Here is a 57,671-nt window from a genome sequence, read left to right as displayed (position 1 = left end):
CGGAATTTTATCGAAATGCCAAACGCTGGGATGTTTTAGAACAGAAAATATTTCCTAAACTACTAGCAGAGAACAAACGATTAAAAATATGGAGTGCCGCATGTTCGACTGGAGAAGAGCCTTATACGACTGCTATGGTGCTGTCTAATCATCTACCCCTTTCGCAAATCTCAATTCTTGCGACAGATTTAGATGAAAATGCAATCGGACGTGCAAAGGTAGGAATTTATCCAGAACGTTCGCTAGCGGAAGTTCCGGCTAATATGAAGTCGAAATATTTCGAGAAACAAGCAGCCTTTTATAAAGTGGATGATGCGATTAAAAAGACCGTTACATTTAAAAAACATAATTTATTAAAGGATACATATGAAAAGAATTTTGATTTGATTATCTGTCGAAACGTCATGATTTATTTTACGGAAGATGCGAAGGATCAAATCTATCAAAGCTTTAGTGACTCACTTAAATCAGGTGGGATCCTATTTGTCGGTAGTACCGAACAGATTTTCAATCCTGGGAAATATGGGTTTGAAACAGAAGATACGTTTTTTTATCGGAAAAAATGAACTGTCCAAAAAATTTGGACGGTTTTCTTCTATACTTTGAAATAGTTTTTATGTTATAGTTGAATACAAATACTTTAGCGAGTTGAAGGGGGAAAGTGTTGTGCGTTATTTAACAGCAGGTGAGTCACATGGACCACAACTTACAGCAATTATTGAAGGGTTACCAGCCCAATTAGAAATTACGAGTGAACAGATAAATAAGGAATTGAAACGTCGCCAAGGTGGCCACGGTCGTGGAAGAAGAATGCAGATTGAAAAGGATACTGTAGCCATTACGGCAGGAGTGCGCCACGGTAAATCGCTAGGATCACCAGTTTGTCTTGTAGTAAACAATGATGATTGGAAACATTGGACGAATATTATGGGCATTGAACCACTTGGAGAAGAAATTGATCCAGAAGATATTAAACGCCAAATTACAAGACCACGTCCGGGGCATGCCGATTTAGTTGGTGGTATGAAATATGGACATCGCGATTTACGCAATGTATTAGAGCGTTCTTCTGCACGTGAAACAACTGTCAGAGTTGCAGTAGGAGCAGTGGCAAAACAATTACTAAGCGAGTTAGGTATTTCCATTGTTGCCCATGTAACGAAAATTGGCGGAATTGAAGCGGATTTAAGTCTAGCTACCGGTAAAACGATCGAAGAGATTCGCGAAGTTGTCGAAGCGGACCCAGTTTATTGTTTGGATTCTGAAGCTTCAGAAAAAATGGTGGAAGCAATCGACAATGCGAAAAAAGCAGGAGATACAATCGGTGGTGTCGTCGAAGTAATCATTTCCGGTATGCCAGCAGGTGTAGGGAGCTATGTGCATTATGATCGTAAACTGGATGCGAAACTAGCGATGGCTATGATGAGTATCAATGCATTCAAAGGTGTAGAAATTGGACTAGGGTTTGAAATGGCGAATTTATTTGGAAGTCAAGTCCATGACCAAATTTCTTGGAGTGAGGAAGAAGGATATACGCGCGATACGAATCGTCTAGGTGGTTTAGAGGGCGGTATGTCGACAGGAATGCCAATCGTAGTACGTGGTGTGATGAAACCAATTCCAACGCTTTATAAGCCGCTACAAAGCGTCGATATCGATACAAAAGAACCTTTTAAAGCAAGTATTGAACGATCTGATAGCTGTGCAGTACCAGCAGCGTCTGTCGTTGCTGAGGCAGTCATTGCATGGGAAATCGCGCAAGCTCTATTAGATACATTTAACGGCGATAAAATGGATTCATTAAAAGCAGAAATAGAAAGACATCGAGCTTATACAAAGGGGTTTTAAATTGTGAATATCCCGGTAAAAACAACCGATGCCTCGTATGAAGTGCATTTAGGAGAAAATATATTACAGGACTTTTGTGTCCAGTATAAAGCAGCACTTGAAAAAGCGGATCAGCTTGTGATTATTACGGATGAGCATGTTTGGAGTCTACATGAACAATATGTTCGAGAGCATTTTACGTTCCCATTTAAAGTATATATCGTGCCAAATGGAGAAGCGTGTAAAACATTTGAGTCATATTTTGATGTTCAAACATTTTTACTAACAGAAAACTGTTCGAGGAATTCCGTGCTATTTGCATTAGGTGGGGGAGCAGTAGGGGATTTGACGGGATTTGTTGCGGCTACATTTATGCGTGGGATTCCATTTTATCAAATACCTACGACCATTTTAGCGCATGATAGTGCAGTTGGCGGAAAGACTGCTATCAATCATCCTAACGGCAAGAATATGATTGGTGCTTTTTATCAGCCACAAGCGGTCATTTACGATTTTCATTTTTTAGCTACTTTACCAACAAACGAAGTACGTTCAGGTCTAGCGGAAGTGATTAAACACGCATTAATTAGTGATCCAAAGTGGGTAAATGAATTTTTTGCATTACCTGACCTCGAATCGATCGACAAAGAAGCGTTATTACAATGGATCGAAAAAGGTATTCGAGTGAAAGCACATATCGTGGAATTGGATGAAAAAGAGCAATCGTATCGCAAATATTTAAATTTTGGCCATACATATGGACATGCCATCGAGGCGACTGTAGGTTATGGGAAGATTACGCATGGCGAAGCAGTCATGATCGGTATGATTCCTGCCTTAATGCTAAGTGAAATGAACGGAAATGTAGCAGCAGATTATGCCCACAAAGTATATGAACTTGCCAGTAAACTAGGATACAATTTCAAGCATGTACTAGATTGTCCGTTTGAGCGATTAGCAGAATTTATGTTAAAAGACAAGAAAACAACGAACGGAGAACTCCATTTTGCCTTACTTCAAGAAATTGGAGAGCCGTTCGTCCAAGTTATTTCGATGAGTGAAGTGCAAAATTGTGACGAGCAATTGAGAAAGTGGATCAAGGAGGGAATGTAGATGTTCAGAGGAGTTAGAGGCGCAACAACTGTATCGGCAGATTCAAATGAAGAAGTATTGATAGAAACTGCGCGACTAGTACAAGAAATGGCAAAAGCAAATGATGTCCAACCAGAAGACATAGCATCCGTCATCATTTCAACGACGACAGATATTACATCCGCATTCCCTGCAAGAGCAGTGAGAAGTTTAGAAGGATGGACGTATGTACCGGTAATGTGTACACATGAAATGGATGTTCCAAACGCACTAGAAAAGTGTGTAAGGCTTTTAATGCATATCAATACCGATAAAAAACAGCAAGATATCCAGCATATCTATTTAAATGATGCGGTTATATTAAGACCTGACTTAGTCAAATAATAATAAGAAACGAGGAGCTTTCACATGAAATTCAAAAAACAAATTGCTGGCTTACAAGCATACCAACCAGGAAAAACAACAGACGGAGTAAAAAAAATGTTCAACTTAGAAACTGTAACTAAGCTTGCATCGAACGAAAATCCTTACGGGGCATCTCCTAAAGTAAAAGAATACTTGGATAGTGCAAGTTTCGACTTTGCTATTTACCCAGATGGCTATGCATCAAAACTTCGCACAGCTGTAGCAAAACATGTGAACGTTTCAGAAAAACAATTATTATTTGGAAATGGTTCAGATGAGAATATATTAATCGTTTCAAGAGCACTACTTCAGCCAGGTTTAAATACAGTAGTAGCTGATATTACATTCGGCCAATACAAACATAATGCTATCGTAGAAGGAGCAGAAGTCAAAACGGTTCCTTTACTTCCAAACGGTGAACATGATTTAGATAAAATGGCAGATGCGATCGATGAAAACACAGCAATCGTATGGATTTGTAACCCGAATAATCCAACGGGAACACTTATTGCTAGTGATAAAATTAAAGCATTCGTGGAAAAGGTACCAAATGATGTATTAATCGTTTTAGATGAAGCTTATACCGAATACATAACAGATGAAACGTACGAAGACTCGATTCACTTATTGGATAAACATCCAAACGTATTAATCATGCGTACTTTCTCTAAAGCATACGGCTTAGCTAGTTTCCGTGTAGGGTATGCTATTGGTTCAGAAGAAGTTATTAGTCAGTTAGAGCCAACACGTGAACCATTTAATAACACAGTATTAAGCCAATCCGTAGCGATTATCGGCTTAGAAGACCAAGCGTTTATCGAATCGTGTAGGGAAAAAAATAATGCTGGAAAAGCACAATATGAAGCATACTGTGCGCAGCGTAATCTCCATTTCTATCCTTCTCACACAAACTTTGTGTTCATGGAAGTGAAAGCAGATAGTGACGCAGTGTTCCAAGGATTGATGAAACGTGGTTTTATCGTTCGAAGCGGAAATGCACTTGGGAAACCAGGTTATCTTCGAATCACTATTGGAACAGAGGCACAAAACACAGAATTACTACAAAAATTAGATGAAGTGTTAAAAGAGGAAGGCGTTTTGTAATGAAACAAACGATTTTCATCATTGGGCTTGGTCTAATAGGAGGCTCACTTGCCCTTGGTTTAAAGCGGAACGAACATGTGACAATAATCGGTTATGACGCCCATGCACCATCACTTCGAACAGCGAAAAGAATAGGTGTTATTGATGAAATGGCAGTTCATATAAAAGAGGCGGCTGAAATTGCAGATGTTATCGTTTTTGCTACTCCTGTCAATGAAACGATTCGTCTGATGAACGAGTTATCGACCTGGAACCTAAAAGACCAAGTTATAGTGACTGATACGGGCAGTACAAAAAATGAAATAATGAAAGCAGCACGCACATTAAAAGAGCGAGGCATTACGTTTATCGGCGGTCATCCAATGGCCGGCTCGCATAAAAGTGGGGTTGAGGCAGCTAGAGCGCATCTCTTTGAAAATGCCTACTATTTGCTAACTCCATTTCCAGATGAAGATAAAGAAATCGTTGCGATACTGACGAATTTATTGCAAGTAACAAAAGCGAAAATCGTCCAAGTGAATGCAGAAGAACATGACCATATGACGGCAGTTGTCAGTCACTTTCCACATCTAGTTGCGGCATCATTAGTGCACCAACTGGCAGGGGAAAATGAAAAATTTCCATTCACAAAACAACTTGCAGCAGGGGGGTTCCGCGATTTAACGCGTATCGCTTCGGCAAATCCAATTATGTGGCGGGATATAACCGTTCAAAATCGCCAGGAACTTAGTGATCAATTGCAAATGTGGACAGAAGAGATGATTAATCTGCAAAATCTATTGCTTCACGCAGATGAAGAAGATATTGAAAATTATTTTCAAACGGCCAAACAAGTGCGAGATGAACTGCCGATCACCGCACAAGGGGCGATGTTTTCTGTATTTGATTTGTATGTCGATGTTCCTGATTATCCAGGGGTTATTTCAGAAATTACAGGCTACTTAGCCAAAGACAGTATTAGTATTACGAATTTGCGAATTGTGGAAACCCGCGTAGACGTTTTTGGAATTTTGGTCATTAGTTTTCAAACGACAGAAGATCGTGCGAAAGCGGTCCAATGCATTGCCAAAAACACGACATTTGACACGTATATTTCTTAAGGAGGAAGAAGGATGACGAGTAAAGTATTGGACTACAAACAGCCTTCCTTACAAGGAACTTTGCGAATTCCTGGAGACAAGTCTGTATCCCATCGCTCTATTATGTTTGGAGCAATGGCTGAAGGTACCACTACGGTGGAAGGCTTCTTACTAAGTGATGATTGCCTAGCGACGATTGACTGCTTCCAAAAGCTTGGTGTCGAAATTATGGTAGAAGAAGAAAATGTTCATATCGAGAGTAACGGCATTCAAGCGTGGAAAGAGCCTAACGAGATTTTATATACTGGTAACTCTGGTACGACAACACGCCTTATGCTTGGAATTCTCGCAGGTTCCAACGTGTCATCTGTTCTCATTGGTGACGAGTCGATTCAAAAGAGACCGATGAAACGAGTAACAGATCCGTTAAAGCAAATGGGCGCGAAGTTAATTGGTCGAGAAAATGGACAATTTACGCCAATTGCGGTGGAAGGAACAAATTTAGCGTCTATTCATTACCAAATGCCTGTTGCGAGTGCACAAGTGAAGTCTGCTATTTTATTTGCTGCCCTACATGCACAAGGAGAAACGATTATTCAAGAAATAGAAACCTCTCGCGATCATACAGAAAAAATGCTCCAACATTTCGGAGCAGACATTAAAGTCCGAAACAAAACAATCCGATTGCAAGGCGGCCAAAAACTTGCTGGAACTCATGTCGTCGTACCAGGTGATATTTCTTCTGCAGCATTCTTTTTAGCCGCGGGAGCAATTGTTCCTAATAGCAAACTGATCTTAACCAATGTCGGCTTAAACGAAACGAGAACAGGCATTATCGATGTGCTTCAAGCAATGGGGGCAAATTTATCGATCAACATGTCGGAAAATACGAGCCATGAAGAAATGGGAACGATTGAAATCGAGACATCTTCCCTAAAAGGCACAGAAATCGGCGGAGATTTAATTCCCCGGTTGATCGATGAAATTCCGATCATTGCTTTACTCGCGACTCAAGCGGAAGGTAAAACAGTCATTAAAAACGCAGAAGAGTTAAAAGTAAAAGAAACGAATCGAATTGATGCAGTCGTCAATGAATTAAAGAAACTCGGTGCCAATATTACTGCTACAGAAGACGGGATGATTATTGAAGGACCGACTCCTCTGCATGGCGGCGAGTTTAAGACATATGGTGACCATCGTATTGGCATGATGGGGGCAATCGCATCACTCATTACATCAAGTGGCATTGCGCTAGATGATCCTGCTTGCATTGCAGTTTCCTATCCGAACTTCTTTGAGCAATTGGACAGCGTGCGAATTAGTAAATAAATATATCTCTACAGACCAAGGACGAAGAAATTCGTCTCTTGGTCTGTTTTTATTTTTAGTACATTTTTACTTTTTCAGACATAAAATTGATTTTGCACCAAATTACAGTGAAAGATAAATATTACCGATTTGATATGATACATCTTAAAACTATGATTATTTATTAAAAAAATGTAAATCACCTTTCTTTTTATAGTTCTATATGCTATTTTTATATAGGTATATTTTCGCTAATTTAGACACAATTAGTAGACAATAAGTTTGAATGAGTGAAAAAAATAAAAAGGGGTTAAGGAGTTTTTATATGAAATGGACAATTAACAAAAAACTGCTAGTCGGATTTTCTGCAGTTTTACTATTATTAGTCATTATGATTGGGATTAGCTACAGCCAAATTACAGCTGTCAATAATTCATATACTGACTTAGTAGAAGATAAAGCAATGAAAGCTGTAGAAATTAGCCAGTTACAAGTGGCGGTCAAACAAGAAATTATTGCGATGAGAGGGTATCTGATAGTAGGAGATAATAAATCTCTTGAAGATCATACTACCGCTGTCTCTAACTATAATAAAGCATATGATGCTTTATTAGCTAAGTTTAAGCTTCCAGAAGCAATTAAGATGTTAGAAGATATCCATCAGGTTCAAGCGGAGTACGCACAATTCACGGAGAAGGTATTTAATCTTAAAAAGCAAAACAAAACGAATGAATACGAAAGGCTTGTTTCTTCGGAAGGTAGAGATATTTTGGTCAAACTTGACGCGGCAGTAGCTAAACTTTCAAGTTTTCAAAATGATTTACTAGTCAATGGTAGTGCTGACAACAGTGTAAAAGTACAAGATACAATTAGGCTTGTATTAGTAATAGGGATTATTGCTGTTGTTGTTGGAGTAGCAATTGCAATTATAATAGGGCGTCTTATCTCCAAACCAGTTGTTGCACTAGCCAACTCGGCGAAAAGAATGGCGGACGGTGATCTTTCAATAGATATGGTTAAGGTGAAAAACAAAGATGAAATTGGGGACTTAGTCGGTTCCTTTAATATGATGGCTGAAAATCTACGTACGGTAATTGAACAAGTGAGTATGAACTCGAATCATGTAGCATCTTCCGCAGAGGAGCTAACTGCAAGTGCGGAACAGACATCTGAGGCGACCGAACAGATTGTAACTTCTTTACAGGCAGTGGCAAGTGGTTCAGAAACACAAGTTATTTCTGCCAACGAATCTTCGGAAGCTATGAAAGAAATGGCTATTGGAATTCAACAAGTAGCCGAAACTTCATCCACGGTTTCCGAATCGGCAATTCAAACGAACAAAGAAGCAAACTTGGGCAATGAATCACTTCAACAAATGATTCGTCAAATGGACGCTATCCACAATGCAGTAGCAGAATCTGCTTTAGGTATAAAAAAATTAGGCAATCTTTCTCAGGAAATTGGCAATATTATCGAAGTTATCACTGGAATAGCAGACCAAACAAATTTATTGGCTCTTAATGCAGCAATAGAGGCAGCTCGTGCTGGAGAACATGGACAAGGATTTGCGGTAGTTGCGGATGAAGTTCGTAAACTTGCAGAACAGTCCCGAGACTCTGCGGACCAAATAGCAGGATTAATAAATCAAATTCAAACCGATACAGCAGAAGCAGTAAACGTAATGGAAGTCGGTACAAAAGAAGTAGCAGCAGGAAAAGTGATCGTAGATGAAACGGGAATGCGTTTTGAGAAGATTTTACTTTCTATTGAGCAAGTTACCGCTCAAATTCAAGAAGTTTCCGCTATTACGGAAGAAATGTCCGCGAGCGTAGAAGAAGTGAGCGCATCGATCGAAGAAATGGCAAATATAGCGCAGTACTCCGCTTCCAACACGCAAAACGTAGCTTCCGCTTCCGAAGAACAACTTGCCTCTATGGAAGAAATTACAGCTTCTGCTACTAGTTTGTCTAATATGGCAGAAGATTTACAAGTAATCGTAAAACAATTCAAGCTATAAAAAAGCACTAGATTATTCTTAACTGAATAATAATCGCTATTTGAATTAATAAGCTTATTATTTCAAAGGTTGTCATAAGATCACCTCCATTCTGCATGGAAGTGATCAACCACCGCTCCTGCATATGCAATTTTTTACTAAACAACTTATTTGAGTAACACTTTTCAATGCTCTCCATCAAATTGGAGAGTTTTTTTCTTGTTCATAATGAAATGTTCTTGTACGATAAAGACATAGAGAAAGTATGGTGATGATATGGAAAAAATGATGCCTTTTATCCGAGCAATGGAAGAAGGAGATATCGACAAATTGGGCGAACTTTTAGATGCGTTCTTATTAGAAGGGAACCCAGATGAGCAATATGAACTGGCGGATTTATTAGCCCAATATGGTTTTTTACAACAAGCAGTGCAAGTATTAGATCATTTACACTATTTATTCCCAGAAGAAAATCAGTTGAAAATCGACCAAGCGCAACTTTACTTAGAAATGGACAAAGAAGATGCGGCACTTGAATTGCTTACAACAGTCGAAAAATCGAGTGATGCATACCCGCAAGCACTTCTAACATTAGCAGACTATTATCAAATGATTGGGCTATATGAAGTGGCAGAGCAAAAGATTAATGAAGCAATTAGTATTATGCCAAATGAGCCATTACTTCTTTACGCAAAAGGCGAACTATTACTGGAAACTGGTAGATATTTAGAAGCTGCTAGAATAATGGAAGACTTGATCCCAGTAAAAGACGCTATTCCGGCTGTGGATTTATCATTAAAGCTAGCAGAAATTTATAGTGCAGGGGCAGCATATGAAGAAGCCATTCCCTACTATGAGGTTGCACTACGCAAAGAAGTGGCACCAGATGTATTATTCCACGCAGCATATGCATCTTTCCAAGTGCAACATTATGAAACAGCAGCCAAGCATTTAGAAAGCTTGCTGGAAATCGATCCAGATTATTTTTCGGGCTATATGTTGCTGGCGGAAACGTATGCGATGCTTGAAAAAAATGAAGAGGCATTGAAAGCGATAACGGATGGAATTGCCCGAGATGAATTCGAAAAAGAATATTATTTATTTGCAGGTAAAATATCGCTTAAATTGGGTAGAGTGAAAGAAGCGGAATCATTTTTACGAGAAGCAATTGTATTAGACCCAGAATATATGGATGCGATTTTTATTCTTTCGTCTTTATTTTCCACAGAAGAGATGGATGAGGAGTTAATCGAACTGTATGAAACGTTGAAAGAGCAACACTTTGAGTGGTCTTCTATGTATCCATTTATAGCTCGAGCATATGAGCGTTTAGAATTGTACGATGAAGCATATGCATTTTATAAACTAGCATATACTGAACATAAAGAAGATGCTACATTTTTAGAACAGTATGTCTATTTCCTGCTTGAAGAAGGAAAGCGAGACGAAGCACTAGAAGTAGTAGCGATATTGCAAAAATTACAGCCTGAAAATAGTACATGGTTCGACTTAGTGGAATAAAAAAAGGAAGGAGAGGTTACGTGACTGCTTCTGTTTCAGTTGGGGAGAAAAAAGAATTTGTTCGCTGGTTTTTAAAAAAGTATCAAATGAAAAGAAGAGAGTGCGTCTGGATTTTGAATTACTTGATTAGTCACGAAACATTGTTGAATAACGTCCATTTTGTGGAGGAAGCACATTATTGCCCGCGTGCGATGATTATGTCGGTTACAACATCATCTGGTATTCCTTTTCGCTTTTACAAAGGAAGCGTGATGACGGCCGATGCAGAAAAGTCATTTCATGATTTGCGTTTACACCCAGAAGAAGATATGTACATTCAATTGAACTTTCAAATGCTCCCTCCAAGCCCAGAATACTTAGCGGTTCTAGAAGAAAATCCTTTTATGCCAAAGTATTTGCATATTAGTGAAAAAGATAAACGAATCGCAGAAGATATGTTAGCGGAAAGTCTTCATTCATTTCAAGTGGAACAACTAAAAAAGCAAATTGATGAAGCAATTGATGAAAATAATAAGGAAAAGTTTCTAGAGCTTTCAGCATTATGGAAACAACTACAACATAGAGGAAATTAGGAGAGATAGCCCATGCATTGGAACGGAAAAGATAGCGCAGTATTTCAAGCACAAAAAGAATATATAGATACAGCAGTCATCCCACTAATTGTCATAGATGGTTCGGAGCAGGGCTTTCCATTTGCTGCCTCAGCAGCCGATTTTACATTATCATTGGCCAATTTAATTGAAAATCAGTTTAAAGGAAGGATTGTTTTATTTCCTTCCTTCTCTTATACAACTAGCCAGGACAAGCAGTCATTGCTTGAAATATGGAAAGAAGAACTAGTAAAAGCGGATTTTAAATACATATTCTTTGTGACTTCTGATCGGGAGTGGAGCACTATGGATGGCGAACATGATGTGATTTGGACACCATCCGTTCCACTAGATTCGATGGATCAAAAAATGAGAAATTCTGTGTTAGAAGATCAGCTACGACAACTAATTCCGATTTTTGCGAAAAAATGGGCGAATTAGTGACAAATTGTTGCAAGATTTGTTCACAAAGTTCATAATTCATGTCAAAGGAATATTGACCTTCCTTTTTTATTGATATATCATGGATATGTCCTAGTATTATTATTTCAAGCAAGTATGTCCATTGGACTGACCTTTAAGTAAGAGGGGGGAAAAGGATGAGTAACAATAAAGTATCAAGACGTCAATTTCTAAGTTATACACTAACAGGTGTTGGCGGTTTCATGGCAGCAGGAATGCTCATGCCGATGGTACGTTTTGCAATAGACCCTGTATTGCAAAAATCAGAAGGTGGAGATTTTGTCCTAACGGAGAAGAAAATTGCCGATATTACGGACGTTCCACAACGTGTAGACTTCACTTTTGAACAGGTGGATGCATGGTACAAGTCTGATATTACAAATGCTGCATGGGTTTATAAAGAAGGAGATCAAATTATCGCACTTTCTCCTGTATGTAAGCATTTAGGATGTACGGTAAACTGGGAAGGTGACCCAGCTCACAAAAATCAATTCTTCTGTCCATGTCACGCAGGTCGTTACGAGAAAAACGGACAGAACGTTCCAAAAACACCACCTCTAGGTCCGTTGGATCAATTTGAAATTCGTGAAAATGACGGTTTCTTGGAAATTGGAAAAGCTATACCTAACACATTAGTTTAAAAGTAAGGGGGTACGACATCAGTGCTTAATAAAATCTATGATTGGGTGGATGAACGTCTAGATATTACACCAATATGGCGTGATATCGCAGACCACGAAGTACCAGAACACGTAAACCCTGCACACCATTTCTCTGCATTTGTTTATTGTTTCGGAGGATTAACGTTCTTCATTACAGTTATTCAAATCTTATCCGGTATGTTCTTAACTATGTATTATGTACCAGATATTGAAAATGCATGGGAATCTGTATACTATCTTCAAAACGAAGTAGCATTCGGTGAAATCGTGCGTGGGATGCATCACTGGGGAGCGTCACTTGTTATTGTTATGATGTTCTTACATACATTACGTGTATTCTTTACTGGTTCTTATAAAAAACCTCGTGAACTAAACTGGATGGTCGGAGTATTAATCTTCGCTGTTATGTTAGGTTTAGGATTTACGGGATACTTACTACCTTGGGACATGAAAGCATTGTTCGCAACAAAAGTAGGTATTGAAATTGCTGCATCTGTTCCATTTATTGGTGGAATGATCAAAACGTTACTTGCTGGTGATGAGCATATCATCGGTGCACAAACATTAACAAGATTCTTTGCGATTCATGTGTTCTTCTTACCAGCTGCATTATTTGGTTTACTTGCGGCTCACTTTATCATGATTCGTCGTCAAGGTATTTCTGGTCCACTATAATGGGTAAGTGGAACAGATAATTCTTAAAAGGAGGGGACATTATGCATCGCGGTAAAGGTATGAAATTTGTTGGTGACTCTCGTGTTACAGATCCAGCTAGCAGACCGAAGAAAACTCCGAAAGACTATTCTGAGTATCCAGGTAAAACAGAAGCTTTCTGGCCAGACTTTTTATTGAAGGAATGGTTAGTCGGTGCTGTTTTCTTAGTAGGTTATCTAGTACTAACTGTTGCACATCCGTCTCCACTTGAACGTCCAGCCGATCCAGCGGACACAGGTTATATTCCGGTACCAGACTGGTATTTCTTATTCTTGTATCAGTTATTAAAATATGAATTTGCATCAGGACCATTTAACATTATCGGAGCAATCATTATGCCAGGTCTAGCTTTTGGTGCACTTCTATTAGTACCATTCTTAGATACTAGTAAAGAAAGACGTCCATTTAAACGTCCTTTACCAACTGGTTTTATGCTTTTAGCAATTGCTGCAATGATTTTCTTAACTTGGGAATCTGTTGTAAACCACGATTGGGAAGCTGCTAAAGCATACGGAGAGATTAAAGAAGAAGTTTCTGTAGAATTCGACGAAACTTCAGAAGGCTATGAGCTGTATCAAGCATCGTCTTGTATCGGCTGTCATGGTAACGCATTCGAAGGTGGTTTAGGTAAGCCGTTAATCGGGTTAGACTATACTGCTGATGAAATCGTTAACATTGCGCATGAAGGTTTAGGTGGAATGCCTGGTGGCACATACCAAGGAACTGAAGAAGAGCTTCACAAACTAGCTGAGTTTATTACAACGCTTCAACCAGCGGAATAACTAGCTAGACATAATAAAAGTAAAGAGAGTCAGGCAACTGGCTCTCTTTTTTACTTACCTTTTGAAGGAGCGTTTCTATGAAAGAATTAATAACGTACGGGAAGTTAGTGCTCTTTAATAAGTCATTTATGTGGTTGTTGTTCGTAGTGAATTTACTCGGGACGATTTATGGTTATATTTGGTATGAGAGCCAACTCTCCGTTACGGAGCCTAAATTTCTTTTGTTTGTTCCGGATAGTCCAACAGCAAGTTTATTTTTTACTATTGCATTACTTGGATGGCTACTAAAGAAAAACTGGAAGTTAATAGAAACACTTGCGCTTATTACATTGGTTAAATATGGTGTATGGGCAGTTGTCATGAATATCTGTACATATATCGAGACCGGCTCCATAGGTTGGATGGGATGGATGCTCGTCATTTCTCATTTTGCCATGGCACTACAGGCTGTACTTTATATACCATTCTACCGATTTACATTCGTACATATTTTTATCGCAGCAGTCTGGACATTGCATAACGATGTCATAGACTATGTATTTGGTCAAATGCCTATATATCGTAGTTTGAGCGAATATGCCAGTCAAATTGGCTATTTCACATTTTGGTTGTCCATTGCGTGTATTAGCATCGCAATTTTAGTTCATCAAAAAAGGTCAAAGCGAATTAGTTGAATGTGATTGGATAACCTATTAAAATAATAATTATAGATAAGAAAGGGGAAATGATTGGTGGTTTCTTTTATCATATATTTTGCGATAATTTTGTTATTGCCTATATATGCACAAATGAAAGTCAAAAGAACGTATAAAAAGTATTCAAAAGTACGCTCCACTTCAGGTATGACAGGTGCACAAGTAGCAAGAACTATTTTAGACGCAAATGGTTTATATGATGTGAAAGTAGTGGAAAGTAGCGGTTTTTTAAGTGACCATTACAACCCAATGACTAAAATTGTCGCATTATCTTCGCATAATTATCATGAAGCATCTGTAGCAGGATCAGCTATTGCGGCACATGAGGTAGGACATGCGATTCAACATAAAGAAGCTTATTCCTTTTTAACTTTACGTCATAAACTAGTGCCGATTGCGAATATATCTTCCAACGCATCTTGGATTTTCGTCATGATTGGTATCTTTGCTTCTATGAGTAACTTGTTACTATTAGGTATTGTGTTACTTGCTGCAGGTGTAGTGTTCCAAATTGTTACACTTCCAGTAGAATTTAACGCCTCTAATCGTGCAATGGACCAAATGGTATCGTTAGGTGTTATTCGAAACGAAGAAGAACGTCATGCAAAGAAAGTATTAAGTGCCGCTGCTTTAACATACGTCGCAGCTGCAGCAGTAGCTGTACTTGAATTACTACGTTTAGTATTAATTTATACAGGAATGTCTAGAGACGATTAACAATTAAGGAAAGGATTGTTCCGTGTATTTGGAGCAATCCTTTTTGAGAAATAACATACACTTGGAATAAACGGGCACTTAATGTGTATCTACTTTTGGATTACTTTGGACTGAACGAGCTCAACATATTACCGAGATTTCATAATGTGGAGGGAGGCGACCTTGTCGCCTCCCTCCACATTTTTTGGTAATCATGTTGTAATCGTTCGTCCGTCGTACTCCAAAAGTACAAGTAATTGAAGTTCCAAAGCTTTTGAGAACCAAAGAATATACAACTTCCTAATAATAAAGTAAGCAGCCAAAGATGCAATTTTGGCTGCTCTGGCCTTCTTTATAGTATTTCCACCTCTACACTTTCTAATAGCAATGAAACTTTCTATAAAGATACGACTATCCGTTAACGTATATTAATAATTCATAGTTGTAATGCATTAAAAATTCACGCAATAGTATTACTGAAAAGAGTATGCATTTCTTTTCGAACAATCTTTATTTCTAAAAGTGACACCGAAGAAGAATAGCTAGTATTCACTGTATAAAGAAGCAATGAGCTCTCGAAATTGCATCTTCGAGAGCTTTTTGTATGGATTGGAAAGTATCTTTTCTCTCATATTCAAAGAGGGTCTTAGTCTTAATCTTTTAGATATTGTTGATGGAGGGCGATGGACAGGAAAAAGCCAAAAGATTACCGATAAAAGAGAGGCTGGTCGTGACTAAAGTCACGGCCAGCCTCTCCCAAAAATGAAACGGTGATTTTTTTAGCGATAAGTCTGTCCAAAGTCCTCCGAAAACGATACATAACAGGTTTTGTATTTAGAGGGTTCTAACACCTTTTCTTAATCAATCGGCCTTTTCTCCTCATCAAGCGTGAATCCTTCACCCATCACATCATTCGTTTCCGTTACCGATACAAAGGCATGTGGGTCAACTGCAGTGATAATCGATTTAAGGCGGACGATCTCATTTTTAGCAATAACACAATATAAAATCTCGCGTTCTTTCTTCGTATAATGTCCATATCCTTTTAACACCGTCACTCCACGATCCATTTCGTTCGTTATACGGTTGGCAATTGCATCTTGATGTTCAGAGATGATAAACGCTCCACGCGCCGCATAACCACCTTCCTGTACGAAATCGATTACGCGTGCTCCGACAAAAACTGCCACCAGTGTATACATAACCGATCTAATATCTAAAAACGTGAGCCAAGATAGGAAAATGACAATCGCATCGAACATGAACATCGTTTTTCCCATACTCCAGCCAAGATACTTTTGACCAAGTCTTGCGATAATATCTACGCCACCTGTAGTTCCACCAAATCTAAAAATAATTCCTAAACCAACACCAACGAATACCCCTGCAAATAAAGAAACAAGGAACATATCATCTTGTAACCCGATTTGTGTCTCATACATATGAAATATTTTTAAAAATACAGAGACAGCTACGGTACCGATTATCGTATAGGCAAATACTTTCCTACCTAAAAGTTTCCATCCAATGATAAACATTGGAATGTTTAATAGAAGGTTCATTAAAGCAACATCCCATTTGAAAACGAAATACAGGATTAACGTAATACCAGCAAAACCGCCTTCTCCAAGCTCATTTTGCATATTAAAATGAACAAAACCAAAACTATAAATAGCGGATCCTATTATAATCATGATGATATTTTTAATTTTTAAGCCTAGCCCCATTGTTCCACCCCTTTTTATAGTCCATACTAAAGTTATTATCTTTTATTTAATTGTTTTTGACAACTGGTGTATAAATTTATTACGATGAAGGGAGGAGAGTGAGAAATATGTCGGAAAATAAAACATTATCTGAACTTCAGCATGAAGTAGATGCATACATAAGTCAATTTAAAGAAGGATACTTTCCTCCAATGGAACTTTTAGCAAGATTAACGGAAGAACTAGGAGAACTTTCCCGAGAAGTTCAACATAAGTATGGCACGAAGAAAAAGAAGCATACAGAAGTAGACAAAGAACTTGCAGATGAATTGGGAGATTTCTTTTTTGTGCTAATATGTTTGGCAAATGCAGAAGGAATAGATTTACAAACATCCTTACAAAACGTATTGCATAAATACAATACACGTGATAAAGATCGATGGACGAAAAAGGAGGACTAACTATGGTGATCAAAGTAGCAATTGCAGGACCAAGAGGTAGAATGGGAAAAGAAGCAGTGGCAACGGTTATTAAGAACGAGGAATTTCTTTTAGTAGGATTATTAGATCATAAAAAAGAGGAAGAATATTTGGGCGATAATATTCCTATTTTCACTTCTCTAGAAGAATTAATCGAACAAACGGAGCCGGATGTATTAGTTGATTTGACTATCCCTACGGCTGTTTATGATCATGCTATGACAGCTCTACAATATGGGGTAAGACCAGTTATTGGTACTACGGGCTTCACTGATTTACAATTAGATGAGATACGCACGAAAGTGGAAGAAAAACAGGTCGGTTGTATTATCGCTCCTAATTTTTCCATCGGTGCAGTTTTGATGATGAAATTCTCTCAAACTGCAGCAAAATATTTGCCGGATGTAGAAATAATTGAAATGCATCATGATCGCAAAGTCGATGCTCCATCAGGCACGGCGATTAAAACGGCCCAAATGATTCAAGACACAAGAAATCCATTTGAACAAGGGCATCCGGATGAGGAAGAAATATTTGCTGGTGCAAGAGGAGCCAATTTAGAAGGGATGCATATACATAGCGTTCGTTTACCTGGTTTAGTTGCACATCAACAAGTATTACTTGGTGGCGATGGACAACTTCTCACAATTCGTCACGATTCGTTTAACCGTGCGTCATTCATGCCGGGTATCGTCTTATCGATTCATGAAATAATGAAACGAAATACGCTAATATACGGCTTAGAAGAGATTATTTTATAGGAGTGAAGCTATAATGAGAATTGCATTAGTAGCGCATGACAAGAAGAAAGAAGATTTAGTCCAATTTGTAACGGCGTATAAATCTATTTTGGAAGATCATGAATTATTTGCAACAGGTACGACGGGAACGCGCATTATAAATGAAGTTGGATTATCCGTATTTAGATATAAATCGGGTCCACTAGGCGGGGACCAACAAATTGGTTCGGCAATTGCCAACAATGAAATGGATATGGTCATCTTTTTCAGAGATCCTTTAACTGCACAGCCACATGAACCAGACGTAACTGCACTCATTCGTTTATGCGATGTATACCAAATTCCACTTGCAACGAATATGGGAACAGCGGAAATTTTATTAAAAGGTATTGAAGAAGGATTTTTAGATTGGCGTTTATTGGAAGAAAGACGCGCTCGTTAAGGAAGTGATCGTATGCGTAAATTGAAAATTGGGATTACATGCTATCCATCAGTTGGAGGATCAGGTGTAATTGCCACCGAACTTGGTAAAATGCTTGCGGAAAAGGGACATGAAATACATTTCATCACCTCAAGTATGCCTTTTCGTTTAAACAAAATGTATCCATCCATTACGTTTCATCAAGTAGAAGTAAATAGTTATTCTGTTTTCCAATATGCTCCGTATGATATTGCTTTAGCAAATAAAATGGCAGAAGTGATTATAGATGAAGGGTTAGACGTACTGCATGTGCATTATGCTATGCCACATGCAGTATGTGCTATTCTAGCGAAAGATATGGCCAAATCCGATATAGGCATTGTGACAACTTTGCATGGAACAGATATTACCGTATTAGGGGATGATTCAGCCCTTTCCGGTGCTATCCGCTATGGAATCGAAAAATCCGATATCGTTACAGCAGTTTCACATTCATTAGTAAATCAAACGATGGAATTAATCGCACCACAACAAGAGATAGAAACCATCTATAACTTTGTAGATGAACAAGAATACTACAAAAAAGATGCTGGTAATTTAAAGGAATTATTAGGAATTGCGCCGGATGAAAAAGTAGTCATCCATGTTTCTAATTTCAGGAAAGTGAAACGGGTTCCAGATATCGTGAAAAGTTTTGAATTGATTCGAAAAGAGATGCCAGCAAAACTTCTTTTAGTAGGCGATGGTCCTGAAAAACATCCAGTAATGGAATATGTTCGAGGAACTTCGATTGAAGAAGATATACTATTTCTTGGTAAACAAGACAACTTGTCCGAACTATATGCCATTTCGGATCTAATGCTACTGCTTTCGCAAAAAGAATCATTCGGATTAGTATTGTTAGAAGCAATGGCTTGTGAAGTACCATGCATTGGCACAAATGTCGGTGGCATCCCTGAAGTGATCTCGCACGGGGAAAATGGCTATTTAGTCGAGCTTGGTGATACTAAAAAAGTAGCGGAATATGGGATTCAATTATTACAAGATCCTATTTTACATAAACAAATGGTCGAAACTTCGTTAATGTTTATCGAGGAACGATTTAGTTCGAAAAAAATTGTAGAACAGTACGAAGCGATGTACGAAAGAGTGGCGAAGAAATAATATGATGAAAAATCGGTGGCCAGAAGCTTATAAAGTAATCGAAACACTTGAAAATGCTGGTTTTGAAGCATATGTTGTGGGAGGTGCAGTCCGTGATTTTGTAAGGCATCAACATGCAAATGATGTGGACGTGACAACAAATGCCACACCGAATGAGGTCAAACGGTTATTTCCTCACACCATTGATGTCGGAATTGAACATGGGACTGTTCTAGTCGTATTAAAAGAGACGATTGAAGTAACGACGTTTCGTTCAGAAGCCACTTACACTGACTTTCGAAGACCAGACGCAGTTACATTTGTTCGCTCGCTTGCGGAAGATTTACAAAGACGTGATTTCACGATGAATGCAATGGCGCTAACTAAAACAGATGAGCTCATTGATTATTTTGGTGGTAGGGAAGATATTGAAAAGGAAGTAATACGGGCTGTTGGAGACCCACACCAACGTTTTTCCGAAGATGCCCTTCGCATGCTGCGAGCGATCCGTTTTTCCGCACAGTTGAACTATTCCTTACATGTGGATACGATGGAAGCCATTCAATCGCTTCATCACCTAATTGCCCATGTTTCGATGGAAAGGGTAAAAGTAGAGCTGGAGAAAATTTGGATAAGTGATTATGTTGGAAATGGTATGCATTTATTTGTTTCTAGTTATTTAGCAGACAATTTCCAAGGTGATTGGACAACGTATCGTGATAGCTGGGAAAGATTTTCAAGCTTCGGAAATACTGCAAATGGATGGGCATATTTTGCGCTTATGCAGTCTTCAACTGATTTGGGACCAATGCTTTCCTTTTATAAATGTTCGAATGCAGAAAAAGCACATGTGAAACATATAGTAGCAGCAGTAGATCAACTAGCTAAAGGGTATTGGAGTCCCTATAATTATTTTCAGTTTACAGAAGATGTACTCATAGCCGCAACGAGCTATGCAAAAGAACTGAAGAAAATTGATACCTCATACACCCCAGAACAAATTAAGCAAGCAAAAGCTGCTATTCCCATTTCATCGGTCAAAGACATTGTCGTAAATGGCAATGATTTAATGAAGTGGACACAGAAAAAAAGAGGTCCATGGATTAGGGAAGCGATGGAAAAAATAACTTTAGGAATCGTAGCTGGTAAGCTAAAGAACGATAGAAAAATGATACAAGAATGGTTTTTAAGTGAGTATATCAATGTCGACTATTAATCGTATGTATAATGGAGCAAGTGACCGAAAAGCGATTAAATTAGAAACAATCGTCTATACGTCACTTGCTTGTGCATAATTTAACTATTGAAACTGCCTATAATCATAAAATCTACAACAATTCCACTCACTGGATTTTCTGAACCTAATACATTAATACCAAGCACTGTTACCCCACTAATGTTTGTAACATTTGCAGAGACATATTTTGCAGCAACATTTTTCTCGCGCATTTGGACTCTCGGTCTTGCATTTGTCGAAGGATTAGTAGAATATACACTTGATACTGCATAGTCAATAGTTGTTAATAATGGATTACCATTTGCTAATCCATTGTCTGTAATATAAAGTGTAGCTATACCATTTGCGTCTGATGTAGTTTGTCCATAAATAATCCGCTTAACTTTTTTTGGATTCGGCTCTCCTGTTTTAAATACTTGAAATAACGTTGGTGCCAGTGAAACAAATTCAAGGCTCATAGCGATTTCCCCCTGTAATACATTGCTATCTATTACAATCAACAGCTTTGATTAAATGTATGACTGGCTATACTTTAATATTCCATGTACTTTCTGTTTTACAGCTTATGATTGAATATATTAAGAATTGGCATTAGCTCATAGTTTAATATCCCTTAATCAATAATGACAATATTGTTATATAAAGGAATGATTTTTTCGTGAATATGTCCATAAAAGAAAAGATACTTTCCCAACTTGTAAGTGCTAATGGTGAACCAATCTCAGGTCAGAAATTGGCCAATGAATTGAATATTTCACGTACTATGATTTGGAAGCACTTAAAAAGCATCGAAGAAGATGGGTATGTAATTGAAGCGATTAAGAAAAAAGGATATATTTTGCAGTCAATTCCAGATATTGTATCGCAAGAACGAATCACATCTTATTTAGAAACGAAAACGATCGGAAGAAATATAGTCTATTATCCGGTCTGTGAATCGACTCAAACAATTGCAACCGAAAAAGCAAGTGAGCAAGCACCGCATGGAACAGTCATTATTACCGAACAGCAAACAGCTGGACGGGGAAGACTAGAACGTCCGTGGGATTCTTCTGCAAATAAAGGAATATGGATGAGCGTTATCATTCGCCCAGAAATCAGCCCTCAATTTGCAGCCCAATTTACGCTCGTTTCTGCTGTAGCAATTACGCTGGCAATTGAAGATTTAACAGACTGCACTCCAGCTATCAAATGGCCGAATGATTTATTGATCAATGGCAAAAAAGTGACGGGCATTTTAACCGAACTACAAGCAGATATGGATCGTGTACAAGCGATAATTATAGGCATTGGCGTCAATGTCAATCAAGATTTAGAGACATTTGACGAATCTATCCAATCGATTGCCACTTCTTTAAAAATAGAATCTGGACAAGAAGTGAACCGTGCGGAACTGGTAGCTAAAATATTATATTATTTGGAAAAGTACGCTGAAATATATGTAGAAAAAGGCTTCGAACCGATTAAATTACTTTGGGAAAGTTACAACTGCACCATCGGAAAACGAATTCGTGCCAACTTGCTACGCGAAACATTAGAAGGTGTAGCAATGGGCATCACAAATGATGGCGTCCTAGAGCTCAAACTGGATAATGGCGAAATTCGTGGTATCTACTCAGCGGATATCCATTTGATGAACAAATAAATAGATTAAGCTCCTGAAAATGCGATTTCAGGAGCTTTTTTTCATAAAATATATACGAGTGCCACATAACTGTTTGTGAGTACCACATAACTCTGTCTGACAACCACATATCCTATCTCGAGCACCACATAAAACTATTCATTCACCAATATAACTCATTTCTAGGCATTTGGAGTCTGCTTTTAAGAATTGACCATATCCTCTCGGATAAACAATTTTGAAAAACTGCTCTTATGGTAAGATTCAAGGATAAGTGTGTATAAGTAATAGAATTAAGCAAGTTAAAAAGGTTAATCTAAATTGTGAAGAATGGAGAAACTTTCATGCAGAGACTCATAATTATGACTGTCGGACTTACGCATAGCGGAAAAACTACATTTGCAAGAACTTTAGAAAAAGAGTTACCAGACTCAGTAGTGATCGATCAAGATAATCATGCTGAATTCCTTCATACATATTACCAACCATTACTGCCTAAAGAAGGACATATACAATTAAGTACGCGCTCACGCAAACGATTGTCAATTATGCGGTGAAAGAGACCAATTGTCATCTTATTCTTTGCAATGCAAATCGTAATCGCAAAGGCCGCTTGAAATTGCTCGATCATTTTCGTGAAAACGGATTTACATGCATCGTAGTGTATTTTGATCTAACTGAACAAATACTTATAGAGCGGATAGAGAAAAGCGACCGTAGTACAGCGATATTAAGAACTGCTTCCACATTCAAAGTAGTGCTATCAAGACAGTTGGAAGAGACAAATAATATTGACGTGGTAGCACCAACGGAAGAGGAAGCAGACCATTTATTTATTATTAAAAGACCTGAGGACGTTCAGTCTGTTATACACGAGATTAGTAATATTTCTAAATTATAGAAGATTGTCAAATGTCCCAGGTGTCGCCGTCGTTGGATTCATACAGTCGAAAACCTACAACATTTTTTATCTTTACTGCATAGCACTTCTGTTCCAACTATTAAGCAAAATCATTTGGACGTCCAAGCAATTTTCTGTTATTCTTTAAACGTTGGGCAGTATCGTTTGTCGAACTGCACCTGTTTCAACAAGCTAGTAATTGAATAGTCTGCCTTGATCTGCATATGACAGGGACGGAGAAAACCTTTTAATTTACATTTTCTGCCCTTCTGTCCATTTTTGGAAAGAAGGGCTTTTTAGTTGGTTTTCTCTCCACTTAAAAAGAGGAGGAATTTCATTGAAAACGACGAGTAACTTTGTGGAAATGAAGAAAAAAGAGGAAAAGATAACGATGATGACTGCTTATGACTACCCGACTGCTAAATTTGCAGAAGAAGCAGGGATAGACATGCTATTAGTGGGAGATTCACTTGGAATGGTTGTGCTAGGATACGATTCTACTGTGCTCGTTACAATGGATGACATGATTCATCACGGAAAAGCAACAAGAAGAGGTGCACCGAATACGTTCTTAGTGGTGGATATGCCCTTTGGTACCTATCATGGTTCACTTGACCAAACACTTGCAAATGCTGTTCAATTGATACAGCAAACAGGTGCTCAAGCGATAAAAGTCGAAGGCGCGGATGACGTGCTGTTAGTTATTGAAAAGTTAACAGCTGCTGGAATCCCAGTTGTGGCGCATCTTGGGTTAACTCCTCAATCAGCTGGTGTGCTTGGCGGATATAAAGTGCAAGGAAAAACTGCCGAGGCAGCGGAAAAATTAATCGAAGACGCCAAAAAATGTGAGCAGGCAGGTGCTTGCGCAATTGTTTTGGAATGTATACCTCATCAGTTAACCAAAAAAGTTTCGGAAGGCTTAATCATTCCAACTATTGGTATCGGAGCAGGAGCTTCAGCTGACGGTCAAGTATTAGTTTTTCATGATTTGGTGAAATATGGCACACATCATATCCCGAAATTTGTAAAAGAGTTTGCTAATGTTGGGGAGACTATTGCAGCAGGTATCCAGCAATATATAGAGGAAGTAAAAAGTGGTATTTTCCCTGCTTTAGAGCATTCATTTACAATGAAAGAAGAGCAACTAAACCAATTGTACGGAGGCATTACTCATGCAAACAGTTCAAACAATCGATGAGTTAAAAAATATTCTTGAATCAAATAAACATAAAACAATCGGCCTTGTGCCAACAATGGGGTATTTACATGAAGGTCATCAAGCGTTATTAAATAGAGCAAGAAAAGAAAATGATTTTGTCGTTGCAAGCATTTTCGTTAATCCTGCCCAATTTGGGCCAAATGAAGATTTAGACAGATACCCACGAGATATTGAGCGCGATTTAAAAATCGCTACAGAAGCTGGAGTAGATCTTATTTTTAATCCCACGCCCGAAGAAATGTATCCATTTGAAAGTGGGATTACGATTCAAGTAGGGGAGCTTTCTACAAAACTATGCGGAGAAAGTAGACCAGGACATTTCGATGGTGTATTAAAAGTAATCACGAAACTATTTCATCTTGTCCAACCAACCAATGCGTATTTTGGACAAAAAGACGCTCAGCAACTAGCTATTATTGAAACATTTGTGCATGCCTATAATTTCCCTGTACACATTGTTCGTGTCCAAACAGTTCGAGAAGCAGATGGACTTGCAAAAAGTTCTCGCAATGTGTTTTTAAATGAACAAGAACGTGAAGAAGCAATCCATTTATATAAAGCACTAACGCTAGCAACAGACCATTGGAAGCTAACGAAAAATATAGATGAGGCAATCGCTCTCGGAAGAGCACATATCGAAGAAAATACATCTGGTAAGATAGATTATTTTGAAGTCGTAACATACCCGCTATTACAACAAGTTTCAGAGCATGCAAGCCAACTCTTATTTGCAACGGCTGTCTTTTTTGAAAAAGCGCGTTTGATCGATAATATTCTTGTAGATATAAAGGAAGTGTAAGCAATGTTAAGAATGATGTTAAACGGTAAAATTCACCGTGCGACTGTAACGGAAGCAGATTTAAATTATGTTGGAAGTATTACAATTGACCAAAACATATTAGATGAAGTTGGCATGCTACCAAATGAAAAAGTGCATATTGTAAACAATAATAATGGTGCCCGCTTTGAAACGTATATAATTGCTGGAGAAAGAGGGAGCGGGGTAATCTGTGTAAACGGAGCAGCTGCTCGTCTCGTACAACGCGGTGATATTGTCATTATTTTATCGTATGCCTATGTAATGAACGAAGAAGCTGCAACTCATCAGCCAACAGTTGCCATTATGAATCCAGACAACACAATCAATCAAATTATCCATTACGAACCAGAAGCAACAGTAATGTAATATAGTAAAAAGTAGGCTCCCGAAAAAACAACTTCGGGAGTTCTTTCGTTTTGATGGGGGAAGTTCCTTGCTTTTTTATATAGAGACCCTTTATAGAGATAGTGTGTCGTAGAGAGTTCTTATTAGGTGACCGCTGTGATTTTCGCAGCAGGGTGGACGCTTTCCGTAGGGGGAGCGATGAGCCTTCACCGCCGCGCCTATGCGCGTACGTTGTGAAGGCTCATTTACTCACTTGATCCTACTGGAGTCGCCTCCCTGCTGCGAAAATCCAATGGAGAACACTAACTTATCAATGTCCGAAATTAACAATAAGTGGTTGAACGAGACAATATGCACTGTGAACGCGAAAATCTTGGCTTCGAACTCGACAATACACAACTCTAACGTGACAATAAAACCACTGAACTCGACAAACCTATCCGAGCAGATGCTTGCCCGGCGAGTTCAGCGCGCTTCAAGGCATATTATTCCTCTAATATGCCTAAATCATGATCGTCTCAGTCTAAGTAAACTTGCTATTGTAATAATTAGTCGCTTTCGCGGGCAATTTAGTTGCTCTGCTACTTATTTTAATTGCTTTCGAACCTCAACTAGTTGCTTTCAATAGCTGTTTGATTGCTTTTAGCCATTCTTTGGAATTTATTAATTGATAACTACATAATTTTAGAAATTTGCACGGCGGTGCGAGACCCTGCAAGAGCATTAGCGACCTAGCGAATCGTCGCTCACTCGACGAAAATCACAGCGGTCACCTAATAGAACGCTCTAAGACGCATTATCCCTATACTATACAAAAACTATCAAGCCAATCTCCGTAAAGAAATATTACCAAAAATCAAACTTTTCTTTTTATCTTATTTTTCGTTTCTGTTTCCCGAATGTGGTACAATTTTTTTAGAACATAATGGATAGCGAGTTGAGGAATAATGGAAAATCATAAATATGCAGTTGTGGATATTGAAACAACAGGCCATTCATCGGCGAATGGTGACCGTATTATTCAACTTGCAATAGTATTTATTGAAAATAGCAAAATAGTCGATACATATACAACATTTGTCAATCCGGAAAAACCAATTCCTTTTTTTATACAAGATTTAACGAAAATTACAGACAAAGATGTACAACATGCACCGCTGTTTGAAACAATTGGATCCAAAGTGTTAGATTTACTGCAAGATCATATTTTTGTAGCTCATAATATTCACTTCGATCTTCCTTTTTTGCAAAAAGAATTAAAGCGAGTAGGACTGCCAAAACTTGTATGCAAAACAATGGACACAGTAGAATTTACAAAGCTTATGTTTCCTAATCTGTATAGTTACAAATTACAAGATATTGCGACCGAATTACATATACCGCTAAATGTAGCTCATCGTGCAGATGACGATGCGTTAGCTACTGCCTATTTACTACTAAAATGCATCGAACAATTAGCAAGCTTGCCTTTAAAAACAATCGAATTACTACATAAAAGGTCCTTTCAGTTAAAGTCGAATTTATCGATCTTATTTTTTGACGTATTAGCGGAAAAAAGAAAACAATATGAGAAAGCGGACTATCCTATGTACCGGGGAATCCCATTAAAGGAAGTAGTAAAAGAGCATGCTTCAAATGACATTTCGATTTCGTATCCAAGAACAAAAGAGCTAAAAACGACTCTATTTCAAAAAGGGCTTCCTCATTTTGAAGAAAGACAAGGGCAGTTTGCCTTTATGGATGAAATTCAACATGCGCTTGAAACAAAAGCCGAAACGGTTTGTGAGGCAGAGACAGGCATCGGCAAGACACTGGGATATTTATTGCCCGCTACTATCTACGGGCTGAGTCGCCAAAAGCCAGTCATTATTAGTACCTACACGACACATTTAATCGACCAGTTAGTGTTAGAGGAAATTCCGAAATTAAACGATATTTTAGACATCCCTATATGTGTAGCTAAGCTAAAAGGAATGCAACATTATATTGATTTGTATCGATTTTGGCAGCATGTGCAGTTAGACGATGAATCGTACGACGAAACATTTACCATTATGCAAATATTAGTTTGGCTAACGATAACAGAAGAAGGGGATCTCACCGAGCTAAATGTTTCTGGTGGGGGTCAATTATTCGTTGATAAAATTAGAAAAACGTCGCTTTCCAAAATGTTGGAGGAACGGGAAATTGATTTTTATGAACGAGCGCTTCGCAAAAGTGAAAATTGTGATATTTTAGTGACGAATCATTCCATGATTATGGCTGATCTAGAAAGAGAGAAAAAGTTGTTGGCGCATGGCTGTGCTGTAATCATTGACGAAGCACATCAAGTTATTCATGCAAGCATGTCTCGAAAAGAACGCATTTTCTCCTATACGACATGGAAGTATGTATTAGGTCAATTTGGGACATTAGATACGGATCATTTGCTTGGTAGACTAGCATCACTTCATATACCTTTGGCGCTACGAATTCGATTGGAAAAACAATATGTAGATCTGGTCGATTCATTTGATCACGCTATTTCATCTATTATTCAGTCGATGCCATCTATAAAAGGACATTCGAAAAGTACAAAAAGAATGGCAACATTAGAAGACTTGAACTTGAATATATCTATTTTCCGGGAAGTTGCTACTGTCATGCAAACCTATATTTTGTCGGCGAAATCTATATTAGCCACTTATGCAAAACATCAGCTCGATGATCAGGCTACTGTTGTATTAAACGAGTGGGAATATTGGATTAGAGAGCTTGAGATCAAAGTAAGCGAGTGGGATGAAATATTTTTACTTGATGAAGCAGTAGAGGCGAAATGGCTAGAAATTGATACTAGAAGCATTCCGGGAAGTTTAACGATTATTAAAAGACCGCTAAACTATCAAAAAGATATTAAAGAAGCGGTTGACCCTTTAAGGCTATCAGGGGCAGTTATTTGGACTTCGGGTACGCTCACGGTGCCTTCTAATCGTCATTTTATCACGTCTCAATTAGGGTTAAGTACGAATATCCCCATTTACCAATATCGAGCGGCCGCTGATTACTATAACGGAGCAGAGCTATTAATCATGGAAGATATGCCAGATATTAAGCAAGTGTCTCAAAGTGATTATATTGAAGCAGTCGCGGAAGCAATTGTTCAAACGGTCCTTGTAACAGAAGGCAGATGCTTTGTTTTATTTACATCGCAAGATATGTTGCGGAAAACGGTAGAGATTATACAAGATACAAATTTACTGGAAGACTATATGTTATTTGCCCAAGGGATGACTTCGGGTAGTAGAATGCGTCTTTTGAAATCATTTCAACGTTTTTCGAAATCGGTGTTATTTGGAACAAACAGCTTCTGGGAAGGGGTAGATGTTCCAGGAGATGCGCTATCCGTCATTATTATGGTTCGTTTGCCATTTTCATCACCAGATGATCCTTTATTTAAAAAACGGGCGGAACTACTTAGCGTCAATGGTCAAAATCCCTTTACTGCGTATTCACTTCCAGAAGCAGTACTGCGATTTAGACAAGGTTTTGGTCGGTTAATACGGGCTTCAAAAGATAAAGGGGTATTTATCGTATTGGATAGAAGAATAGAAACGAAGTCATATGGAAGTGACTTTTTACAGGCAATTCCTAATATTCCTATTAAGAAAGTAAAGCTCGAAAATATGGTCTTAGAGCTTGAAAATTGGTATACTAATGAAGGATGAGTTTTAGAAAGCGGGTAGAAATATGGAAAATAAAATAGAAGTGCTATCCACTGTTAAAGTCAATTATCAATCGGACTTATATAAACTAGTGGATGCATTAAATCGAACATTAAAACAACAAGATTTGATGTTTGGCCTAGCTCTTGATAAAGAAGATCAAGAAAAGTGTGTTTTTACCATCTATAGGACGTAACGGATGGTACTTAAAAGATGGCTCCTATTTATCGTTATTTTTGCAATTAGCTTAACGGTGATACTTAGTTTACTTATTTATTTCCAAGCAAAAGCACCCTTTTCAAAAGTAAATGAAAATGCGGAAGCCTATGTAACGAAAAACCATTTACTCGCTGAAGTAGACGACTCGTATGTATATAATAGTACAAGTACTTTCCATACCGTGATCGGTAAAACCGCAAAGGGAGAAGAAAAAGCATTTTTTGTCCCAGCGGAAAAAACGGATGATGCTATTATGGAAGTAAACTTAAAAGATGGTATTTCGAAAGAAAAAGCAATCCAACTTGCAATGAGTAATGAAAAAAACGGTGAATTGTTACATGCCAAGCTCGGCGTAGAAGAAATTGGTCCTGTTTGGGAAATAACGTATGTTAACGAAAAAAATACACTCAATTATGTCTATCTCCTTTTTGACAATGGGGATTGGTGGAAGAAAATTTCTAATTTATAACTATACTTTTGACTTGTGGAGGAAACTATGAAAAAAATAATGATTAAAGAGATGGCAAACTATGTAGGCGAAACAGTTAAACTTGGCGCATGGCTTGCAAACAAACGTTCAAGCGGAAAAATCGCATTTTTACAATTACGTGACGGATCGGGCTTTGTGCAAGGTGTAGTAGTAAAAGAAGAAGTTGGAGAAGAAATTTTCCAAACAGCTAAAGGGTTAACACAAGAAACTTCTATGTATGTGACTGGAGAAGTAACAAAAGATGAAAGATCTGCATTTGGCTATGAATTACAAGTAAAACAAATTGAAGTTATCCAAGCTGCTGTTGATTTCCCAATTACACCAAAAGAACATGGAACAGAATTTTTAATGGACAACCGTCATTTATGGTTACGTTCAAGAAAACAACATGCCGTTATGATAATACGTAACGAAATTATTCGTGCAACGTATGAGTTTTTTAATACTAATGGTCACATTAAAGCGGATCCACCTATTTTAACAGGATCTTCACCAGAAGGAACATCTGAATTATTCCATACGAAATATTTTGATGAAGATGCATATCTTTCTCAATCTGGTCAATTATATTTAGAAGCTTCAGCAATGGCACTTGGTAAAGTATTTTCTTTCGGACCAACTTTCCGTGCAGAAAAATCGAAAACACGTCGCCATTTAATCGAGTTTTGGATGATTGAACAGGAAATGGCTTTTTGTGAACTGGAAGAAAACTTAGAAATACAAGAACAATATGTAGCGTTTATTGCCCAAGCTGTTTTGAAAAACTGTAAACTAGAGTTAGAGCGTCTTGGTCGTGATTTATCGAAATTGGAAAATATTCAAGCGCCGTTCCCTCGTATTACTTACGATGATGCAATAAAACTTTTACATGAAAAAGGATTCGATGACATCCAATGGGGAGATGACTTCGGTGCTCCTCATGAAACAGCAATTGCTGAAAGTTATGATAAACCAGTATTCATCACACATTATCCAGTAGGGATTAAACCATTCTATATGCAACCACATCCAACACGCGATGATGTTGTATTATGTGCGGACTTAATCGCTCCCGAAGGATATGGAGAAATCATTGGTGGTTCAGAGCGTATTTGGGATTATGATCTTTTAAAACAACGTATACAAGAACATGGTTTAGATGAATCAGCTTATGCTTGGTATTTAGAGCTTCGCAAGCAAGGTTCTGTACCGCATTCTGGATTTGGACTAGGTTTAGAACGTACAGTAGCATGGCTAAGTGGGGTAGAGCATATTCGTGAGACAATCCCATTCCCACGTTTGTTAAATCGTTTATATCCGTAATAAGTAGTCAATACATCAAAATAGTAAAAAAGGAGACGATGGGTATGCAAAAGCGAGATCGACTCCGTATTTGGACTGAGCAGGGAAATGTAACTATTTCCCAGCTTTTTTTTAGTCATTACAAAGCGATTAATATTAAAGATGAAGAAGCGATTCTTTTATTGCATTTAATTGCTTATGGAGAAGCAGGAAATCATTTTCCAACACCACAAAACTTGAGTGATCGCACGCATTTCAATGAACATAAAGTAGTAAGTATTTTACAGCGTCTCGTTCAAAAAGGGCTTGTCAAAATTGAACAGCATATGGACGCAAATGGCGTACACTATGAGTATTATGCTTTCCATCATTTATGGGAATTATTATTAGATCAAGTGGAACAAGAAGAAAACCATTTCGAAGACGAGCAAGTAAAAGTAGAAGAAGGCGAAATATATAAACTGTTTGAACAAGAATTCGGACGGCTTTTATCTCCGATGGAATACGAAACAATTGGTATGTGGTTCGATCAAGATAAGCACTCCGTTGCCTTAATTCGTTTAGCATTAAAAGAAGCGGTATTATCCCAAAAACTGAGTTTACGTTATATAGATCGTATTTTATTTGAATGGAAAAAGAAAAATATAAAAACGGTAGAAGCTGCCGAAAATCAGACAGCTCAATTTAGACAGCAAATTCCAGTTCAACAACAAGTGGAACAACCCGCAACAAGTTCTACAAAAGTCTCATTTTATAACTGGTTAGAAGAGAGAGAGTAGGTGGAAATGTTTTGCTTACAAAAGTACAATGGCATTATTGCCTAGATGAGATGGAGCGGATGTTCCCAGATGCGCATTGTGAACTCGTTCATAAAAATCCATTCGAGTTATTAGTTGCCACATTATTGTCAGCTCAATGTACAGATGTACTAGTGAATAAAGTAACGAAAAACTTGTTTCAAAAATATACAAAACCTGAAGATTACTTAGCAGTGCCAATCGAAGAATTACAAACCGATATTCGCTCGATTGGGCTGTATCGCAATAAAGCGAAAAACATTCAAGCATTAAGTCAACAATTGATTGAATTACATGATGGGGAAGTACCTGCAGATAGAGATTTGCTGACGACTTTCCCTGGTGTCGGTCGCAAAACAGCAAATGTCGTAGTGTCGGTTGCTTTTGATATTCCAGCCATCGCAGTGGATACGCATGTCGAACGAGTAACAAAACGATTAGGGCTTTGCAGATGGAAAGATTCTGTCCTTCAAGTCGAAGAAACACTCATGAAAAAAACGCCAATCGAATTATGGTCAAAGGCGCATCACCAACTTATTTTCTTCGGTCGCTATCATTGTAAAGCACAAAATCCAAATTGCCCTGAATGTCCTTTGTTATCCGTATGTCGTGAAGGTGCCAAAAGGATGAAGAAAATTGCCGGAGCATAAAATAAGCGAATTCGAAAAATGGGATCATTTGCAAGTCCAGTTAGCATTGCTTTTTAAAGAAAAAGATATTACTAGAGTGGAGCTAATGGACGAAGGAATCGGTCTGCTAAAAGCGATTGTAGAAAAAGCAGGGGAAGCAGCCCCACTAAATTTCTCGGAGCGATTTACCTTTATTCAAAACAATAAACATAATTATACGGCCTTCAAGCAATTGGACGAGCTTTTCAAAGAAACAAAAAAGAAACTCGCTCGACTACGAGCACAAAACTTGAAATGACAGGAAAGAGAATGAGCAGTGTGTAACGAGTTCCGTTTCCTATCGCAAACATTAAAAGTTTAAGTAATAATGACCACAGTTTTTGTGGTCATTTTTTTTTGCTAGTATAGAAGGAATAACTGCCAGATTTATTTGAAAACTGTATAGTAAATTGTAGCGAAATTAGGAAGGTTCAAATGACTGCTGTACGATTTCATTATTACCTATAATTTACATTCGAATTATTTTTAACTCATTTAGATCACTCTAAGATAAGAAAATATCGCCTATACATAAATGCAGATAGGTGATATTTAAGTTGTTTATTTTATTTCAGTGAATACGCCAATTTAATCAAAACTCATTGTCTCAGCAGTAAATTCTTCTGGATATACATCTTCCCATTTGGAGCAATAGGAAATACGGCAATAACCCTGTTGTAGACGTGATTATTCTTGTTAAATACTCTTTAGATATTAGTTCTACCACGACATCTCAGTTGCTGTTGAAGAAGTATTAGTAAAGGAATATGGTGTCTTTGAAGTACATGTGCATGTAGAACCTAACTAAATAGAATATGACTAGTTTATGCGAGCAGTTTTTAATTGATCGGTTGTGTGCAAGGCAGTCATTTAAATGCTCATCTATGAATAAAATGGGGATGTTAACTATTACGTAGGGAGTGAATATCTGATTCCGACATTTGTAACGCAATCGTTAGAGGAAATTCGATTTTGGTCACGGATAATGAAAGAACATGCTTTCTTTTTAAGTATCGGGTTTACTGCTGATCAAACGGAACTTGTTCAAGAAGCAAGGAGTTTTATTCCAATATTTGAACAGATTCAAGAACAAGCAAGCCTTTACAATGAACATACAGATCCTGGAGTCATTCAACATTTTAACATACAAGTGTATCAAGCGGCTGCTTCTATTTATGCCTATAAACGGAAAGTACTGGGGTTGATTTTGAGTTGTAAAATTGTTCAGAATAACATTCCATTATTAGTTGATCATACGAGTCGTGAAGCATATTATTTTGCGAAACGGTTAAAGGAACTAAATGAAGGTAAAATAATACCATTACCAGAAGCAATTATTAAAGAGAACGTGTTTTTCTTGAAAATAATGGCAGACCACTCAAAATTTATTGGCCATTTGTTAGACCCTTCAGAACGAAAACTTGTTGATCAAGCGCGGGAGTTCAGTAATGATTTCGATCAACTTCTTTTTCAAGCGCAAGATTTAGATCATATGAGGCCACAATCAGAAACTCAACCGCTATTAGAACAGTTTCTTGACCAAAATCGTGTTTCTGTCGTGTCGTTGCGCGATTTCAAGAAAACAGCAAGAGACTTAATTGAAGAATGTAAAATTAAGAGCAATATACCGCCTCTTCTTGCTGATCACGTTTTCCGTGAGGCGGATCACTTCCTTCATATTATTGATGCATTTGATGCGTATCTTGTAGAACAAAAGGCTTAATTTGTCTTTTAGCTTAATAAAAAAATCCGTCCGCCGATTTATCTCTTGCCGAAGACGAATCTCTTTCTGTTTGTAAGTAAATTCGAGTTGAAAGAATAGCGTCCGAATTATAGAGGTATCAGCTGACGGTGTCTTCCTTAAAAGTTAAATCCATCTACAGGGAAAGTTGTTTCACAACAATTTGGAAAATTGCCACTAGAGGTTATTTATCATTTTCTTCAATGATTACATAAAAATAACCTAAAGTATCGATTATTCATAATGGATAAATAAAACCAATTGTGGAGGACAATGGTTTGGCTTGTAAAAGTTTGTTAATGAAAGACGAATAGGAGACTTGCTACCAAAACTAAAATCTCTAATTGAACTAACTTGGTGTTTTAGTTTAGGAAGGAAACCAAAAGTATATCAATAGTAACTCAGTTTTTTCCCGAACTGGGTTATTTTTGCGAGCTAAAAGCACCGCACTCATTCTCTTTTTTTGTATTGTAAGAAATAATAGGAGGGCAATCAATTTCTCAAGTAAAGCAACCATTTCAAAACAGGAGGGAGAGTTAACTGAATAAAATGAAGTGAAAATAGTGAATATATGGCAAAGAGCAACCAACTCTATAGTGAAAGCAACTAATCAGAGCTTGAGAGCAACCAATCGCCAAGGAAGAGCAACTAAATCATCTATGAGAGCAACAAACTCCTATACCTTCACGCTTACAAGTTCGCTATTCTGACTCAAAAAAAGAGCAACCCAATATAGGATTGCTCTTTTTTAATCTTATGGATTAGTGGAGTCGGAATTTTCTTCCTCGCCACTAGTTCCACCTGGATTTGTATAGTCGCCGGGGTTTGCTTCTTCATCGGAATTGCCATTGTTGTTGCCATTTCCGTTGTTATTACCTCCGTCGCTATTTCCTCCATTATTATTGCCATTTCCGTTATTGTTTCCATTACCATTCCAATTGCCGTTCGAGTTTCCATTTCCATTGTTATTGCCATTGTTATTCTGATCTTCGGAGTTTTCATTTCCGTCCGTTTCATCAGTAGGAGGAGTTTCTTCTAAATCTTCTTCCACGAACCCTTCTAATGTAAGCGAAACGGAAGCTGATTCACTTCTAACTTCACCAGAAACTGCTGTTACAGAGAATACATACGTACTTCCCGGTATGAGACTTTGTACAATCAGTCCTGTTTGATCAGTTGTTTGGAGGATTTCCGAAGGTCCGTTATCAATTGCTACGGATACTTCAAATTGTACATTTTCTTCTAGATTCTCCGGTCGTTCGTAGTCCCACATTAATGTTGCGCTAAGTGTAGGTTCGTCAAAATCGACTGATAAATTGGTTGGTGCATTTAATTCTATTTGTTCATATTGCTCAGACACTGTTGTTGGTTCTGTTCCTTTTACAAATAACTCGGTACTTTTCAGTTCATCTGGCGTGTATTCACTCGCTAATTGGAGCGGGTTCGACCCTTTTTCGATTGTCGCTTCCACTACGGAATTTGGCTTACTGAATCTCTCTGTTGCCATATCCTCTGAAATATTAGCCATTACTTTTTTGAAAATAGTTTGTGGTAAATAACGTTCTTCATTTGTTGTCATCGGTGTTTTCATCTCTGGGTAACCAGACCAAACGGCGATCGAGTAGTTGGTTGTGTATCCAGCGAACCAAACATCTGGGAATGCGCTACTTGGTAAATTCCATTCTTTCATTTGGTTAGCATCATAGTTCGAGGTTCCCGATTTACCAGCAATATCTAAACCACTGATAGCTGCTCTTTTAGCTGTTCCTTTTGTTAATACATCTCGTAATACATCCGTTACGATATAAGCTGTAGAGTCTTTCATCACTGCCTTCGACTCCGGTCGATAGCTCTTTTCAGTTTTCCCATCGCGGTAGACAATTTTATCAATCGCATATGGTTCTGTATGAACACCGTTATTACCAAATGCTGCGTATGCACCAGCCATTTGAACAGGGGACATCGGTTTATCAATGCCACCGATTGCAGTACTTTCATGCACTTCTCCTATATCGATTCCAAAGCGATTTATAAACTCTTTTGCGTTTTTCGTGCCAACTTCTTTTAAAGTTTTTACGGCAGGAATATTTCGTGAGTTATAAAGGGCTTCTCGCATAGTCATCGCACCTTTATATTTCCCATCAAAGTTACGTATATTTTGTTCCGTACCTGTATACTTCATTGGTTCATCTACAATCGTTTGACCGGAAGACCAATTTAAAAATTCAACCGCTGGACCATAATCAATCAACGGCTTAATAGTTGAACCTGGAGATCGAACTTTCATATCATACGCGAAGTTATAACCACGTTCTACCCCGTAATTACGGCCACCGCCTACTGCAGCAATCGCTCCTGTTTTCGTATCAATAACCGCCACAGCTGATTGAATATCTTCTGTAGGGAATATATCTGAATTTAACGTATCTTCCACTTGTTGTTGTGCTTTTGGTTGAAGCGTTGTATGAATCGTGATTCCTTCTGAAATGGTATCCCCATCTCCATGTTTTTCTAACTCATCCAAAACGACGTCAATAAATGCATCATATTTTGTATTTTGTTTTGCTACACGCTCTTCCTCAGGAAGTAAAGAATCCTCTATTGGTATTGCCTGTGCGGCTTTCATTTCTTCATCTGAGATTTTGCCATGCAGATTCATTAAATGTAAAACTGTATTTCTACGTTTTTCAGCAAGGTCAGGATTTTTAAACGGGTTATAGGCATTTGGTCGTTGAGAAATACCCGCTAGAACAGCATACTGATCTAATGTCAGGTCTTTCAATTCTTTGCCGTAAAAATACTTAGCCGCCGTTCCGTATCCGTAAATTCTGCCGGACATCAGTACTTTATTAAAATACATTTCAAAGATTTCTTCTTTATCATATTTTCGTTCTAATTGAATGGATAAATAGGCTTCTTGTGCTTTACGCTTTAATGTTTTTTCATTTGTTAAGAAAGAGTTTTTGATCACTTGTTGGGTAATAGTACTAGCTCCTTGTTCACCAAAACCATGGGTGATGTTGGCAAGTACGGCTTTACCTAAGCGTAAAAAATCCACCCCAAAATGTTGGTAAAAACGTGAATCTTCAGTCGCGATAATTGCATCATGCATTTGTTGTGGTATTTCATCGAAAGGTACATACTCTCTATTTTCTGCGCCAAGTGTTGCAAATAAGTCTCCGTTAGCATCTAAAAGTTTAGGACTAATTGGATCTTTCAACGAGCTTTCATCTAATTTAGGTGCTGAGCTCGCGTAATAGGCGAAAAGTGATCCTCCTCCAATGAGCCCTACGATACCTATTGCGACTATTGCTATTAATATTCGTTTAATCCAGAGCTTTACTGGTGTATTTGTCTTTTTCTTTTTTTGTTGTTGTAATTGTTTTCTTCGTTGTTCACGAGTTTGTTTTTGCTCACTCATAAACTTCTCCTCACTTTCACTTTATGCATATAAGTCATTAACTATTTTTAAATAATCAATTCTCGGTGCATATTTGGGCATAATTTCTATTGCATGTTCTTCAAATTCGGCTAATGCAATAGATTTTCTTCCTCCCGCTAGCATTCTATCCCAAAATCGCTGTAATTGGTCAAAAGGCAGATAAAAATAACGATCCACTGCAGAAAAGCGCACGAGTAAAAAACTGATACCTTGTTGTTTCACTACTTTACTCATATGTTCTACCTGATGAAGATGGACATTTTTTAAAGGAAATGCTGTTCTATTTTCCGTTTCTTTTGCTTCAAAGTCAATATATTTTCCTTCATACACGCCATTAAAATCGGTTGTAGATGGAGTCCGGTAGTATGCTTCTTTAATAACAGCGCTACTTCTACTCGGATAATCGACTTTCACGACTTGAATTGGTATTGGTTTTTTATATATGACCGCGATTTCATGTGCGAGATAGTATTCATTTGCATCGCTTAGTTCATCTTCTAATGTTTTACCCCTATTACTAAAGGAATAATCTTTTCTTTTTTTTGTTGCTGTCTCCTTTTTGGGCGTGTACAGTTTCCCGTTCGGATAACGAATAGCCAAGATATTCACCTCTCTATGCTATTAGTTTATCACTTTTTGGTGTTAAGACTCCACCCTCAGTCGCACAATGAAGGGTTTGTAACCTAACACAAGATAATTAGACGTTAATTGTTTCTATTTAGTTTCAACATGCTGTATAAGTTTTTCGGGGTACTGTAGGAATAGGATCTTGTACAAAATAGTGGCTATGATTTCCTCGATAGGACAAACGCTTTTTAGCAGGCGTTGCCTCTGCTGCTTCCATTATTCCTGCACAAGCTCGTCTCAAAAGTAAATTTTGCTAACGCAATTCTCGCTTCAATCTCCATCTTCTGCAAAATCCATAGAAATTGCTCACTTTTTCAGTATCAACTCGCTCAATACAAAATTATATTTGAGTTTTTTTATTGTGTATATCCAATAAATGGCTTAGGGCAACAACAGGCACGGTGCGGCAAGCTTGAGGGATTGCAGTCACCTTTAAAACGCACTATATCTACAAAGCAAATCCACGATTCTGCATTAAGTTGTCGACTTTCTACTAGTTTTGTCCATTGAAAAGAACGTTTGTCGAGTGGGAAGGAGTTTATAAAAAAACAAGGAACATACTCTAAAAAGGGAGGTAATAAAATGAACAAAATCGAACGTATCATTGACCAATTGGAGTTATTAGAATTTTTACTGGAAGATCGACTTAGTGATGAACAAGAACAGTTTGAAAAAGACTTTAGTAAATCATCCTTTCGCCTGCTTGGCAAACTAGAAAAAATCGAAAACCAATTATAAAGAATGTACGTTCGTTTGCAACTAGTAATCTATGCTGTAATTTGTTACACTATTACTAGAATGCGGGGGATTTAGAATGTCGTTATTACGTTTAAGTGAACAATTAGCAAAAGAATGTGATGAAAGCATTTTGCGCTTTCAATTATATAGAGAACTAGACAAAGAACCTGATTTTTTTGGTGAAGTAAAGCCACATGCCTACAAAATAGATGAAGTATTGCTTGAATGGGAAAAACTCGTTCGAACATGGATTCAAGTGAAGCGTCCAAAATATGTACATCCAAGTCAGATTGACTCTTTAATTGAATCCATGAAGCAATTCATCGTGCAATCATATTATAAAGGGACAAGCAAGAAACGATTTTTAAAATCGATTCATGCATCTAAATATACATTAGAAACGATTATGCAAGCGATCAAAGAAGTGGGGGATGAGTATGCGAGCAAATAAGAGCATACAGGAATTGTTAGATGACTGGAAAATAGATCAAAATCGCTTTTCTAGAATTGAACATATTCACGTAACGGAAGAGAAAGAAGCAATATATGCACCTTTTCCTGAAAAAATGCATCCTTCTATTCAAAAAGCATTAAAAAGCCGTGGAGTGCATCAATTATATGTCCATCAACGACAAGCCTTTGATGCTGCAACAGCTAAGAAATCTTATACGACCATTACCCCAACCGCCTCCGGAAAGTCGCTATGTTACCATCTACCGGTGCTTCAATCCATATTAGAAGACCCAACCTCGCGTGCTATTTATTTATTTCCAACAAAAGCTTTAGCTCAAGATCAAAAAAGTGATTTAAATGATTTAATCAAAGCAAGCGAGGAAGAAATACTAAGTTTTACCTATGATGGGGATACAGAACCGGGTATTAGACAAAAAGTACGCAAGTCAGGACATATTGTTTTGACAAATCCAGATATGCTGCACTCAGGGATACTTCCACATCACACGAAATGGGTATCTCTTTTTGAAAATCTAAAATATATTGTCATTGATGAAATTCATACATATAAGGGTGTATTTGGAAGTCATGTAGCGCATGTCATTAGAAGATTAAAACGTATTTGTGCATTTTACGGAAGCAATCCGCAATTTATATGCACTTCTGCAACGATCAAAAATCCAAAAGAGTTAGCGGAGAATCTAACGAATACAACCCATGAACTGATCGATCAAAATGGTGCACCTTCTGGAAAAAAACATTTTGTCTTTTACAACCCACCAATCGTTCATCCAGTATTTAATGTACGAAGAAGTGCCATTTTAGAAGTGCGAGATTTAGCCCAGGAATTGTATGTGAACGGCATTCAGACGATTGTATTTGCGAAGAGCCGGGTGCGTGTGGAAATGCTTGTCACCTATTTACAAGCTTTAGTAAGTAAAAAGATTAATGACCAAACGATTCGAGGATATCGCGGTGGTTACTTACCTTCTGAGCGAAGAACGATTGAAAAAGGGTTAAGAGATGGCATTATTCGAACGGTAGTAAGCACCAATGCCCTAGAACTTGGTGTCGATATCGGACAATTGCAAGCATGTATTATGACTGGTTACCCGGGAAATATTGCAAGTGCTTGGCAACAAGCGGGTCGTGCTGGTAGAAGACAAGATGAAGCGCTCATTATTTATGTGGCACAGTCTACCGCACTCGATCAATATGTGGTGAAGCATCCCGAATATTTTTTAGGTCAATCTCCAGAAGAAGTTCGTATTCATCCAGATAATATGATTATTTTAATGGATCATTTAAAATGTGCTGCATTTGAGCTGCCGTTTACGACACTGGATTCATATGCAGAGTTTTCTATTCAAGAATTACTCGCTTTTTTAGAGAGTGAAGGGGTTTTATTGAAAACAGCTGATAAATGGCATTGGATGTCTGAAAGTTTTCCGGCGAGTAATATTAGCTTGCGCTCAGCTTCACAAGAAAACGTCATCATCATTGATCAGTCAATACCAACGAAAACGAGAGTCATTGGGGAGATGGATCAATATAGTGCCATGACTTTACTACATGAAGAAGCGATTTACTTACACCAAGGTACGCAATTCCAAGTGGAAATACTCGATTGGGAAGAAAAGAAAGCATTTGTAAAAGAAGTAGATGTGGACTATTTCACAGACGCAAATATTGCGGTAGAGTTAAAAGTATTGAGTGAAGATAAGGAAAGAGATGCATCAATCGGAACGCTCAGGTTTGGTGACATTATTGTGCTCGCCCAGCCCACGATCTTCAAAAAAATAAAATTTGATACGCATGACAACATAGGCTCCGGGAAAATTCATTTACCACCACTTGAGTTACATACATCTTCAACTTGGTTTAGCTTTGATAAACCGAGCGATTGGACAGAAACGCTATTATCCGATGCAATGACAGGGGTTGCCTATGCATTACATGCCTTTATCCCATTATTCATCCATTGTGATGCAAAAGATATTCATGTTGTGCCACAAGTGAAATCAATTAATGCAGAAAAGCCAACTTTTTATATGTATGATAGTTATCCAGGTGGAATAGGGCTATCAGAAAGAATGTATGATTTATGGAATGAACTCGTTCCAAAAGTGATGGAACAAGTAGAAACATGCCCATGTACAAATGGATGTCCTGCGTGTATTGGTGCCCAAGATGCAGAGTTAAATTTGAAAAAAGAAGTGATTAAATTATTTCACTTGTTGTTGGTGAATGATCATGTCATATGAAAAGAAATTGATGCAAATGAAAGGACTCATAAAAAAGAATACAGTAAAAGAAGAGCCTAAAAAGGAAGTGGCTACGGTACCACTTCCTTTTTACACGGACAAATGGAAAGCGGCCGGTCTAAATTTAATACAAAATGAAAAAGGTTTTTTGTTTGTAAAAGAAACTTTTTATGACCAGTCGCATATACATGGAAACATTGGGCTACATCATTTGCATGAAGCAATTACATTTATGCAAGAAAAGTATCCTGATCATCCACTGACAGTTGCACCAAATACTCCTTTTTGTTTTTATGACACGGAAACAACGGGATTGAAAGGGACAGGTGTACTCATTTTTTTAAATGGCATGTTAAAGCAAATGGAAAATGGTTTTCTATTAACGCAGTATGTGCTAGCAGAACCAGGTCAAGAATCTTCTTTTTTGTATGAGTCACAGTTTTGGAAAACTGCGCAGACGATTATTACGTACAATGGCAAAAGTTTCGATTTGCCACAGTTGGCGTCAAGATGGACGATGAATCGAAATACGATACCTCCACTATTAGAACATGCGCAAATCGATTTGATGCACTCTTCAAAACGAATTTGGAAAGGAGAACTGGAACGATTTAAGTTAAAACAAGTAGAAGAGCAAAAACTAGGTTTTATCAGGGAAAATGATATTCCCGGCCATCTTGCCCCGATTATTTATTTTGATGCGGTGAAGCATGGAGATCCTACTAACCTCATGAAAGTGCTGAAGCATAATGAGTGGGATATTTTATCACTCGTAACGCTTTATATCCTATCCGTAAAGCTATTAAAAGAAGAGGAAGCGGTGGAATCCTCTGTCACGTATACGAATATAGGCAAGTGGTTTAGGGATTTAAAATCAGTGGATGCAAGTCTTGATTGGTTTCAGTTTGTTATTGATGAATTCGAGGAAGAGGAAGTAAGTGTGGCGTATTATTATGTTGGATTGCATTTGAAAAAACTGCAATTATTCGATGACAGTTTGGCTGCATTTCAAGCATCGTTAGTTAAAATAGTCGGGAAATATCGTATCGATGTTTATATGGAATTAGCAAAACTTTATGAACATCGGAAAAAAGATTACGAGATGGCTTTGGAAATAACGAGGAAATGCGCGGATTATTTAGCGGAAACACCAAATGTGGGAAGTCAAAAACAGCAATTACACTTACATCAAGATCTTCAAAAACGAGAAGCGAGAATAATTCGGAAATTAACTATTTCCCGGGAAAGCGCACAACCTAACAAAAAGCGAGCTTCCCGGCTTTAAAATGCTCCATTATTCGACATCGTTATGCTATAATACGGTTAGTGAAACAGACGGAAGGAAGATGCCATATGGAAACAAAATTAAAAACTTCAGATATACTTGAAAAAGAATTTAAAACGGGCCTAAGAGGCTACAATCAAGAAGAAGTTGATATTTTCTTAGATGACATCATTCAAGATTATGAAGCTTATGAAAAGAAAATTTCCCAACTTCAATCAGAGATCAATCAACTAAAAGAGGAACTTGCAGAAGCTCCAAAGAAAGTAGCACCAGCACCACCTCAAGTAGGAGCGACGAACTTTGATATTTTAAAAAGACTTTCTCATTTAGAAAAGCATGTATTTGGCAGTAAATTGTACGAATAATTATATTAATTCATATGCGTTGTAACTCGTCCAAATATCGATTATACTAGTACTACCACTTATATATCCGGGCAATCGCTGCAATGCTAGATCATTGTAGAGGAAAGTCCATGCTCACACAATTCTGAGATGAATGTAGTGTTCGTGCTTAGTGAAAAAATAAACTAAGGCAGCTAATTTAGCTGACGGCGGGATGAAGGCCTAAGTCTTAGGATATGGCTGACAATCTCTGAAAGTGCCACAGTGACGAAGCTGTATTGGAAACTTTACAGGTGGAACGAGGTAAACCCCACGAGTGAGAAACCCAAATTATGGTAGGGGAATTTTCTTGAAGGAAATGAACGGATAGAAGAACGAGAAGTAATTTTCGTAGATAGATGATTGCCATCTACATCGTACGAGGTAAAGCACCGTTTGAGTACCGTAGAAACAAAACATGGCTTATTGGGTGTATGAGTGGCTATACTTAATAATTACAAAGCTCTCCAAGCTTAGGAGAGCTTTTTTTTCCTTAATATAGTAAGAGGGTGGTGTAGAAATGGACACAATGCAACCATTTGAGCAACTTTCTTTATATCCTAATAATCTAATAAAAGAAATATTCAACTCTACGACAGAAGGAATAATGATTACAGATCAAAATATGCGCATTTCATTAGTTAACGCCGCTTTTGAAACTGTAACAGGCTATGCCTTGCAAGAAGTAGAAGGAAAGACGCCGAATATTTTACAATCAGGTAAGCAAGATGCAGTTTTTTATAAGAAGATGTGGAATGAAATAAAAAATAATGGTGTTTGGCGAGGCGAAATTTGGAACAAGAGAAAAAACGGGGAATTGTACCCTGAGTACTTAACCATCACTAGCATTGTAAATGGCAAAGGTGAAATTACACATTATTTTGGTGTTTTTTCCGATATTTCTCAAGAGAAATTCGTAGAAAAAGAGATAGAAGAGCTTACAACTACAGATTATTTAACAAATTTACCGAATCGGAACACCTTTAAGAAATTATTAGCTGACTTAATCGATGCCTCTGAAAATGATGCTAGTAAACATGCCGTTTTTTTTATAGACTTAGATCGTTTCAAACAGATCAATGAAACACTTGGAACCGAAATAGGGGATCTCATATTAACGGAAGTAGCAAATCGTATTCAGTCAATTGTAGGCACACAAGATTTTTTTGCACGATATGGCGGCGATGAATTTTTACTAACGAAAACGAGTATCGGGCATCAAAAAGAAGCGGCTCAATTTTCAAAAGAAATTTTAAAGCTATTAAATAAACCGTTCTATATAAATGAAAATGAAATATATATAACATCAAGTATAGGAATTAGTTTTTATCCGCAAGATGGAGAGGAAGTAGAAAAGCTCATTCATAAAGCAGATAAAGCAATGTATTTCGCAAAACAAAATGGACGAAACCAATACGCATTTTACTTTGAAGAATTAAAGCAAGATGCAAAGCGATTACTGTTACTGGAAGCAGAGCTCAGAAAAGCCATCCAAAAGAAAGAATTTGTTGTGCATTATCAACCGAAAGTGTCACTAGTGACGCAGCAAGTAATTGGAGTAGAGGCGCTAGTTAGATGGACAAATGATCAACTGGGATTTGTCTCACCAGGGGAATTTATCCCTTATGCAGAAGATACAGGATTAATCATCCCGCTAAGCGAAGTGATTTTAGAAAAGGTTTGTTTGGATATACTGGAATGGAACATACGGGGAGTATATTTGCCTGTTTCCATCAATATTGCAGCTCTACATTTTCAACAAGATGATTTTATCGAACGTATAAATTCAATCATCATGCAGCATAATTGTAGTCCACAGCAATTGGAGCTAGAGCTGACCGAGCGAACGGTGATGAAAGAAGCAGAAGAAGTCGTCAATAAATTGATCACGTTAAAAAGCATGGGATTCAAAATATCCATCGATGATTTTGGCACAGGCTATTCTTCCTTAAGCTATTTAAATCGCTTCCCTCTAAACTATTTAAAAATTGATAGTAGCTTTATCCAACAGATTGCATCTTTGCAAGATAAACAGGCTATTGTAGATTCCATTATTTTAATGGCACATAGATTACATATTAAAGTAGTAGCTGAAGGTGTAGAAACGAAAGATCAACTGAAGCTTTTAAAAGAAATGGGCTGTGATATCATTCAAGGATATTATTACAGTAAACCAATTCCAAGTTCAAAACTAATGGATTTTCTTGAACTGTGGGAAATTCATAAGCAAGAAAGGATTATATAATGACAACATTTAAATTAGTAGCAACTTCCGCAATGGGGTTAGAATCAATCGTTGCCGATGAAGTAAAAGCATTAGGATATGAAACAACAACTGAAAACGGGAAAGTGTATTTTGAAGGAGATAAACGTGCTATCGCACGTGCAAACATATGGCTACGTGTTGCTGATCGTGTGAAAATCGTGGCAGCTCAGTTTCCTGTAAAAACGTTTGATGAGCTTTTTGAACGAACAAAAGCGATACAATGGGAAAAGTTTTTACCAGTGGATGCCGCATTCCCAGTACAAGGGAAATCCGTTAAATCTACCTTATTCAGTGTACCTGATTGCCAGGCAATCGTGAAAAAGGCAGTTGTAGAGCGATTAAAACTTGCCTATAAACGAATTGGATTTTTAGATGAATCTGGAGCAACATACAAAATCGAAATCAGTATTTTAAAAGACGTTGCGACGATTACAATAGATACGAGTGGTGCAGGACTTCATAAACGTGGTTACCGTCAAGACCAAGGGGAAGCTCCTTTAAAAGAAACGCTAGCAGCTGCACTTGTGAAAATTTCCAAATGGAGCCCAAGCCGTCCTTTCGTCGATCCATTTTGCGGATCTGGGACAATTCCGATTGAAGCAGCGATGATTGGACAAAATATTGCTCCAGGTTTTAATCGTGATTTTCATAGTGAAGCTTGGTCTTGGATGCCTAAAACGATTTGGGATGATGTACGCAACGAAGCAGAAGACCTTGCCAATTATGACCAAGAGCTTCAAATTATTGGTTCTGATATCGATCATAAAATGATTCAAATGGCAGAACAAAATGCATTCGAATCAGGCTTTGGAGATATTATCACTTTTAAACAAATGCAAGCACGTGATTTTACTACGTCCTTAACAGACGGAGTAATGATTGGAAACCCTCCTTACGGTGAGCGTATTGGGGAAATCGAAGAAATCGAGCAAGTCATTAGTGATTTAGGTCATTTAATGAGCAAATATCCATCTTGGTCCGTTTATATGCTTTCATCTATGGAAAACTTTGAAAATGCATACGGTAAAAAAGCAACGAAAAAACGCAAATTATTTAATGGTTTTATCCGAACAGATTATTATCAGTTTTGGGGTAAACGTTCTTAAAAGGTAAGGGAGACTTGGTTCTCCCTTTCTTTTACGTTATCTCCTATATTGGATTTTATATACGAAGGCAAAATTGATGGAAGTAGGGAGTTTTACAATGAAAAATGCGTTACCATTTCAATTATCAAAAGATAAAAATTTCTTTGATTCATTAGGAGATTGGATGGGAGATGTTCTGTATGATGAATTACCAGAAAAAGGATTTGAATGCCGAGACGAACAAATTTTCATGGCCTATCAAATTGAGAAGACATTAAAAGAAAAAAATGTATTATTTGCAGAAGCTGGTGTAGGTACAGGCAAAACAATCGCCTACTTACTACCCGCTATTTCGTATGCACGATACACAGGTAAACCAGCATTGATCGCCTGTGCCGATGAAACACTGATCGAGCAATTGGTAAAAGAAGCCGGCGATATTTTTAAACTTCAAAATTATTTAGATATTAACATAGACGTTCGTTTAGCTAAATCACGTGACCAATATTTATGCTTGAAACGTTTAGAAGAAGCACAAAAAGATGGCGACAATGATTTCTTTTTAGAAGAGATTGAAGATCAAATTCCGGATTTTGTGTATGGGCATTCTTCTCTTCAAAAAATCTATCCATATGGTGAACGTAGCCAGTTTCCTGGTGTCAGTGATGAAGACTGGCAAAAAGTAAATTATCATCCGACACAGCAATGTATGGTATGTGATGTACGTAACCGTTGTGGTCAGACGATTCATCGTCAAAACTATCGTCAGTCTACCGATTTAATCATTTGTTCCCATGAGTTTCTAATGGAACATATTTGGACGAAAGAATCTCGCGTGCGAGAAGGACAAATGCCATTACTACCGGATGTGTCCATGATTGTGTTAGATGAAGGGCATTTACTGGAGTATGCAGCGCAAAAAGCGTTGACATACGAAGTGCAAAGCGAAACCCTTATTCAATTATTAGAACGTGTCATGGTAGACGGTGTTCGTGAAAAAACATTGCATTTAATGGAAATATTACAAGAAACACATGACCGTATTTTCGGCATTTTAAGAAAAAATAGCACCGAAGAAGAAAGCGAACGAATGAAAATCGACAAGACACCGGAACTCATCCAAATGTGCAAACAAGCCATTCGTATTACAGATGAGTTGTTAGAAGAATTTGTATTTGAGTCAGAGCTATTTACGATTCCTGAATATGAACTTCGAATGGTAGAGGAATTTTTGGAGCAGTATGCATTCTCTTTACGTTTATTCACGGAAAAAGGGGACGGCGTAGAATGGCTAGAAATCATTGATGGACATGAAACACTTATCGTGATGCCGCGTCTAGTAACTGATATCTTGCACGAAAAATTATTCACTTCTCAATTACCAATCGTCTTTTCATCTGCTACTTTATCGATTGAAAAAGATTTTACCTATATAGCAGATTCTTTAGGAATTGAAAAGTTCCAATCATTTTCGGTTGAATCACCGTTTGATTATGATGAAGTGATGAAAATTTATACGCACCAATCCAATCAAGATGATAAAATAAAACAAGTAGATGCAATTTTAGAAAATAAACAGCAAACATTAATATTATTTAAATCGAAAGCAGCGATGGAACAATTCCGTTCTCGTACGTCTACTTCTACAAATATCGTATTTGAAGGAGATCGTGAGCTTTCGACCATCGTAAAAGAGTTTCAAAATGGTGATTTTGCTACACTATGTTCTTATCATCTATGGGAAGGGCTCGATTTGCCACAAGAAGCTTTAACGAGAGTAATTATTTATGATTTGCCATTCCCATTAGCAGATCCATTATTTGATGCAAAACGATCATTTTCAAATGATCCATTCGAAGAAGTGGAGTTACCATTCATGCTCTTAAGATTGCAACAAGGAATCGGACGATTAATCCGTACTTCGAGTGACCATGGGGAAATTCATCTATTACTGAATGAAGAAGAAGCAAAACTAGAAAGTAGATTTACAGGGATTTTGCCTACAACAATCTAATGTTCATTACAAGGGGGAATTGAAATGACAGTCGAACAACAATTTTTAGATTACGTGAAAAAAATAGGTGCATACAATGAAGCGTTGGGAGTATTATATTGGGATATGCGCACAGGAGCTCCGAAAAAAGGGCTTGATCAACGTTCGGAAGTAGTAGGGGTACTTGCGACAGATGTGTTTAATCTATCTACTTCTGATGAACTAAAAAGCCTTTTAGACGAATTAGAACCTAAACTGAATTCAGTGAGTGAAGTGACGAAACGTGTTCACGAAGAAGTAAAAAAAGAATACGATCTTAGTAAAAATATTCCGGCAGAAGAATATAAAAAGTTTGTCATTCTTCAGTCTAAATCTGAATCTGTTTGGGAAGAAGCAAAAGATAAAAATGATTGGGAAATGTTCCTACCTTATTTAAAAGAAATGGTGGATACGTTAAAGCAGTTTGTTATCTATTGGGGAGTAAAAGATGACAATCCGTACAATGTGCTGTTAGACCAATACGAACCAGGTATGACTACGGATGTATTAGATAAAGTATTTGGAGAGTTAAGAGGTCGAATTGTACCTCTATTAAAGAAGATTGCAGAATCTCCAAACCAACCAAAAACAGATTTCATATTTAAACATTTTGATAAAAAACAACAAGAGGCATTTAGTTTAGATGTACTAAAACAATTAGGTTATGATTTCGAAGCGGGGAGATTGGATGAAACAGTTCACCCGTTTGAAACTGGCTTAAATCGCGGAGATGTTCGTATTACAACAAAATATGATGAATCGGATTTCCGCTCTGCTGTTTTTGGGACTATTCACGAATGTGGCCATGCAATGTACGATCAAAATGTGAGCGAAGAATTAACTGGAACACCTTTAGCTGGCGGAGCTTCGATGGGAATACACGAATCCCAATCGCTCTTCTATGAAAACTTTGTGGGACGCAATCCGAAATTCTGGGAACAGAATTATGAAAAATTGCAAAGTTATTCACCAGAGCAATTCGGGGATGTTGCTATGGAAGATTTTTTACGTGCCATTAATGAAGTGAAGCCTTCTTTAATCCGAATTGAAGCAGATGAACTGACATATGCACTGCATATTATGATTCGTTATGAAATAGAAAAAGGATTATTCAACGGAGATTTAAAAGTAGAAGATTTACCAGAAATCTGGAACGCTAAGTATGAAGAATATTTAGGAGTACGACCAGAAACGAATGCGGAAGGTATTTTACAAGACGTCCATTGGGCTGGAGCAAGCTTTGGCTATTTCCCATCCTATGCGCTTGGATATATGTATGCTTCTCAATTCAAAGCAGCTATGCTAAAAGATATTCCTAACTTTGATGAGTTATTTGAAAAAGGCGATTTGTCTCCAATCAAAAACTGGCTTGCACAAAATGTACATCAATATGGAGCTTTAAAAAAACCGCTAGAAATCTTGAAAGATGCTACAGGAGAAGGGCTTAACGGCAATTATCTTGCAGACTATTTAGAAGAAAAGTATACGAAGATTTATCAGCTCTAATCGATTTTCAAAAATTAATATAAACGACAAAAATCCATGTGTTTTCAAAACACATGGATTTTTTAGCTCTTTAGGGGTATGTAGATAACATTCTCATAACGATATAAGTGTATCACTGTTTAGGATACTGCGCGGTAGCAAGCTCAAATAAGGGGGCAGCTATATTTCCTCCGAGCGAGTGATGAGACGAGTTGCTACATCACTAACGCTCTTGCAGGGTTTCACACCATCGAGCGAAGTTCCAAATGATGGCAAAGGGCAATCAAAAAGCTATTGAAGGCAACTAATTTTAGTACGAAAGCAACTAAAATCAGCATGAGAGCAACTAAATTGCCCAGGAGAGCAACTAATTTCTTACAGTAGCAAGTTTACTTGGATTGAGACGACCATGATTTCGATTTATTATAGAAATAATATGCCTAAAAGCTCGCCGAACTCGCATAGCCGGCATCTGCTCGACTAGTTTGTAGTGTTCAGCGGTCGCATTGTCGTGTTCAAAGGCGAGATTGTCGTGTTCGTAGTGTATATTGTCTCGTTCAACCATTTATTGTTAATTCTGGATGCTGATAAGTTAGTGATTTCCATTGATTTTCGCTGCAAGCGTCGACTCCAGCCGAGGCCAACAGGATGTTGGTCACAAAGGCGTTGCCACACGATGTGGCGTTCTTAGCTTTTGTTCATCTGTTTGAGCAAAATGAGCCATCCAACGTACACCTAAGCGGCGGGGATGGCTCATCGCTTACCCGGCGGAAAGCGTACGATTGCAACGTAAATCCTAGCGGCCACCTAATAGGATTTACGGCGCAGTTCCCCATTATATGTCTCATTCCATTCATCGTTCCCATTTTCTATATCGGTTTAGAGCCAGACGTTTTAGGGCTTTTGTTCCTAGAAATGGTATCACGTTAAGCAAACGTTTCAAAATACTTTCCTACTGTAAATTCGGATGGAGAGCATCCATGACAAAATATAGATAAGTAAAACAGAAACAACGACTATTAAATAGAAAAGAGAATTATCTAGAGATAAAACAGTATGAACGAGCTCTCTTATTCGATCATTTAAATTTGGTATAAACATATTGACAATAATAAAATAAAGGACAAATAAAACAGCAAAGGCAATCATTAAATATTGACTTGTAAGTAGGTAGGAAAATGGAAAAGCGAATGAAATAAATAGCATAACGATACTCATAGTGAACAATAATTGTTCCAATTGGATCATTTCTTTATGAATAATCAAATTTCCAATGAAAATAGTAGCCAGAACTAGGAAAATAAAAACACATGCACCTATATATTTAGAACTGACAATTTCTTTTCGCGTATAAGGTAAAGAATTGAATAAGAGATTGCTAGAGGATTTTTCATCCATTGAAAAACCTTGCATGATGAGAGCAATACAAAACAAAACCCCTATCCAAATTGTAGAACTGCCTAAAAACAAATAAGCGAATAACGGTAGTAACAAAATCATTAATGTTTTTTTCTGTAAAGCAATATCTTTACGAATGAGATTCCACATATTTATCTTTTCCTTTCTTTGTATATAGCATAATATCTTCCAGTGTAGGCTTTTCTAAAATGACTGCATCTCTAAAAACTTTTTTTGTACGTTGTTTATTTCCTGTTAATGCTTCAAATCCATGATTGGATTTTCGAATAGCAATAAATTCTTTTTCAGTATCACGATCTAATAGATTCGTCTCACCTTTTACAATCGCGTATTCTTCTTCGATTTTATAATGTTCTTTAGTAAATATATGCTCTCCATTATGAATAAAAGTAATATAATCAGCTATCCGATCTAAATCTGTTGTAATATGTGTGGAAAAAAAGATTGTTTTCTCCCCGGTTTGCATCAATTCATGGAGAAGCTCTAAAAGTTCTCGACGAAATATGGGATCTAGTCCCGACGTTGGTTCATCCATAATAATTAGTTCTGCATGATGAGATAATGCAATCGTTAAAGAAGCCTTCATCATCATGCCTTTGGAAAAGTTTTTTATATTTTTATTTAATGGCAGTTCAAACTTTTCTACATACTGGTTAAATAATGCATCGTCCCAGTTTTTATAGGCAGGTTTAATAATTCGTTTCATTTCTTTTAAGGTGATGTTTTCATATAAAATGTTTTCATCGAAGACGAAACCGATTCGTTGTTTTATTTCTTTTTCGTGATTTTTGTAATTCAAACCGAAAATAGAAACAGTTCCACTATCAGGTTGTAGTAAATTCATAATTAGCTTAATTGTTGTGGATTTTCCTACTCCATTCCCACCGATAAACCCAGTAACAAAACCTCTTTTTACCGAAATAGAGAAGTCCTGTAGTTTAAATCCGTTAAACGACTTATTTACACCTTGCAGTTCAATTATATTTTCCATCATGCTTCCTCCTTATATAACAACGTAAGCAGTTCTTTTAACTCCGATAATTCAACTCCTATTTCCTTACTATTTTGAATTGCAGCCATTAGCTGTTCTTCGATTACTTTCATTTTTCGCTCCATGATCATTTCATTATTTTGTTCGGATACATAGGATCCTTTTCCAACTACTGAATAGATAAAACCGTTTTTTTCAAGTTCTTCGTATGCTCTTTTTGTTGTAATGACGCTAATATCTAAATCCTTGGCTAATTGGCGCATAGAGGGTAGAGACTGACCAGGCTGCAATTCATTGGTCAAAATATGTTTCTTCACTTGCGTATAAATTTGTTCGTAAATTGGTTCTTTCGAATAATTCGAGATAATAATTTGCATGCAAAAACCTCTTTTTTAAAAATAGTGTATATATACTTTATATACACTATATACGAAGGCTAATTAATTTACAATCGTTTTAAAGAAATTATTTGCAGTGTATTTATAAATACCAATGAGAATGGTAATACATAGAGTGTTTTTTTGTAGTAATAATTGGAGTAATGCTTCATTAAGGGAAGAACTAATTTGGGGAATTTGCATAGAATAAATAATGCAAAGGCCTAGACCTTCTTAAAATAATGAAAGTCATTTATGTAAAAAGTGTTAAAGCCAAGAGTATTTGATTATTAATATGTAAACAAGGTGGGGATAAAAATTCTATGTTGGACGATCAATTTATACCAAAAATAAAATTTAATCCCGAAAAAGTAAGTATGTCAACTACTGCTCATAATTTTCATTATATTAACAAGGATGGAAAGTTGACATGTCCTTGGTTTAACTTTGATGCTATACAAAAGAGAAATGATTCACAAAAAAATGTATTTACTTTTTCTGCTAATTCTGTTTCTTCTCACTTAAATGCAGCAGATAAAGAAGAGAACCATGATAGTATTTTTGAATCCACAACAGTGGTAGCTCCAGGTGTCACTGAAGATACGGAAGACTTACTTGTTGCTTCTAAAAGTAAGATAAATCTTGACCACCATAATAAACGACAACATCGTCGTATATTTGAAAATGATGATGTTAACATAAAAAAAGAATATATGAATGAATCTGTTCAACATCAAAAAGTACAGAAAAAGACAATCAAAATCCCTTTTTCTCTTTTTGCGAAAATCCATAATTTCCGTTATCCTCCAATCGGAGCTCTACTAGGGCTAGAGGAAGTATCACAGTCTGAGCATAACCTAGAAAGGGAAGATGTATTAGAGCCAGAAACAATTGAAGTCAATCCTAATAACGAACTTGTTCAACATCTAAAAGTACAGAAAAAGACAATCAGCATCCCATTCTCTCTTTTTACGAAAATCCATAATTTCCGATATCCACCAATCGATGCCTCAATAAATCTGGAGGAAGTACATCAATCTGAACATAATCTCGAAAGGGAAGATATATTAGATTCCGGCCCACTAGAGGTTGAACTTGATAAAAATAAAAAAGCATACAAAAAGACGATCAAAATTCCAATCTCTCTTTTCTCAAAAATTCATAAATTGCGTTATCCTCCAATCAATGTTCCACTAAGGCAGGAAGTAGTATTTCAGCCCGAATATAACCTTGAAATGAAAGGTATTTTAGAACAAGAGAACAAAACAGATAAACTTCTAAAAGTACACAAAAATTCAATCAAAATCCCTTTTTCTCTTTTCGCGAAAATTCATAATTTCCGTTATCCACCAATCGAAGCCATCAAAGAGCAAGAAAAAGCGTCTCAATCGGAGCATAAGCTAGAAAACGAAAATAGAGTAGATCATTCAACTATTGGAAATCAAAATAACGCGGAAAACGATAAAACAAATCACTCAAATAAGATAAGTGGACAGACTGAGACACGTTTAAAAAATTTAAAAATCCCATTCTCTACTTTTGCTGAAATTGAAAACTTTCACCACTTTCCACTATTCGGAAGTACGATGCAAAATACATTTAAATTTATTGATCCATCTGATAATAAAAAGACCCCCCAATTAGCCACAAAACTATTTGATACAACTACTTACTATCAAGACCAACCATATTGTCACCTAATTGGTTTTAAATCGCATGACCTCATTTTCTCTAACAATGAAAAAAGGGAGGGACGAGAGAACAAAAATAAGCAAAAGGGTTTCAATAGAGCTGTTGCAGTACCAATTCATGATTCACTTTCTATAAAAGAAGGAGAACCAAATAATGCATACCCCCATCATAAGTATGTATATACGAGAGTTCCTGTTGTAATTGGGGAATATAATATGGAATTCTGTTTAGACGAAGTAGTTTTATTTGAAGAGAAAGTTTATCAAGTAAAGGAGATTTCTAAAGTAGTAGAGTTAACTAATTGCAAATTTGTTCCAACTAAATTTTCTCCTAAAACTGCTAGTAGAGAACGTATTGCATTAACAGGGACACTCTTTATTGAAGGGAACATACATCAAAGTATCGAATATCTCGCTATTGCAAAAGAGGAACAACATCTTCATCCATTACATCAAAACATAGTGATAGAACTAATAATCCAATTACTGCAAGTACAAAAAGTGATAAATCAGCAATAAATCTTAAAGGAAAACTTCTAAATAATTTGTTCTTATTTTTATAAAAGAGCAACGGAAGGAACTCCGTTTTCTTCATACGAACAAAAGCTGCCTTGTATATGGACTACAAGGCGGCTTTTATTGTGCCTAAAAATGAAGTTTTAAAAATCCCAATTTTTAACGCCATTTTTTGTCCAAGTATCCAAATTTAATCACGGTCTAATGGTATGAATGAAAAACAAATTATATTATTTTTTTGTATAAAATAACAAGCAGAACTTTATATTTTGCCATTCCTCTGTGTTTATTGCTTATATGCTAGTCTTACCTATAACATACTTTAGAACGTAAAGAAGAATGAATGGAGGAAATAGCACTTTGAGCGAACAAAATGAAATAAGCAGTCAATACTTCCCTGATGTTATTCCGTGTCCAGTTGAGGCAAAGTCATTAACCCCCTTAAAGGATGAACGGGCAACACCATGTATAATTCCACCGCCTGCTAGACCAATCCTTAAGGTTCCTGCTGTATTAGCAGAAACAACAATTCAAATCGTAGTGGAAGCTAACATTCCGCTAAACCCACCAGCTAGTGAAATTAAAAGGGTATTCAAGGATGTTTTTCTAACGCAATGTAAACTTGTTCCTGTGCGTTTTGGGGAAGAAATATGCAATGATGCTGTACGTTCAGTAACAAAAGCAAAATTGTTTATAGAAGGATATATTCGTAAAGATATCGAGTATGCTACGGTGAATTGTGACGACGTCATTCGGGATCGTATTGCCACAGTTCCATTTTCTGGTTTTACAGATTTAACAAGCGACGACTTTTTCCTTCTACCTATTTTAGGTGATTCATCAGAAAGTAGATCCCGTTTTAATAATCCAAAAAACCATGATAATCCTCGCCTAGATAAATACTTTTTTGAAAATAATGTTTTTTATAATGAACAACCATATGGCGAGCTAGTAAGTGCCAATTTCTATGAACTTGATTTTTCACCATGTCCAGCCGGTGTAGGTGAATCGTTTGATACACTACGTGAAAAAATTGTAGTTGATCTCACACTGAAAGTATTACAAGTAAGACAAGTGAGAGTTACAGCTTTAGGGCTATAATAGCTCATCAAATAAAAAAACAATACCTATTACAATCGTTTAGAGATAAAGAGTTGAACAACATACTATAAGTTGAAGGCTGAGTATATTCAAGTTGATGAATAAAAAAAGCAGAAGATTTGAAAGGAGGTGATATTGATGAGTGAACAAAATATTACAAATACTGGGGATTGTTCCATTAATCGTCCATGTCCGGTGGATGCGGTGACTTTAACACCTCTACATGATGAAGTAGCAAGACCTTGTTTAGTTCCATCGAATATTAGTCCGATCCTTAAAGTTCCTGTTGTCTTAGCAGAAACTACCCTTCAAATCGTAGTAGAAGCGAATATTCCACTTAATCCACCTGCAAGTGAAATTAAAAGAGTGTTTAAAGATGTTTTTATCACACAATGTAAACTTGTTCCCGTACGTTTCGGAAAAGAAGAATGCCATGGTGCAGTTCGTACTGTAACAAGAGCAAAATTGTTTGTGGAAGGATTTATTCGCAAAGATATTGAGTATGCTACTACGAATTGTAATGGATTTATTCGCGATCGAATTGCTACTGTTCCATTTTCTGGTTTTGCAGAATTAAAGGCTGGAGACTTTTTCGTTTACCCTACAATAGGCGGTTCTTCCGAAAGCAGATCCCGATTCATTGATCCGAAAAACAGTGATATTCCACGTTTGGATAAATACTTCTTTGAAAATAATGTTTATTATAATGAGCAACCATATTGCGAGTTAGTAAGTGCAGATTTCTTTGAGCTTGATTTTTCACCGTGTCCAACAGATGTAGGTGAATCATTTAGCACGCTACGTGAGAAAATCGTAGTGGATCTTACACTGAAGGTATTACAAGAAAGACAAGTGAGAGTTGATGCTTTAGGGCTATGATAATATCATTCAAAAAGTACCACGAGTAGATTGGTTTATATGAATTGAAACGCTTGATGAAAATCAGGCGTTTTTATGATGTGCGCCCGGCATGCACATGAACTATAGGGTGCAAGTCCCGAACCCCGAAGACAGAAGTAGGGGTTAGCCAAGAGCAAGGGTGTCCGTGGTG

At 37.3% G+C, this 57,671-nt stretch carries 52 protein-coding genes, 1 other RNA gene and 1 pseudogene (1 of these 54 running past the window's edge); 47 read left to right on the top strand and 7 right to left on the bottom strand.

All coding sequences use genetic code 11. The annotated features are described in order from the left end of the window. The 16 genes from ACIQ38_RS21435 to ACIQ38_RS21360 all read left to right on the top strand — a co-directional run. A protein-coding gene (locus ACIQ38_RS21435; protein ID WP_402828158.1) for a CheR family methyltransferase crosses the window boundary here: on the top strand, positions 1 to 566 show its 3' portion. The gene continues 205 nt to the left of window position 1, outside the view; 566 of the gene's 771 nt are visible here — the last part of the coding sequence; its start codon lies off the left edge, out of view; its stop codon occupies positions 564 to 566. 100 nt (positions 567 to 666) lie between these two features. Continuing rightward, positions 667 to 1,848, top strand: a complete 1,182-nt coding sequence (aroC, locus tag ACIQ38_RS21430) for a chorismate synthase (RefSeq protein ID WP_402828155.1) — start codon at positions 667 to 669, stop codon at positions 1,846 to 1,848. A 3-nt stretch (positions 1,849 to 1,851) separates the two neighbouring features. Then, a complete protein-coding gene (gene aroB / locus ACIQ38_RS21425; protein WP_402828152.1) occupies positions 1,852 to 2,940 on the top strand; it encodes a 3-dehydroquinate synthase in 1,089 nt (362 codons plus the stop codon). Then, on the top strand, positions 2,941 to 3,303 hold the full coding sequence (gene aroH, locus ACIQ38_RS21420) for a chorismate mutase (protein WP_402828149.1): 363 nt from the start codon (positions 2,941 to 2,943) through the stop codon (positions 3,301 to 3,303). A gap of 24 nt (positions 3,304 to 3,327) precedes the next feature. Then, positions 3,328 to 4,428: a histidinol-phosphate transaminase gene (hisC, locus tag ACIQ38_RS21415; protein ID WP_402828146.1), complete on the top strand. Its 1,101-nt coding sequence runs from the start codon at positions 3,328 to 3,330 to the stop codon at positions 4,426 to 4,428. Next, positions 4,428 to 5,528, top strand: coding sequence for a prephenate dehydrogenase (locus tag ACIQ38_RS21410; protein ID WP_402828143.1), 1,101 nt, complete (start codon positions 4,428 to 4,430; stop codon positions 5,526 to 5,528). Before hisC ends, ACIQ38_RS21410 begins: the two co-directional genes overlap by 1 nt. A gap of 12 nt (positions 5,529 to 5,540) precedes the next feature. After that, positions 5,541 to 6,836, top strand: coding sequence for a 3-phosphoshikimate 1-carboxyvinyltransferase (gene aroA, locus ACIQ38_RS21405; RefSeq protein WP_402828140.1), 1,296 nt, complete (start codon positions 5,541 to 5,543; stop codon positions 6,834 to 6,836). A gap of 304 nt (positions 6,837 to 7,140) precedes the next feature. Next, positions 7,141 to 8,832, top strand: a complete 1,692-nt coding sequence (locus tag ACIQ38_RS21400; protein WP_402828138.1) for a methyl-accepting chemotaxis protein — start codon at positions 7,141 to 7,143, stop codon at positions 8,830 to 8,832. A 255-nt stretch (positions 8,833 to 9,087) separates the two neighbouring features. Next, the gene (locus tag ACIQ38_RS21395; RefSeq protein ID WP_402828135.1) at positions 9,088 to 10,332 is read left to right on the top strand and encodes a tetratricopeptide repeat protein; all 1,245 of its coding nucleotides are present in this window, start codon (positions 9,088 to 9,090) and stop codon (positions 10,330 to 10,332) included. Between the two features lie 20 nt (positions 10,333 to 10,352). Continuing rightward, positions 10,353 to 10,904 (top strand): ReoY family proteolytic degradation factor, encoded by a 552-nt coding sequence (locus tag ACIQ38_RS21390; protein ID WP_402828132.1) that lies wholly within the window; start codon positions 10,353 to 10,355, stop codon positions 10,902 to 10,904. Positions 10,905 to 10,916: 12 nt separating this feature from the next. After that, a complete protein-coding gene (locus tag ACIQ38_RS21385) occupies positions 10,917 to 11,363 on the top strand; it encodes a DUF2487 family protein (RefSeq protein WP_402828129.1) in 447 nt (148 codons plus the stop codon). A gap of 158 nt (positions 11,364 to 11,521) precedes the next feature. After that, complete coding sequence (locus ACIQ38_RS21380; protein WP_402828127.1) at positions 11,522 to 12,025, top strand: Rieske (2Fe-2S) protein; 504 nt, start codon at positions 11,522 to 11,524, stop codon at positions 12,023 to 12,025. Between the two features lie 21 nt (positions 12,026 to 12,046). Continuing rightward, on the top strand, positions 12,047 to 12,721 hold the full coding sequence (gene qcrB, locus ACIQ38_RS21375) for a menaquinol-cytochrome c reductase cytochrome b subunit (protein WP_402828124.1): 675 nt from the start codon (positions 12,047 to 12,049) through the stop codon (positions 12,719 to 12,721). A gap of 41 nt (positions 12,722 to 12,762) precedes the next feature. Beyond that, positions 12,763 to 13,542, top strand: a complete 780-nt coding sequence (locus ACIQ38_RS21370; protein WP_402828121.1) for a menaquinol-cytochrome c reductase cytochrome b/c subunit — start codon at positions 12,763 to 12,765, stop codon at positions 13,540 to 13,542. Between the two features lie 77 nt (positions 13,543 to 13,619). Then, positions 13,620 to 14,216 carry a lipoprotein heptaprenylglyceryl N-acetyltransferase LhaT gene (gene lhaT / locus ACIQ38_RS21365; protein WP_402828118.1) on the top strand — a complete coding sequence of 199 codons (597 nt, stop codon included), beginning with the start codon at positions 13,620 to 13,622 and terminating at the stop codon, positions 14,214 to 14,216. A gap of 57 nt (positions 14,217 to 14,273) precedes the next feature. Then, on the top strand, positions 14,274 to 14,954 hold the full coding sequence (locus ACIQ38_RS21360; protein WP_402828115.1) for a zinc metallopeptidase: 681 nt from the start codon (positions 14,274 to 14,276) through the stop codon (positions 14,952 to 14,954). Between the two features lie 836 nt (positions 14,955 to 15,790). Here ACIQ38_RS21360 and ACIQ38_RS21355 read toward each other — a convergent pair. Beyond that, positions 15,791 to 16,660, bottom strand: a complete 870-nt coding sequence (locus ACIQ38_RS21355; RefSeq protein ID WP_402828112.1) for a YitT family protein — start codon at positions 16,658 to 16,660, stop codon at positions 15,791 to 15,793. 107 nt (positions 16,661 to 16,767) lie between these two features. Here ACIQ38_RS21355 and ACIQ38_RS21350 point away from each other — a divergent pair, with 107 nt between their 5' ends. From ACIQ38_RS21350 to ACIQ38_RS21330, 5 genes are read left to right on the top strand one after another with little or no spacing between them, the layout of a single operon-like run. Then, complete coding sequence (locus tag ACIQ38_RS21350; protein WP_402828109.1) at positions 16,768 to 17,100, top strand: nucleotide pyrophosphohydrolase; 333 nt, start codon at positions 16,768 to 16,770, stop codon at positions 17,098 to 17,100. Positions 17,101 to 17,102: 2 nt separating this feature from the next. Then, positions 17,103 to 17,879 carry a 4-hydroxy-tetrahydrodipicolinate reductase gene (dapB, locus tag ACIQ38_RS21345; protein WP_402828106.1) on the top strand — a complete coding sequence of 259 codons (777 nt, stop codon included), beginning with the start codon at positions 17,103 to 17,105 and terminating at the stop codon, positions 17,877 to 17,879. A gap of 13 nt (positions 17,880 to 17,892) precedes the next feature. After that, positions 17,893 to 18,300 (top strand): methylglyoxal synthase, encoded by a 408-nt coding sequence (mgsA, locus tag ACIQ38_RS21340; RefSeq protein ID WP_402828102.1) that lies wholly within the window; start codon positions 17,893 to 17,895, stop codon positions 18,298 to 18,300. A 12-nt stretch (positions 18,301 to 18,312) separates the two neighbouring features. Then, positions 18,313 to 19,443, top strand: coding sequence for an N-acetyl-alpha-D-glucosaminyl L-malate synthase BshA (gene bshA, locus ACIQ38_RS21335; RefSeq protein WP_402828099.1), 1,131 nt, complete (start codon positions 18,313 to 18,315; stop codon positions 19,441 to 19,443). 1 nt (position 19,444) lies between these two features. After that, positions 19,445 to 20,638, top strand: a complete 1,194-nt coding sequence (locus tag ACIQ38_RS21330; protein WP_402828096.1) for a CCA tRNA nucleotidyltransferase — start codon at positions 19,445 to 19,447, stop codon at positions 20,636 to 20,638. Positions 20,639 to 20,718: 80 nt separating this feature from the next. Here ACIQ38_RS21330 and ACIQ38_RS21325 read toward each other — a convergent pair whose 3' ends face one another. Next, positions 20,719 to 21,117, bottom strand: coding sequence for a hypothetical protein (locus ACIQ38_RS21325; RefSeq protein WP_402828093.1), 399 nt, complete (start codon positions 21,115 to 21,117; stop codon positions 20,719 to 20,721). A 200-nt stretch (positions 21,118 to 21,317) separates the two neighbouring features. On the opposite strand from ACIQ38_RS21325, the gene ACIQ38_RS21320 reads away from it, so the two are divergent. The 13 genes and pseudogenes from ACIQ38_RS21320 (at position 21,318) to ACIQ38_RS21260 (ending at position 34,447) form a co-directional block, all read left to right on the top strand. Continuing rightward, positions 21,318 to 22,304 (top strand): biotin--[acetyl-CoA-carboxylase] ligase, encoded by a 987-nt coding sequence (locus ACIQ38_RS21320; RefSeq protein ID WP_402828090.1) that lies wholly within the window; start codon positions 21,318 to 21,320, stop codon positions 22,302 to 22,304. A 323-nt stretch (positions 22,305 to 22,627) separates the two neighbouring features. After that, a pseudogene (locus ACIQ38_RS21315) lies at positions 22,628 to 23,184 on the top strand (ATP-binding protein). A gap of 337 nt (positions 23,185 to 23,521) precedes the next feature. Further along, complete coding sequence (panB, locus tag ACIQ38_RS21310; protein WP_402828087.1) at positions 23,522 to 24,382, top strand: 3-methyl-2-oxobutanoate hydroxymethyltransferase; 861 nt, start codon at positions 23,522 to 23,524, stop codon at positions 24,380 to 24,382. Next, on the top strand, positions 24,357 to 25,202 hold the full coding sequence (gene panC, locus ACIQ38_RS21305) for a pantoate--beta-alanine ligase (RefSeq protein WP_402828084.1): 846 nt from the start codon (positions 24,357 to 24,359) through the stop codon (positions 25,200 to 25,202). Before panB ends, panC begins: the two co-directional genes overlap by 26 nt. 3 nt (positions 25,203 to 25,205) lie before the next feature. Next, positions 25,206 to 25,589, top strand: coding sequence for an aspartate 1-decarboxylase (gene panD / locus ACIQ38_RS21300; RefSeq protein ID WP_402828081.1), 384 nt, complete (start codon positions 25,206 to 25,208; stop codon positions 25,587 to 25,589). A 926-nt stretch (positions 25,590 to 26,515) separates the two neighbouring features. Then, positions 26,516 to 29,272: an ATP-dependent DNA helicase DinG gene (gene dinG / locus ACIQ38_RS21295; protein ID WP_402828078.1), complete on the top strand. Its 2,757-nt coding sequence runs from the start codon at positions 26,516 to 26,518 to the stop codon at positions 29,270 to 29,272. Positions 29,273 to 29,294: 22 nt separating this feature from the next. After that, on the top strand, positions 29,295 to 29,465 hold the full coding sequence (locus tag ACIQ38_RS21290) for a YpmA family protein (protein WP_402828075.1): 171 nt from the start codon (positions 29,295 to 29,297) through the stop codon (positions 29,463 to 29,465). 3 nt (positions 29,466 to 29,468) lie between these two features. Next, positions 29,469 to 29,957 carry a cell wall elongation regulator TseB-like domain-containing protein gene (locus tag ACIQ38_RS21285; protein WP_402828072.1) on the top strand — a complete coding sequence of 163 codons (489 nt, stop codon included), beginning with the start codon at positions 29,469 to 29,471 and terminating at the stop codon, positions 29,955 to 29,957. Between the two features lie 27 nt (positions 29,958 to 29,984). Continuing rightward, positions 29,985 to 31,280, top strand: a complete 1,296-nt coding sequence (asnS, locus tag ACIQ38_RS21280; RefSeq protein WP_402828069.1) for an asparagine--tRNA ligase — start codon at positions 29,985 to 29,987, stop codon at positions 31,278 to 31,280. A gap of 44 nt (positions 31,281 to 31,324) precedes the next feature. Further along, positions 31,325 to 32,038, top strand: a complete 714-nt coding sequence (locus ACIQ38_RS21275) for a DnaD domain protein (RefSeq protein ID WP_402828066.1) — start codon at positions 31,325 to 31,327, stop codon at positions 32,036 to 32,038. A gap of 11 nt (positions 32,039 to 32,049) precedes the next feature. Beyond that, positions 32,050 to 32,706, top strand: coding sequence for an endonuclease III (gene nth / locus ACIQ38_RS21270; RefSeq protein WP_402828064.1), 657 nt, complete (start codon positions 32,050 to 32,052; stop codon positions 32,704 to 32,706). Continuing rightward, complete coding sequence (locus ACIQ38_RS21265; RefSeq protein WP_402828061.1) at positions 32,693 to 32,983, top strand: YpoC family protein; 291 nt, start codon at positions 32,693 to 32,695, stop codon at positions 32,981 to 32,983. Before nth ends, ACIQ38_RS21265 begins: the two co-directional genes overlap by 14 nt. 669 nt (positions 32,984 to 33,652) lie before the next feature. Further along, the gene (locus tag ACIQ38_RS21260; RefSeq protein WP_402828323.1) at positions 33,653 to 34,447 is read left to right on the top strand and encodes a DUF2935 domain-containing protein; all 795 of its coding nucleotides are present in this window, start codon (positions 33,653 to 33,655) and stop codon (positions 34,445 to 34,447) included. Between the two features lie 772 nt (positions 34,448 to 35,219). Here ACIQ38_RS21260 and ACIQ38_RS21255 read toward each other — a convergent pair. Beyond that, positions 35,220 to 37,886 carry a PBP1A family penicillin-binding protein gene (locus ACIQ38_RS21255; RefSeq protein ID WP_402828058.1) on the bottom strand — a complete coding sequence of 889 codons (2,667 nt, stop codon included), beginning with the start codon at positions 37,884 to 37,886 and terminating at the stop codon, positions 35,220 to 35,222. Between the two features lie 21 nt (positions 37,887 to 37,907). Beyond that, positions 37,908 to 38,507 carry a Holliday junction resolvase RecU gene (gene recU, locus ACIQ38_RS21250; protein ID WP_402828055.1) on the bottom strand — a complete coding sequence of 200 codons (600 nt, stop codon included), beginning with the start codon at positions 38,505 to 38,507 and terminating at the stop codon, positions 37,908 to 37,910. A 609-nt stretch (positions 38,508 to 39,116) separates the two neighbouring features. On the opposite strand from recU, the gene ACIQ38_RS21245 reads away from it, so the two are divergent. The 10 genes from ACIQ38_RS21245 to ACIQ38_RS21200 all read left to right on the top strand — a co-directional run bounded on the left by ACIQ38_RS21245 (position 39,117) and on the right by ACIQ38_RS21200 (position 50,546). Then, a complete protein-coding gene (locus ACIQ38_RS21245) occupies positions 39,117 to 39,272 on the top strand; it encodes a hypothetical protein (protein WP_402828053.1) in 156 nt (51 codons plus the stop codon). Positions 39,273 to 39,348: 76 nt separating this feature from the next. Further along, entirely contained in the window at positions 39,349 to 39,723 is a 375-nt protein-coding gene (locus tag ACIQ38_RS21240) for a YppE family protein (protein WP_402828050.1), read from the top strand. After that, the gene (locus ACIQ38_RS21235; RefSeq protein WP_402828047.1) at positions 39,710 to 41,989 is read left to right on the top strand and encodes a DEAD/DEAH box helicase; all 2,280 of its coding nucleotides are present in this window, start codon (positions 39,710 to 39,712) and stop codon (positions 41,987 to 41,989) included. Before ACIQ38_RS21240 ends, ACIQ38_RS21235 begins: the two co-directional genes overlap by 14 nt. Then, the gene (locus tag ACIQ38_RS21230; RefSeq protein ID WP_402828044.1) at positions 41,979 to 43,274 is read left to right on the top strand and encodes a ribonuclease H-like domain-containing protein; all 1,296 of its coding nucleotides are present in this window, start codon (positions 41,979 to 41,981) and stop codon (positions 43,272 to 43,274) included. The genes ACIQ38_RS21235 and ACIQ38_RS21230 overlap by 11 nt, the downstream gene beginning before the upstream one ends. Positions 43,275 to 43,342: 68 nt before the next feature. Continuing rightward, complete coding sequence (gpsB, locus tag ACIQ38_RS21225; protein ID WP_402828041.1) at positions 43,343 to 43,639, top strand: cell division regulator GpsB; 297 nt, start codon at positions 43,343 to 43,345, stop codon at positions 43,637 to 43,639. A gap of 63 nt (positions 43,640 to 43,702) precedes the next feature. Continuing rightward, positions 43,703 to 44,088: RNase P RNA component class B (rnpB, locus tag ACIQ38_RS21220), an RNA gene on the top strand. 89 nt (positions 44,089 to 44,177) lie between these two features. Further along, positions 44,178 to 45,902: a putative bifunctional diguanylate cyclase/phosphodiesterase gene (locus ACIQ38_RS21215; protein ID WP_402828038.1), complete on the top strand. Its 1,725-nt coding sequence runs from the start codon at positions 44,178 to 44,180 to the stop codon at positions 45,900 to 45,902. Next, positions 45,902 to 47,029, top strand: a complete 1,128-nt coding sequence (locus ACIQ38_RS21210; RefSeq protein ID WP_402828036.1) for a THUMP domain-containing class I SAM-dependent RNA methyltransferase — start codon at positions 45,902 to 45,904, stop codon at positions 47,027 to 47,029. The genes ACIQ38_RS21215 and ACIQ38_RS21210 overlap by 1 nt, the downstream gene beginning before the upstream one ends. Positions 47,030 to 47,126: 97 nt before the next feature. Further along, a complete protein-coding gene (locus tag ACIQ38_RS21205) occupies positions 47,127 to 49,022 on the top strand; it encodes an ATP-dependent DNA helicase (RefSeq protein ID WP_402828033.1) in 1,896 nt (631 codons plus the stop codon). Positions 49,023 to 49,046: 24 nt separating this feature from the next. Then, the gene (locus ACIQ38_RS21200; protein WP_402828030.1) at positions 49,047 to 50,546 is read left to right on the top strand and encodes a carboxypeptidase M32; all 1,500 of its coding nucleotides are present in this window, start codon (positions 49,047 to 49,049) and stop codon (positions 50,544 to 50,546) included. A 918-nt stretch (positions 50,547 to 51,464) separates the two neighbouring features. On the opposite strand, the gene ACIQ38_RS21195 is transcribed toward ACIQ38_RS21200, so the two are convergent. Genes ACIQ38_RS21195 through ACIQ38_RS21185 form a run of 3 tightly spaced genes read right to left on the bottom strand, consistent with a single transcriptional unit; the run spans position 51,465 to position 53,312 of the window. Further along, complete coding sequence (locus tag ACIQ38_RS21195) at positions 51,465 to 52,073, bottom strand: ABC-2 transporter permease (RefSeq protein ID WP_402828027.1); 609 nt, start codon at positions 52,071 to 52,073, stop codon at positions 51,465 to 51,467. After that, on the bottom strand, positions 52,054 to 52,935 hold the full coding sequence (locus tag ACIQ38_RS21190; RefSeq protein ID WP_402828024.1) for an ABC transporter ATP-binding protein: 882 nt from the start codon (positions 52,933 to 52,935) through the stop codon (positions 52,054 to 52,056). The genes ACIQ38_RS21195 and ACIQ38_RS21190 overlap by 20 nt, the downstream gene beginning before the upstream one ends. Then, positions 52,935 to 53,312 carry a GntR family transcriptional regulator gene (locus tag ACIQ38_RS21185; RefSeq protein WP_402828021.1) on the bottom strand — a complete coding sequence of 126 codons (378 nt, stop codon included), beginning with the start codon at positions 53,310 to 53,312 and terminating at the stop codon, positions 52,935 to 52,937. Before ACIQ38_RS21185 ends, ACIQ38_RS21190 begins: the two co-directional genes overlap by 1 nt. Before the next feature lie 323 nt (positions 53,313 to 53,635). Between ACIQ38_RS21185 and ACIQ38_RS21180 the strand changes: the two genes are divergently transcribed. The 3 genes from ACIQ38_RS21180 (at position 53,636) to ACIQ38_RS21170 (ending at position 57,499) form a co-directional block, all read left to right on the top strand. Next, positions 53,636 to 55,522 (top strand): BC_2427 family protein, encoded by a 1,887-nt coding sequence (locus tag ACIQ38_RS21180; RefSeq protein WP_402828018.1) that lies wholly within the window; start codon positions 53,636 to 53,638, stop codon positions 55,520 to 55,522. A 375-nt stretch (positions 55,523 to 55,897) separates the two neighbouring features. Next, positions 55,898 to 56,620: a CsxC family protein gene (locus tag ACIQ38_RS21175; RefSeq protein WP_402828320.1), complete on the top strand. Its 723-nt coding sequence runs from the start codon at positions 55,898 to 55,900 to the stop codon at positions 56,618 to 56,620. A 138-nt stretch (positions 56,621 to 56,758) separates the two neighbouring features. Beyond that, complete coding sequence (locus ACIQ38_RS21170) at positions 56,759 to 57,499, top strand: CsxC family protein (protein WP_402828015.1); 741 nt, start codon at positions 56,759 to 56,761, stop codon at positions 57,497 to 57,499. The last annotated feature ends 172 nt before the right edge of the window (positions 57,500 to 57,671 follow it).

The organism is Psychrobacillus sp. NPDC096389 (assembly GCF_044762855.1).
Lineage (GTDB): Bacteria > Bacillota > Bacilli > Bacillales_A > Planococcaceae > Psychrobacillus.
Note: the sequence above shows the minus strand (reverse complement) of the source record. Positions and strands in the feature narration are given on the sequence as shown.

Coding starts and splice junctions, on each gene's coding strand:
- aroH (WP_402828149.1), top strand. CDS start 2,941: ATGTTCAGAGGAGTTAGAGGCGCAACAACTGTATCGGCAGATTCAAAT.
- hisC (WP_402828146.1), top strand. CDS start 3,328: ATGAAATTCAAAAAACAAATTGCTGGCTTACAAGCATACCAACCAGGA.
- ACIQ38_RS21410 (WP_402828143.1), top strand. CDS start 4,428: ATGAAACAAACGATTTTCATCATTGGGCTTGGTCTAATAGGAGGCTCA.
- aroA (WP_402828140.1), top strand. CDS start 5,541: ATGACGAGTAAAGTATTGGACTACAAACAGCCTTCCTTACAAGGAACT.
- ACIQ38_RS21400 (WP_402828138.1), top strand. CDS start 7,141: ATGAAATGGACAATTAACAAAAAACTGCTAGTCGGATTTTCTGCAGTT.
- ACIQ38_RS21395 (WP_402828135.1), top strand. CDS start 9,088: ATGGAAAAAATGATGCCTTTTATCCGAGCAATGGAAGAAGGAGATATC.
- ACIQ38_RS21385 (WP_402828129.1), top strand. CDS start 10,917: ATGCATTGGAACGGAAAAGATAGCGCAGTATTTCAAGCACAAAAAGAA.
- ACIQ38_RS21380 (WP_402828127.1), top strand. CDS start 11,522: ATGAGTAACAATAAAGTATCAAGACGTCAATTTCTAAGTTATACACTA.
- ACIQ38_RS21370 (WP_402828121.1), top strand. CDS start 12,763: ATGCATCGCGGTAAAGGTATGAAATTTGTTGGTGACTCTCGTGTTACA.
- lhaT (WP_402828118.1), top strand. CDS start 13,620: ATGAAAGAATTAATAACGTACGGGAAGTTAGTGCTCTTTAATAAGTCA.
- ACIQ38_RS21355 (WP_402828112.1), bottom strand. CDS start 16,660: ATGGGGCTAGGCTTAAAAATTAAAAATATCATCATGATTATAATAGGA.
- ACIQ38_RS21350 (WP_402828109.1), top strand. CDS start 16,768: ATGTCGGAAAATAAAACATTATCTGAACTTCAGCATGAAGTAGATGCA.
- dapB (WP_402828106.1), top strand. CDS start 17,103: ATGGTGATCAAAGTAGCAATTGCAGGACCAAGAGGTAGAATGGGAAAA.
- mgsA (WP_402828102.1), top strand. CDS start 17,893: ATGAGAATTGCATTAGTAGCGCATGACAAGAAGAAAGAAGATTTAGTC.
- bshA (WP_402828099.1), top strand. CDS start 18,313: ATGCGTAAATTGAAAATTGGGATTACATGCTATCCATCAGTTGGAGGA.
- ACIQ38_RS21330 (WP_402828096.1), top strand. CDS start 19,445: ATGATGAAAAATCGGTGGCCAGAAGCTTATAAAGTAATCGAAACACTT.
- ACIQ38_RS21325 (WP_402828093.1), bottom strand. CDS start 21,117: ATGAGCCTTGAATTTGTTTCACTGGCACCAACGTTATTTCAAGTATTT.
- panC (WP_402828084.1), top strand. CDS start 24,357: ATGCAAACAGTTCAAACAATCGATGAGTTAAAAAATATTCTTGAATCA.
- panD (WP_402828081.1), top strand. CDS start 25,206: ATGTTAAGAATGATGTTAAACGGTAAAATTCACCGTGCGACTGTAACG.
- dinG (WP_402828078.1), top strand. CDS start 26,516: ATGGAAAATCATAAATATGCAGTTGTGGATATTGAAACAACAGGCCAT.
- ACIQ38_RS21290 (WP_402828075.1), top strand. CDS start 29,295: ATGGAAAATAAAATAGAAGTGCTATCCACTGTTAAAGTCAATTATCAA.
- ACIQ38_RS21285 (WP_402828072.1), top strand. CDS start 29,469: ATGGTACTTAAAAGATGGCTCCTATTTATCGTTATTTTTGCAATTAGC.
- asnS (WP_402828069.1), top strand. CDS start 29,985: ATGAAAAAAATAATGATTAAAGAGATGGCAAACTATGTAGGCGAAACA.
- ACIQ38_RS21275 (WP_402828066.1), top strand. CDS start 31,325: ATGCAAAAGCGAGATCGACTCCGTATTTGGACTGAGCAGGGAAATGTA.
- ACIQ38_RS21255 (WP_402828058.1), bottom strand. CDS start 37,886: ATGAGTGAGCAAAAACAAACTCGTGAACAACGAAGAAAACAATTACAA.
- ACIQ38_RS21245 (WP_402828053.1), top strand. CDS start 39,117: ATGAACAAAATCGAACGTATCATTGACCAATTGGAGTTATTAGAATTT.
- ACIQ38_RS21240 (WP_402828050.1), top strand. CDS start 39,349: ATGTCGTTATTACGTTTAAGTGAACAATTAGCAAAAGAATGTGATGAA.
- ACIQ38_RS21235 (WP_402828047.1), top strand. CDS start 39,710: ATGCGAGCAAATAAGAGCATACAGGAATTGTTAGATGACTGGAAAATA.
- ACIQ38_RS21230 (WP_402828044.1), top strand. CDS start 41,979: ATGTCATATGAAAAGAAATTGATGCAAATGAAAGGACTCATAAAAAAG.
- gpsB (WP_402828041.1), top strand. CDS start 43,343: ATGGAAACAAAATTAAAAACTTCAGATATACTTGAAAAAGAATTTAAA.
- ACIQ38_RS21215 (WP_402828038.1), top strand. CDS start 44,178: ATGGACACAATGCAACCATTTGAGCAACTTTCTTTATATCCTAATAAT.
- ACIQ38_RS21210 (WP_402828036.1), top strand. CDS start 45,902: ATGACAACATTTAAATTAGTAGCAACTTCCGCAATGGGGTTAGAATCA.
- ACIQ38_RS21205 (WP_402828033.1), top strand. CDS start 47,127: ATGAAAAATGCGTTACCATTTCAATTATCAAAAGATAAAAATTTCTTT.
- ACIQ38_RS21200 (WP_402828030.1), top strand. CDS start 49,047: ATGACAGTCGAACAACAATTTTTAGATTACGTGAAAAAAATAGGTGCA.
- ACIQ38_RS21195 (WP_402828027.1), bottom strand. CDS start 52,073: ATGTGGAATCTCATTCGTAAAGATATTGCTTTACAGAAAAAAACATTA.
- ACIQ38_RS21190 (WP_402828024.1), bottom strand. CDS start 52,935: ATGGAAAATATAATTGAACTGCAAGGTGTAAATAAGTCGTTTAACGGA.
- ACIQ38_RS21185 (WP_402828021.1), bottom strand. CDS start 53,312: ATGCAAATTATTATCTCGAATTATTCGAAAGAACCAATTTACGAACAA.
- ACIQ38_RS21180 (WP_402828018.1), top strand. CDS start 53,636: ATGTTGGACGATCAATTTATACCAAAAATAAAATTTAATCCCGAAAAA.
- ACIQ38_RS21170 (WP_402828015.1), top strand. CDS start 56,759: ATGAGTGAACAAAATATTACAAATACTGGGGATTGTTCCATTAATCGT.